This is a genomic window from Mycolicibacterium fluoranthenivorans, assembly GCF_011758805.1.
In the GTDB taxonomy this organism is placed as follows: domain Bacteria; phylum Actinomycetota; class Actinomycetes; order Mycobacteriales; family Mycobacteriaceae; genus Mycobacterium; species Mycobacterium fluoranthenivorans.
The window spans coordinates 399569-457239 of the sequence record NZ_JAANOW010000004.1 but is presented as its reverse complement, the minus strand read 5'-3'; the positions used below and the strand labels follow the sequence as shown (position 1 = coordinate 457239).

Annotated in this window: 40 protein-coding genes, 1 tRNA gene and 3 pseudogenes (1 of these 44 cut by a window edge); 15 read left to right on the top strand and 29 right to left on the bottom strand. The window is 65.4% G+C overall.

Going from position 1 to position 57671, the window contains the following annotated elements:
- Positions 1-66 precede the first annotated feature (66 nt).
- From FHU31_RS32235 to FHU31_RS28650, 4 genes and pseudogenes are all read right to left on the bottom strand, one after another.
- Positions 67-196, bottom strand: a pseudogene (locus tag FHU31_RS32235) (MFS transporter); the annotation flags it as partial.
- 168 nt (positions 197-364) lie between these two features.
- Positions 365-1030, bottom strand: coding sequence for an ArsR/SmtB family transcription factor (locus tag FHU31_RS28660; RefSeq protein ID WP_167164373.1), 666 nt, complete (start codon positions 1028-1030; stop codon positions 365-367).
- Positions 1023-2336 (bottom strand): MFS transporter, encoded by a 1314-nt coding sequence (locus FHU31_RS28655; protein ID WP_167164371.1) that lies wholly within the window; start codon positions 2334-2336, stop codon positions 1023-1025. The genes FHU31_RS28660 and FHU31_RS28655 overlap by 8 nt, the downstream gene beginning before the upstream one ends.
- The gene (locus tag FHU31_RS28650) at positions 2333-3691 is read right to left on the bottom strand and encodes an MBL fold metallo-hydrolase (RefSeq protein WP_167164369.1); all 1359 of its coding nucleotides are present in this window, start codon (positions 3689-3691) and stop codon (positions 2333-2335) included. Before FHU31_RS28650 ends, FHU31_RS28655 begins: the two co-directional genes overlap by 4 nt.
- Before the next feature lie 368 nt (positions 3692-4059).
- On the opposite strand from FHU31_RS28650, the gene FHU31_RS28645 reads away from it, so the two are divergent.
- Positions 4060-4515 carry a hypothetical protein gene (locus FHU31_RS28645; RefSeq protein ID WP_167164367.1) on the top strand — a complete coding sequence of 152 codons (456 nt, stop codon included), beginning with the start codon at positions 4060-4062 and terminating at the stop codon, positions 4513-4515.
- Between the two features lie 169 nt (positions 4516-4684).
- Here the strand turns inward: FHU31_RS28645 and FHU31_RS31750 are convergent, their stop codons facing one another.
- The 4 genes from FHU31_RS31750 to FHU31_RS28625 all read right to left on the bottom strand — a co-directional run bounded on the left by FHU31_RS31750 (position 4685) and on the right by FHU31_RS28625 (position 7854).
- Positions 4685-4906 (bottom strand): hypothetical protein, encoded by a 222-nt coding sequence (locus tag FHU31_RS31750; RefSeq protein ID WP_234901700.1) that lies wholly within the window; start codon positions 4904-4906, stop codon positions 4685-4687.
- Positions 4907-5073: 167 nt separating this feature from the next.
- A complete protein-coding gene (locus FHU31_RS28635) occupies positions 5074-5481 on the bottom strand; it encodes a DUF302 domain-containing protein (RefSeq protein ID WP_167164365.1) in 408 nt (135 codons plus the stop codon).
- Positions 5482-5498: 17 nt separating this feature from the next.
- The gene (locus tag FHU31_RS28630) at positions 5499-7484 is read right to left on the bottom strand and encodes a heavy metal translocating P-type ATPase (RefSeq protein ID WP_167164363.1); all 1986 of its coding nucleotides are present in this window, start codon (positions 7482-7484) and stop codon (positions 5499-5501) included.
- Positions 7477-7854, bottom strand: coding sequence for an ArsR/SmtB family transcription factor (locus FHU31_RS28625; protein ID WP_167164361.1), 378 nt, complete (start codon positions 7852-7854; stop codon positions 7477-7479). The genes FHU31_RS28630 and FHU31_RS28625 overlap by 8 nt, the downstream gene beginning before the upstream one ends.
- A 154-nt stretch (positions 7855-8008) precedes the next feature.
- Here FHU31_RS28625 and FHU31_RS28620 point away from each other — a divergent pair, with 154 nt between their 5' ends.
- Both FHU31_RS28620 and FHU31_RS28615 read left to right on the top strand, forming a co-directional pair.
- A complete protein-coding gene (locus tag FHU31_RS28620) occupies positions 8009-8272 on the top strand; it encodes an SHOCT domain-containing protein (protein WP_167164445.1) in 264 nt (87 codons plus the stop codon).
- Between the two features lie 5 nt (positions 8273-8277).
- On the top strand, positions 8278-9015 hold the full coding sequence (locus FHU31_RS28615) for a sulfocyanin (protein WP_167164359.1): 738 nt from the start codon (positions 8278-8280) through the stop codon (positions 9013-9015).
- Between the two features lie 746 nt (positions 9016-9761).
- Here FHU31_RS28615 and FHU31_RS28605 read toward each other — a convergent pair.
- The 5 genes and pseudogenes from FHU31_RS28605 to FHU31_RS28585 all read right to left on the bottom strand — a co-directional run bounded on the left by FHU31_RS28605 (position 9762) and on the right by FHU31_RS28585 (position 16100).
- Entirely contained in the window at positions 9762-10343 is a 582-nt protein-coding gene (locus FHU31_RS28605) for a hypothetical protein (protein ID WP_167164355.1), read from the bottom strand.
- A gap of 32 nt (positions 10344-10375) precedes the next feature.
- Positions 10376-13036: a tyrosine-type recombinase/integrase gene (locus FHU31_RS28600; protein ID WP_167164353.1), complete on the bottom strand. Its 2661-nt coding sequence runs from the start codon at positions 13034-13036 to the stop codon at positions 10376-10378.
- Positions 13033-14139: a tyrosine-type recombinase/integrase gene (locus FHU31_RS28595; RefSeq protein WP_263987832.1), complete on the bottom strand. Its 1107-nt coding sequence runs from the start codon at positions 14137-14139 to the stop codon at positions 13033-13035. The genes FHU31_RS28600 and FHU31_RS28595 overlap by 4 nt, the downstream gene beginning before the upstream one ends.
- Before the next feature lie 680 nt (positions 14140-14819).
- Positions 14820-15224 (bottom strand): annotated as a pseudogene (locus tag FHU31_RS28590) (MPT63 family protein); the annotation flags it as partial.
- A gap of 525 nt (positions 15225-15749) precedes the next feature.
- A complete protein-coding gene (locus FHU31_RS28585; RefSeq protein ID WP_167164351.1) occupies positions 15750-16100 on the bottom strand; it encodes an ArsR/SmtB family transcription factor in 351 nt (116 codons plus the stop codon).
- Positions 16101-16172: 72 nt separating this feature from the next.
- On the opposite strand from FHU31_RS28585, the gene FHU31_RS28580 reads away from it, so the two are divergent.
- On the top strand, positions 16173-18080 hold the full coding sequence (locus tag FHU31_RS28580; RefSeq protein ID WP_167164441.1) for a heavy metal translocating P-type ATPase: 1908 nt from the start codon (positions 16173-16175) through the stop codon (positions 18078-18080).
- Between the two features lie 3 nt (positions 18081-18083).
- Here the strand turns inward: FHU31_RS28580 and FHU31_RS28575 are convergent, their stop codons facing one another.
- A complete protein-coding gene (locus FHU31_RS28575; protein ID WP_167164349.1) occupies positions 18084-19952 on the bottom strand; it encodes an acetate--CoA ligase in 1869 nt (622 codons plus the stop codon).
- Between the two features lie 137 nt (positions 19953-20089).
- Here FHU31_RS28575 and FHU31_RS28570 point away from each other — a divergent pair, with 137 nt between their 5' ends.
- On the top strand, positions 20090-22369 hold the full coding sequence (locus FHU31_RS28570) for a heavy metal translocating P-type ATPase (RefSeq protein WP_263987820.1): 2280 nt from the start codon (positions 20090-20092) through the stop codon (positions 22367-22369).
- An 89-nt stretch (positions 22370-22458) separates the two neighbouring features.
- The gene (locus FHU31_RS28565) at positions 22459-23100 is read left to right on the top strand and encodes a DUF305 domain-containing protein (RefSeq protein WP_167164437.1); all 642 of its coding nucleotides are present in this window, start codon (positions 22459-22461) and stop codon (positions 23098-23100) included.
- On the opposite strand, the gene FHU31_RS28560 is transcribed toward FHU31_RS28565, so the two are convergent.
- A complete protein-coding gene (locus FHU31_RS28560; protein WP_167164347.1) occupies positions 23097-24254 on the bottom strand; it encodes a sensor histidine kinase in 1158 nt (385 codons plus the stop codon). The genes FHU31_RS28565 and FHU31_RS28560 overlap by 4 nt on opposite strands.
- Entirely contained in the window at positions 24251-25003 is a 753-nt protein-coding gene (locus tag FHU31_RS28555) for a response regulator (RefSeq protein ID WP_167164345.1), read from the bottom strand. Before FHU31_RS28555 ends, FHU31_RS28560 begins: the two co-directional genes overlap by 4 nt.
- Positions 25004-25129: 126 nt before the next feature.
- Between FHU31_RS28555 and FHU31_RS28550 the strand changes: the two genes are divergently transcribed.
- Positions 25130-26650: a multicopper oxidase family protein gene (locus FHU31_RS28550; RefSeq protein WP_167164343.1), complete on the top strand. Its 1521-nt coding sequence runs from the start codon at positions 25130-25132 to the stop codon at positions 26648-26650.
- A 1-nt stretch (position 26651) separates the two neighbouring features.
- Here the strand turns inward: FHU31_RS28550 and FHU31_RS28545 are convergent, their stop codons facing one another.
- Both FHU31_RS28545 and FHU31_RS28540 read right to left on the bottom strand, forming a co-directional pair.
- On the bottom strand, positions 26652-29408 hold the full coding sequence (locus tag FHU31_RS28545) for an aminotransferase class I/II-fold pyridoxal phosphate-dependent enzyme (protein ID WP_167164341.1): 2757 nt from the start codon (positions 29406-29408) through the stop codon (positions 26652-26654).
- A 92-nt stretch (positions 29409-29500) separates the two neighbouring features.
- Positions 29501-30793 (bottom strand): HNH endonuclease signature motif containing protein, encoded by a 1293-nt coding sequence (locus FHU31_RS28540; RefSeq protein ID WP_167164339.1) that lies wholly within the window; start codon positions 30791-30793, stop codon positions 29501-29503.
- A 197-nt stretch (positions 30794-30990) separates the two neighbouring features.
- On the opposite strand from FHU31_RS28540, the gene FHU31_RS28535 reads away from it, so the two are divergent.
- The gene (locus FHU31_RS28535; protein ID WP_167164337.1) at positions 30991-31830 is read left to right on the top strand and encodes a class I SAM-dependent methyltransferase; all 840 of its coding nucleotides are present in this window, start codon (positions 30991-30993) and stop codon (positions 31828-31830) included.
- Here FHU31_RS28535 and FHU31_RS28530 read toward each other — a convergent pair.
- From FHU31_RS28530 to kdpF, 6 genes are all read right to left on the bottom strand, one after another.
- Positions 31793-32473: a response regulator gene (locus FHU31_RS28530; protein WP_090362494.1), complete on the bottom strand. Its 681-nt coding sequence runs from the start codon at positions 32471-32473 to the stop codon at positions 31793-31795. The genes FHU31_RS28535 and FHU31_RS28530 overlap by 38 nt on opposite strands.
- The gene (locus tag FHU31_RS28525; protein ID WP_208411574.1) at positions 32470-34971 is read right to left on the bottom strand and encodes an ATP-binding protein; all 2502 of its coding nucleotides are present in this window, start codon (positions 34969-34971) and stop codon (positions 32470-32472) included. Before FHU31_RS28525 ends, FHU31_RS28530 begins: the two co-directional genes overlap by 4 nt.
- A gap of 115 nt (positions 34972-35086) precedes the next feature.
- Positions 35087-36022 (bottom strand): potassium-transporting ATPase subunit C, encoded by a 936-nt coding sequence (locus tag FHU31_RS28520; protein ID WP_167164335.1) that lies wholly within the window; start codon positions 36020-36022, stop codon positions 35087-35089.
- A gap of 1 nt (position 36023) precedes the next feature.
- Positions 36024-38168: a potassium-transporting ATPase subunit KdpB gene (gene kdpB / locus FHU31_RS28515; protein ID WP_167164333.1), complete on the bottom strand. Its 2145-nt coding sequence runs from the start codon at positions 38166-38168 to the stop codon at positions 36024-36026.
- On the bottom strand, positions 38168-39838 hold the full coding sequence (kdpA, locus tag FHU31_RS28510) for a potassium-transporting ATPase subunit KdpA (protein WP_167164433.1): 1671 nt from the start codon (positions 39836-39838) through the stop codon (positions 38168-38170). Before kdpA ends, kdpB begins: the two co-directional genes overlap by 1 nt.
- An 8-nt stretch (positions 39839-39846) precedes the next feature.
- A complete protein-coding gene (gene kdpF, locus FHU31_RS28505; protein WP_090362500.1) occupies positions 39847-39936 on the bottom strand; it encodes a K(+)-transporting ATPase subunit F in 90 nt (29 codons plus the stop codon).
- Positions 39937-40294: 358 nt separating this feature from the next.
- Here kdpF and FHU31_RS28495 point away from each other — a divergent pair, with 358 nt between their 5' ends.
- Together FHU31_RS28495 and FHU31_RS28490 are read left to right on the top strand one after the other, a co-directional pair.
- Positions 40295-41284 carry a hypothetical protein gene (locus FHU31_RS28495; protein WP_337789774.1) on the top strand — a complete coding sequence of 330 codons (990 nt, stop codon included), beginning with the start codon at positions 40295-40297 and terminating at the stop codon, positions 41282-41284.
- Positions 41281-42063: a type III PLP-dependent enzyme domain-containing protein gene (locus FHU31_RS28490; protein ID WP_167164329.1), complete on the top strand. Its 783-nt coding sequence runs from the start codon at positions 41281-41283 to the stop codon at positions 42061-42063. Before FHU31_RS28495 ends, FHU31_RS28490 begins: the two co-directional genes overlap by 4 nt.
- On the opposite strand, the gene FHU31_RS31300 is transcribed toward FHU31_RS28490, so the two are convergent.
- From FHU31_RS31300 to FHU31_RS31295, 3 genes are all read right to left on the bottom strand, one after another.
- Positions 42060-42356 (bottom strand): hypothetical protein, encoded by a 297-nt coding sequence (locus FHU31_RS31300; protein WP_208411501.1) that lies wholly within the window; start codon positions 42354-42356, stop codon positions 42060-42062. The genes FHU31_RS28490 and FHU31_RS31300 overlap by 4 nt on opposite strands.
- A 286-nt stretch (positions 42357-42642) precedes the next feature.
- Positions 42643-43362 carry a hypothetical protein gene (locus FHU31_RS28480; RefSeq protein WP_208411572.1) on the bottom strand — a complete coding sequence of 240 codons (720 nt, stop codon included), beginning with the start codon at positions 43360-43362 and terminating at the stop codon, positions 42643-42645.
- 20 nt (positions 43363-43382) lie between these two features.
- Positions 43383-44291, bottom strand: coding sequence for a hypothetical protein (locus FHU31_RS31295; protein ID WP_308206708.1), 909 nt, complete (start codon positions 44289-44291; stop codon positions 43383-43385).
- A gap of 297 nt (positions 44292-44588) precedes the next feature.
- On the opposite strand from FHU31_RS31295, the gene FHU31_RS28470 reads away from it, so the two are divergent.
- Entirely contained in the window at positions 44589-48575 is a 3987-nt protein-coding gene (locus FHU31_RS28470) for a helix-turn-helix domain-containing protein (protein ID WP_208411500.1), read from the top strand.
- Between the two features lie 172 nt (positions 48576-48747).
- Here FHU31_RS28470 and FHU31_RS28465 read toward each other — a convergent pair whose 3' ends face one another.
- Positions 48748-53736 carry a hypothetical protein gene (locus FHU31_RS28465; protein ID WP_167164323.1) on the bottom strand — a complete coding sequence of 1663 codons (4989 nt, stop codon included), beginning with the start codon at positions 53734-53736 and terminating at the stop codon, positions 48748-48750.
- Positions 53737-54333: 597 nt separating this feature from the next.
- Positions 54334-55499, bottom strand: a pseudogene (locus FHU31_RS28460) (IS3 family transposase).
- A gap of 72 nt (positions 55500-55571) precedes the next feature.
- Between FHU31_RS28460 and FHU31_RS28455 the strand changes: the two are divergent.
- From FHU31_RS28455 to FHU31_RS28440, 4 genes are all read left to right on the top strand, one after another.
- Complete coding sequence (locus FHU31_RS28455; protein ID WP_234901697.1) at positions 55572-56546, top strand: tyrosine-type recombinase/integrase; 975 nt, start codon at positions 55572-55574, stop codon at positions 56544-56546.
- A 20-nt stretch (positions 56547-56566) separates the two neighbouring features.
- Positions 56567-56640 (top strand) — tRNA-Leu (locus FHU31_RS28450).
- 149 nt (positions 56641-56789) lie between these two features.
- Positions 56790-57275 (top strand): carboxymuconolactone decarboxylase family protein, encoded by a 486-nt coding sequence (locus FHU31_RS28445; protein WP_167164321.1) that lies wholly within the window; start codon positions 56790-56792, stop codon positions 57273-57275.
- Positions 57276-57400: 125 nt separating this feature from the next.
- Positions 57401-57671: the 5' portion of a cellulase family glycosylhydrolase gene (locus FHU31_RS28440; RefSeq protein ID WP_167164319.1), read on the top strand. It continues 1724 nt past the right edge of the window; the window shows 271 of its 1995 coding nt (coding positions 1-271); the start codon lies at positions 57401-57403; its stop codon lies beyond the right edge, outside the window.

Below are 57671 nucleotides of genomic sequence, written 5' to 3'. Positions count from 1 at the left end.
GATCGTCTTCTACATGTTGACCGCCGGTGAAACTGTCACCTAAGTAGTACACATCTGTACGACGTCGGAGGTCATCGGGTGCACCGCATTGCGCACCCCGGCCAAGCCGGTACAAGCCGAGCATGTCTTGGGCGAGCAGGGCTCCGACTTTGATCCCCGCGGCCAGGCCGGCGCCGCTGAAGATTTGTGCCGCCATGAGGACACGGATTGTGCGCCGTTGGATCGAGGCGAAGTCGGGTGCCGTGAGTTCGGCTGGCTCGGGGTGTGTCAACGTTTGTCTTTCGCGTCCATGGTCGGTGATCCAGCCGTCAACCAAGGCCCAGGTGTGGCTGCCTCGGTGCCTGAAGGCGCTGCTGAACTGCTCTCAGGCGGCGCCGGTGTCGATGGGCAGGCCGGCGAGTTTCCATTCGAGGATGCCGTCGGCGGCGCGTCGGGCGGTCATTCCGTGGCGGCTCAACAGGCGAACCGCATCGTGGGCTAGCACGCAGTAGCGGCCGCGGCAGTAGGCGACGATCTCCCGGCCCGGGGGTAATTCCGAAAGGCGCTGAGTGAGCTCATCGAGTGGGATGTGGACCGCTCCTGGGAGGTGGCCGGCGGTGTACTCGGGGTCGGGGCGTACGTCGAGGATGACGGTGTCGCCGCCGTCGAGGCGGCGCAGGAGTTCGTCGGTGTTGATGGCGGTGGTGTCCTCGGGGCCCAGATAGGCGCGTCGCGCGAGTTCGGTGTGCGGGCGGTGTCGCTGGGCGACTCGGCGCAGGTGGTCCCACAGTGCGGCGACGTCGTCGCCGGCCAGGGAGTAGAAGATCCGCGTGCCCTCGCGTCGGGTGTCGACCAGGCCGGCTTGGCGCAGTGCTTGCAGGTGTGCCGAGCAGCTACTGATCCCAACCTGGGTGGCGGTTGCGAGCTCGTCCACGCTGCGGGGCCCCTGGGCCAGCAGGTCGAGCACCTCGAGCCGCTTGGGGCTGCCCAGGGCCTTGCCGAGCGCGGCGAATTCGGCGAACAGGGCGTCCTTGGTCGCGCGATCACCCATTGGTGGCTTTCTCCTGCGCGGTGGTTGCGGGTCGGTGGTGGGTCTCGTACATGCGCAGCGCGACGATCAGGCCCGATATCGCGGTGAGAGCCGCCACGGTCCAGATCGCGGCGCGGATTCCGAGGGCGTCGGCGACAATGCCGGCGAGCAGTGCGCCGACCGCGAAGCCGCCATCGCGCCACAGTCGGTAGGTTCCGACGGCCCGGGCCCGCCAGGCCGGGTGGGCGACGTCGCCGATCGCGGCGAGCAGGGTCGGGTAGACCATCGCGGTTCCTGCGCCGAGCAGCACCGCCGCGACGGCCCATATCGCGAACGTGTCAACGTAGGCGATCAGGCCCAAAGCGATTGCCTGCAGCCACATTCCGGCGGCGATCATCCATTTGCGGCCCCACCGGTCCGAGAGCGCGCCGGTGACCAGCTGACCGACTCCCCACACCGCCGGGTACAGCGCGGCCAGCAGACCGATCTTCCCGACCGACAGCCCGGCGGCGGCGAAAAGGATCGGGAAAAGGCCCCAGGCCAGGCCGTCGTTGAGGTTGTTGACCAGGCCGGCCTGGCAGGCTGATGACAGCGCCGGCTCGCGGAGGCTGGTCTGGGTGAACACTTCCCGATTGGTCAACTCGCTGTGCAGGTGGTCGTGGCGGCCGTCGGCGCGGGCCACGTGGGTCGCAGCCTCGAGCCGCGCGTACTCGCGGGTCTCCCTGACTGCAAGGGTGGACAGTCCCAGGCCGAGCGCGGCGAACGCGATACCGAGCAGAAATGGCGCCGGGCGCAGGCCGTAGGACTCGGCCAGATAGCCGGTGGCCAGGGCGGTGACCGCGACCGCGCCGTAGCCAGCAGCCTCGTTGAGGCCCATCGCGAGACCGCGTCGTGCCGGGCCGACCAGGTCGATCTTCATCACCACGGTGGTCGACCAGGTCAGGCCCTGACTGATGCCGAGCAGCACGTTGGCGACGATGACCCACGACCACGACGGCGCCCAGATCAGCAGCAGCGGCACGGGAACCGCGACCAGCCAGCCGGCCACCAGCACCGGTTTGCGGCCGAACCGGTCGGACCAGGTGCCGGCGAAGTAGTTGGTGGCGGCCTTGGCCACCCCGAACACCAGGATGAACGACAGCCCCGCCGTGTAGGCGCGGATACCGAACACCCGCTCACCCAACAGCGGCAGGACGGTCCGTTCCTGGCCGAGCATTCCGCCGACCAGGGCGTTGACCACGACCAGCAGGGTGAACTGGGCGGCGTTCTGGCGCAACCCCAGCTCGATGCGCTGATCAGCGGTGGTCTTGTGCGGCAGGGGGTTCACGAGGCGACCTGCAGGGACTGGCCGGTCGACTCGGCCCAGTCCTGCGGTCCGCCGTCGAGCACGGCCAGGTCGTGGCGGCCGGCGCCCGCCAGCACGCTGGCAGCGCTCATCGCCCGCTCCCCGTGGCCACACATCACCACGGTCGGTCCGGCTGGCAGGTCGCCGGCGCGACCGGCCAGCGCGCCGAGCTCGATGTGGTCGGCGGCGGGTAGGTGGCCGGAGGCGAATTCGTTGTCCTGCCGGATGTCGAGGACCCGGACGGCGCCGATCCGCTCGGCGGTGACCAGCGGGATCGTGCTCGTCGGCTTACCGGCGGCGGTCCAGGACGACATGCCACCGTCGAGCTCGCCGGCGATCAGGTCGTAGCCGATCTTGCGGGCCTGCCACACGATCTCGGCGGGATCCTGGTCGGGGTTGCGCACGATCACCAGCGGCTTGTCCGATGCGACAAGCCAGCCCAGCCAGGTCGCGAACACCGGCCGCAGTGCGATGGATACCGATCCGGGGACATGGCCGGCGGCGAAGTCGGTGATCGGCCGCACGTCCACCACAGCGGCGCCCGAGGCCCGCAGGGCTGCAACCTCAGGGGCACGGAGGGAGTGCAGCGTGTCCCCCTCGACGAGGGCGGGGCCGCGGCGGTTGATCTCGCCGAGCCGCAAGAAATAGGGCGGGAAGCTCCCTAGGGAATCCAGCAGCTGCTTGACGAACACGTCCTCGCTGTCGGCGCGAAGCAGGGCGTTGGTGGCGCGTTCGATGCCGATCGTCGAGGTCCGCTGGGCCCCGGGTGGCGCGGAGCAGAACGAGCCCGCCCCGTGAGTGGGCCACACCGCGACGTCGTCGTCGAGGCGGGCCAACCGATGCAGCGACCGGTACTGTGCCCGCGCGAGTTCCTCGGTCCGCTCCGGCGCCACCAGGTCGGTACGGGCGGCAGACCCCACCAGAAGCGAGCCGCCGGTGAACACGCCCAAAGTTCGCGGACCGTCGAGCAGCTCGAAGGCAATGTGCTCATGGGTGTGTCCGGGGGTGGCCAGCGTGCGCAGCGTCAGCCCGCCCAGGTCGACCTCGTCGGCGTCGGCCAGCGGGGTATGGGGATACTCCCGATTGCCGGCCGCCGACGCCAGCACCGTCGCGCCGTCGCTGGCCGCGAGCGCCACCGCGCCCGTCAGGAAATCGGCGTGCAGGTGGGTGTCCGCGGCGTACGCCAGCTTCAACCCCCGTTTCTCGGCGGCCTCTCGCAACCGGCGCAGATCACGGCTCGCGTCGACCGCCAGCGCGCGACCATCCGCCAAGTCCACCAGATACGCCGAATTTCCCAGCCCCTCGTCTACCAGCGGGATCACGTTCACATCGCCCATCAATTCGCCTCCAACCGCGCCGTACAACCACTTCGTTCCAATATTCCATTGATACTTGGATCATTGCAAGGTGTGCTTGGTTGCGCGAGGTTTACGTCGCCCTGTCGATGGGGAGGACCTGGACGGCACCCAGCCTCGGCGCGATGCGTCCAAGCAGCGTTGCGAGCGGCTCAAGATGGTGCAGGAAACCGGGCCGTGCTGCAGTGAACAACGGTGAACGCTTCTGCATAGCGTTCGGGGCGACCGCCACGATCTCCAGATCGATCCGGGTCGTCGATCGGTATTGGTGAGCTAGTGGTTCAGTGAAGATTCGATGAAGAACGCGACGTTTCGATTCATCGCTTGGGTGGGGTCGGCATGATCGAGTCATGACCGAAACACCCGAATCCCGGACCGAACCGTCAGCGGTGGCCACCGCGCAGCGGCGCGGGGAGCTGTCGCCTGGATCGGATCGTCCCAATAGGCTTGCCCAGAGCGCGGCATGGGTGGGCATCGTTGCTGGTGTCGTGTTTATCGTTGCGGTGATCTTCTTCTCCGGGTTCTTCGTCGGGAGGCAGTACGGCGGCGGTTACCGTGACGGGCGCGGTGCGTCTTATCCCGGCGGGATGATGGGGCCCGGCGGGATGATGGGGCCCGGCGGGATGATGGGGCCCGGCGGGATGATGGGGCCCGGATCGTGGGGACCGGGCGGGATGACGGGCCCCGGATCGTGGGGACCGGGCGGGATGACGGGCCCCGGATCGTGGGGACCCGGGATGATGGGTCCCGGTCAGCAGCCATCGCCGACCACAACTCCGGCCGTCCCAACCACGCCTCAGCGGTAGCCGTTTCAGCCTGGTTCGTTCGTGCTGGTCGGTTGTGGTCGGTTCGGTGCAGGAACGTGTAGATGCGTTCCGACTTCGGCGGGCCGCGTGCCACCTTCCCGACCCTGCGGGTTGGGCTGCGCCAGCCCCACCGCTGTGGTGCGACTGGCGCGTCGCAGAGCACCTTTTGCTATTCGTGTCCGAAGAGTGGTTCGCCGTCATTGCCACCGAGCAGGAAGATGAACCGGTCAAGGTCGGCGCGGAGTTCGTCGGCGGTGCAGGCGGGATGACCGACGTAGTGGGTCAGTGCTGCGTCGAGGCGCTCGGTGTCGGAGGCGAGCCAGTCGTTGACGAACTGCAGGAGCTCGTTCAATTCGACGGCATCGGCGATATCCAAGCGAATCTGCGGCATAACAACGCCTCCGGGTCGGGGTTGCGGTCGACGACAATCGGATTGGCCGGCTTGACGAGTGCAGGTAGGCCTTCGATTGCGGGTCTTCTCCAACAGCGTGGCCGGTGGCCTACCACCCCAGCGCGCACCCGTCATCGTTCGCACGGCCACCCATGACCCGGGGTGGGTTAGGTGTGGTCGAGTGCGTCGATGACGGCTTGCAGTTTGGTGGTGACCTGTTCGGCGACCTGTGCTACTCCGGGTGCGTCGCTGAGGTCGGCCATCAGCGCGGGATTGATGGCATCGACGATGACGGTGTCGTTGCCGTGGGTGGTGTCGGCGCGCACGACGACGTTGCAGGGCAGCAGCAGCCCGATCTCGGGGTCGCTGAGCACGGCTTGATGCGCCAGCGGCGGGTTGCAGGCTCCCAGGATCAGATAGTCGGCCATGTCGGCGTCGAGTTTGGCCTTCATGGTGGCTTTCACATCGATCTCGGTGAGCACCCCGAACCCGTGGTCGGCCAGGGCTTTTCGGGTCCGCGCGACCGCGTCGTCGAAGGAGGTGTGCAGTGTGGTTGATATTGCCAGCTTGGTCATCGTTGTCTCTTTCCTACTCAGCTGTTTACGGAGTTTCCGATCTCTGCTGTCGCGCGGCGGATGCGACTCGCGCGCCGCCGGTTTGGTCGCGGGATAACGGCTAGGGGTTGGGTGCGCCCGGCGCGGACACCGTTGGCGATGACGACGATCTCGGCGAGTTCGTGCACGAGCACCACGGCGGCCAGCCCGAGGACACCGAGCAGGGCCAGTGGCAACAAGATGGTGATGATCGCCAACGATAGGCCGATGTTTTGCAGCATGATGCGCCGGGATCGGCGGGCGTGGGACAGCACTTGGGGCAGGTGGCGCAGGTCTTGGCCCATCAGGGCGACGTCGGCGGTTTCGATGGCGACGTCGGTGCCCATGGCACCCATCGCGATGCCCAGGTCGGCGGTGGCCAGGGCGGGCGCGTCGTTGACGCCGTCACCGACCATCGCGGTGGGCCGCCGGGAGCGCAGCTCCTCGATGATGCGGGCTTTGTCCTCGGGCCGCAGGTCGGCGTGCACGTCGTCGATGCCGGCGTCGACGGCCAGGGCCCGGGCGGTGCGCGCGTTGTCCCCGGTCAGCATCGCCACCTGGTAGCCGTCGCGGCGCAGCCCGCCGATCACCTCGGGGGCTTCGGGTCGCAGCTCGTCGCGCACCGCCACCGCACCCAGCACGGCGCCGTCGCGTTCGACGAGCACCGCGGTTGCCCCGGCGCGCTGCATCCGGTCGATGACCTCGGCCAGCGGGCCGGGTTGGATCCAGCCGGGCCGCCCGAGCCGGACCAGACTTCCGTCCAGCCACCCGGACAGGCCGGCGCCGGGTGCCGATTCAACATCGCGGGCCGGGGTCACCTGATCGGCGGCGGCCAGGATGGCCGCGGCCAGCGGGTGTTCACTGCGGGCCTCCAGCGCGGCGGCCACCGCCATCACTTCGGGGCGCGAAACCCCGTCGGCGGGTACCACGGTGATGACGGTGGGCTGGTTGCGGGTCAGGGTGCCGGTCTTGTCCAGTGCGATTCCGCGGATGCGGCCCAATGCCTCCAGCGCGGCACCGCCTTTGATGAGGACACCCATCTTGCTCGCGGCGCCGATCGCGGCGACGACGGTGACCGGCACCGCGATCGCCAGCGCGCACGGTGAGGCCGCGACCAGCACCACCAGCGCCCGTTCGATCCACACCCGCGGGTCCCCGACCAGGCTGCCGACTACCGCGATGATCACCCCGGCGACCATGATGGCTGGTACCAGCGGGCGGGCGACCCGGTCGGCCAGGCGTTGGCTGGAACCCTTGCGGGCCTGCTCGGCTTCCACAATCTGTACGATCCGGGCCAGCGAGTTGTCGGTGGCGGTGGCGGTGATCTGCACGTCGAGCACACCGGTGCCGTTGATGGAGCCGGCGAACACCGCATCACCGGGGCCGGCTTCGATCGGCACCGATTCCCCGGTGATCGCCGAGGTGTCCAGCGCGGTGCGCCCCGCGGTGATCACACCGTCGGTGGCGATGCGCTCCCCGGGTTTGACCACCATCACCTCGCCCACGGCGAGTTCGGTTGGGGCGACACGGTATTCGCGCCCGCCGCGGCGCACCGTGGCGACGGTCGGGACCAGCGACAGCAGCGCCCGCAAACCTCGGCGGGTACGGGTGATCGAGTACTCCTCGAGGCCTTCGCTGATCGCGAACAAAAACGCCAGCATCGCGGCCTCGCCGACCTCACCCAGGGCCACCGCACCGACGGCGGCGATCGTCATCAGGGTGCCGACACCGATCTGGCCCGCCACCAACCGCTTCAACGTGGACGGGACGAAGGTGACACCGGCGATCACCAGCGCCGCGGCCTCCGCCACCAGGATCACCAGTCTGGGCCCGCCGGCCCCGCCCACGATCAGCCCCGCCACCAGCAGCACCCCGGCCAGCGCGGCAGCCCGGATCTCGCTGACCTGCCACAGTTTCTCCGGGCCCCGCTCGTGTTCGTCGCGGTCGGCACCGGGGTCGTCGTGGCCGCAGCAGGTGTCACTCACAGGCAGACCCCGACGCGATGCCAGTGCCGTAATTGGGGCACAACGCGACCGCGTTGCCGGTGGCCGCCAGCAGTGTTTCGGCCGCCGCCAACAGATCGAGCAGTTCCGGGCGGGTCAACGAATAGAACACCTGCCGTCCCTGCGGACGGCCCGCCACCAGACCGCACTCGCGCAGACACCCCACATGCGCCGACACCGTCGACTGAGCCAACCCCAACTCCGCCACCAGGTCGGCCACCCGGGCCTCCCCGCGGGCCAACCGGCCCACGATCGCCAACCGGGTGCCATCAGAGAGGCCGCGGAACAACGCCACCGCCGCATCCACACCCGACGCCGGTCCGGCCAGACAACCCGCACTATCAATCGCCATTGGACGATAATACTGTGTTTTAGCTGGTAATACCGAAAGACACCGATCATTGAGGACCATTTGCCCTACCTGGCATCGGCACTGCGCGAGCAGGCTGGCTTGAGCTGCCCACGGTGCGGGGCTTGGTATTTCAGGCGAAAGGGATACGACGATGATGTATGACGGTTGGGGTTGGGGCGGTATGGGATCAGGCGGCTGGATCCTGATGACCGTGCTGATGGTGCTGTTCTGGGCGGCGGTGATCACCGCCGTGGTCCTGGCCATCCGCTACCTGACCGGTCCGCGGCACACCAGCGCGCACCCGCCCGGTTCCGGGCCGGCCCGGGCGGAAGGGCTGCTCGCCGAACGCTTCGCCCGCGGCGAGATCGACGAAGACGAATTCCAGCGGCGTATGACGCTGCTGCGTGAACACCGTTGACCGCGATGCGCTCCCGCCGTCTCTGGCTGGTCTTGGCCATCGCGATCGCATCGGTGATCCTTGGGGTCACCACCACCGCGATCTGGCACGCCAGCGGGCCGTTCGGCCGCCAAACACCGGTCGCCAACGCCCCCTACCCCAATGCCCCAGGCGCCTGGGGCCCGGGCATGATGGGCCCCTGGCGGTACCCGGCCGCCCCGCCGCCGTCCTGTTCCGCGCCGGCGCTACCGGGCGCGGTGGTCGACATCACCCTCGCCGACATGGGAGCGATGATGGGCCCGGGCATGATGGGCCGCGGCGGCATGATGGGGCCGGGCATGATGGGGCCGGGCTGGAACGGCCCGGGGCAAGCCGGCTACCGATGGCCGAGCATGGGGATGATGCGCGTTGTCGTCACCCCGGCCTCCGTTCCGGCAGGCCCGGTGTCGTTTCGGGTACTCAACGCCGGCGGGTTGAGCCACGAACTCGTCGTACTGCCCTTGGCACAGGGCCAGTACCCCGGGTGGCGTGTCACCGGCCCCGATGGCAAGGTCGACGAGTCAGGCAGCCTGGGCGAGGCCTCGCGCACCTGCGGCGCCGACCGCGGCGACGAACAGTCGCCCCAATACGGCATCGCCCCTGGCGGCACCAGTTGGACCACCATCACCCTGGCCCCGGGACGCTACGAGCTGATCTGCAACATCGCCGGGCACTACTGGGCCGGGATGTATGCCGAACTCGACGTCACCGGCCCACCCAAATAAGTGAGAAGAACCATGTTCACCAGGCGTGCAACGATCACCACCGCGGCCATCCTCGCGCTGGCCGGATCCGTCGCTATCGGGCTCAGCGGCGGCAGCGAGACGACCACCACCGTCGCACAACCCAGAACTGGGGATTCATCGACCAGCGGGCCTGCTCTGCCGGTCCAGGGCCCATGGGACCAGTGCTGGGGACCCAACGGCTGGGACCCGAATTGCTGGGGACCCGGACCATGGGATCCTGGACAGTACGGACCGGGCATGATGGGCCCCGGCGGATACGGACCGGGCATGATGGCCCCTGGACAGTGGGGCCCTGGACCGTGGGGGCCGGGCATGATGGGCCCTGGACAGTGGGGCCCTGGACAGTGGGGGCCGGGCATGATGGGCCCCGGGCCGTGGGATTACTAACGGCCCACCCGATTCCCGATCAACACGGCGGCGGTGGCGAGGCCAGGGACGCCCGGTATCAGCACCGCCACACGGCTTGCCCGTAAAGCCCCATGAGAAGTGGTTGAACAGGTGACGGTTGGTCGCCCGGATCGCAACACACCCCCACTGCTCACGGATCACAGCCGCCTCATCCGTCGCAATAGAACGCGCGTGTTCGATAAACGTTGGGTCGGTTCCAGGCGGTGCCGCGGCGTCGGACCGACTGGCCACGCCCGGCACCTATGGGTGAGCACCTGGGCCGGGCTGGGATACCTCGCTGGTCGAAATCCAATAGCCTCCACCGGAACCAGGGCCGTCTAGTGTGAGTGGTCGTCATTTGCGAACAGCTGCGTGACGTTGCGTTCTCGTTCTCGTTTGATGTTCGCTCTGGCGGCATCCAGTGACCTTCGGAGGGTGGCGATGTCGGCTTGAGCGCGGTGGAGGTTGTGGGTGTGGTTGTTGACCTGGTCTCGCAGTCGGGCGTTTTCCTCGGCGAGGTGGTTTCCTTCGGGGTCGTAGAGTTGTCCGGTCAGGTCGTTGATCCGAGCTTCTCGCTGTTTGACTTCGGCGCGCAGGGATTTGGCGAGGGCTTCGGCGTCCAGAGCTCGTTCTCGCCATGATGCGGCGGCCTGTTCGATCTTCTGATCGGCGCGTGCGATCGATGCGGCCTGGGATGCGTCGCGAGCTGCCAGGACGGCCTCGGTCAGTTGCCGGCGCCGCTTGTCGTAGATGAATGTTTTGCCGACTCCGGCGAGGTCGCAGACGTTCTCGACGGTGAACGGTGCGCCGGTCTTGGTGAGTTTGGTGAGCGCTGTGCGCACGCGTTGTTCGCACTCGGCGCTCCTGGTTGCGCGGCGTTCGATCATTTCGACGGGACGGCGCCGCTTTCTGCTTTCCATCTCGTTCTCCTTGACTTGTGGTGTCACCGCCGTCAGGTCGCCGGTGGCGGTTGATTCAGGTGGGATGCTGGGAACCCGGTGGAGAACAGCGGGTCGAAGTAGTCATGCACGGGGGCGCGCAAGTCGAGTTTCTCGGCTTCCTCAAGCAGGCCGAGTTCGTCGAGTGCTTCACGTAGCCCGGTGAGCACGGGTTCCCATGGGTGCCACTGGCTGAGGATGTAGTCGCGTGTCTCGTCGGTGGGGGCCCGTTCGGCGAAGTGGTAGTCGCGGTCGCGTTTGCGTTCCCAGTAGGCCAGATCCGCGCCGGTGAGCACGAAATGCTCGCACGGTCCGTTGGGGCTGTCGGTGCAGTTCTTCTGCAACGGGCATTGCGCGCCGCCGACGACCGGGCCGTAACGGCACAGACCATGTTCGACCGGCACGACGGTCAAGTCGATCCGCGCAGCGGCGGCCGCCGGGTCGGCGGCGTTAACCTCGTTGGGGCGCAGCAAAATGGTGCCGGGTTTGTCCATGCCGGGCCCGGCTGCCCACACCTGCTGCAGGTGTCGTTTCACGGTGACGTCGTTGTATTTCGCGTAGTGAGCCAGCGACTCTTCGGAGAAGTGCCCGAGCAGTTGGCGCACCAGAGCGGGCGGCGCGCCGTTGTCTAGCAGGGACATAGCCAGAGTTGATCGAGTCTGATGTGTCGTAATCCACTTCAGGCCAAGACTTTCGAACCACTGACTCCACGGATTGCGGAACCCGTTTTGCGACACCTCAAGGGCCAGGTCGGGGTTCGATAGTGCGGCCGGAAACACCGGCTTGTCGCGGTCCCATGTGGCTTCGAGTCGTGCGCGTCCGCGTTCGTCGAGTGCGGCGAGTTGCTCGGCGTAGCGTGCACGAAGTTTTGCGCGGGTGAGCTGCTGGCGCCGCAGCAGCCGTTGGTAGACAGGTAGGTGACAAGGCATGCCGTAGTCGACGACGTTGACCTTGCTGATGTCTCGCCAGATGTAGGGCTGGGCACGGCCGACGAGTCCGACGCAGCCCAGCCGAAGTTTGAGTGTCTCGCTGATCCGCCCGCCCTGAAACGCCTGGGTGAGCCAGATGTCGGCGAGTCCGACGTCGTTGCTGTCGAGGGCTTCGAGAGCGGCGATGCTCTCGGCGCTGACGAGCAACTGAAAGTCGCCCTCGCTCAGCGGCCGTGGCCGCGGCTTCTTGACTGGCTGCGGGTATCCCGGCAAGCCAAGAATGAACGAGTCCATGCCCGGTGGTGTCCTGCGCTTTTCGTGACTGCGCTGCAAAACGATTCGCATGCTGACCGTGTAGGTGTGGCGGGTGAGATCGGTAAGTGTGCTAGTTCCCCTTCCCTTGTGTGTTATCAAGCGGGGAATGGGGATTTGCTCCCGGAACCACAGGTCCCAGGTGTCTTTCACCGCCATGGCGTCGGCCCTGCCGAGTCGGGACGGGTCATCGCCGTGGTCGTCGCGGTCTTGCCGCAGGATGTGCGAGAGCAAGGCGATTCCGGTGATCCGTTTGCGCACCGTTGCGACGGTGGGGCGTTTCCCCGTGGGCTTGAGTGCCTCGTCTCGCAGGTAGTCCCAGATCGCGTCCCGCAGCCAGCGTTGCGAGACCCCGGTCAGGTCCCAGACCTTGCGCCGATTCACCCCGGCGGTCGTTCCCGAAAACGGCGCGCTGCCGACGAGGATCGGGTCGAACCATCCTGCGGCCTTGGCGATGTCTTCGGTGATCATGAGGCTGCGCGCTGCGGCCGGAAGGTCTAACCAGATCCGGCGTTGGGGCTTGCGACCGTACTTCTGGGCGAGATCCCCGATCCGGGAGTCGCAGAGAGACGTCACGCCGCTTGCAGCGAGGGTGTCGACGACCTTCTGCAGCTCGGTGGGGCGCCACACGGTGCGTCGTGGGTTGTTCGCGTGCCGGTGAAGGGCGTAGCGGATCTCGTTCTGCAAGCCGTGGGGCAGCGCAGCCAGTGACAGCTGCCCGCGGCTGTTGGGTGGTGACACGGATTCCCGGACCGGAGTAGATGCGAGAAACGCCTCCCATCCTCGCGGACCTGCTGTGCTGTCGGTGGTCAGCCAGTCGTCCCACTGGTGAATGTGGCCATCGCACACACGATGCTTCTCGGCGTCCACGCCCACGATGCGCACGCTGTCGTGGACGCATCCCGGAACCGAGCAGGGGTCGTAGGGCGGCATCGGGCGTTGCATTCGTCGCCACATGGCTTCGCTGCCCCACTCGTCGCGAGATCGTTTCTGGGGTTCGGTTCTTCGTCGCGCCTTCCCCAGTAGAGCCCCGTGGTGGGTGCAGTAGCCGTGTCGCCATGCTTCACGATTGCTTCCACAGATTGCGCAGTCGGGCCTGCGTGACAAAGCCCATCCCAGCTTGCTCGACGTCACGGGTTCGGCGGTGCGAACGAACTCATCGAGGCCAGCCGAGTCCTGGAGACGGCAGTACTCATGGGCGTGCGGGCTGCAGATGAGGCGGGTCTCCGTTGGCCCCAAGCCGCCGTCACAGCCCTCGACGCGGCATGCCCAACCGTAGGTCTCATGGCGTGGGGGAAACTCGATCGGTTCGGTCAGCAGCCACGGTGGGAAGCGTTGGCTGACAACGCTGTAACGCTGTTCGACGGTCAGGCCCAGGTAGTCGCTCTTGGTGACCGGAGCGAGGGCCTCGGCCATCGGCTCCGCCGCGGTCATGGTGCGTCCTCAGGTACCGATGTCGGCGCGAGATAGGGTTCGCTCGGCGGTCGGGCCGTTGCGTCCCAGGCCTGCTGCAGATACTTCATCGCGTGGCGATTGGCGGACTTGCCATACAGGTCGGTGACCATCTGGGGACTTGCCCAGCCGAACTCCTGGGCGACCAGTTCGGCGTTGAAGTCCGATTCGGCATACAACGCCGCTGCCGCCTTGTGCCGGAATCCGTGCGGGGTCACGCGCACCTGCAGCCCGGCCCGGCGGCACGCTCTGGCCAGCATTTTGCGGACACCGGCGGTAGTGAGTGCCGCGCCCGGGGTGCGGCCGGCGACGTGCACGAGGACCTGTTCGTGGTCCATCAGATGTGAGATCGGATGAAACTCATCCAGCAGGTAGGCGTGAAACGTGCTGATCATGTCAGGACTGACGGCTCGGATGACCCCGTCCAGCACCGAGCCGTCCCTGGCGAGGGCGGCCGGGGCGTAGGCCTTCGCGCGGGCACCGTTGGGATTGTCGTCGCGGCCGATGACGTGAACATGCGGATCAGCGCGCTGACCGCACTCGTGATTGCGGCGCAGGTGCAGGTCGCTGAACCGCAGCCCGCACAAACCACCCACCCTGATGCCCCCGTCATGCAACCACGTCAGGATCATCACGTCGCGGGCCGAGGTCAACACCCCCGGCTCAAACAGAGCTTGCACAACCTCGTCGGGCAGGAATCGGGGCCGCCGAGAGGCCGTCTTCGGTGCCAGCGGATTGGCCTGGCCCATCCGCCCAGACTTGCTTTGTTGCGCGACGGTATTGGACCGCAGCGCCTCGACCAACTCCGCGCTCACCTCCCCCGATGCAGCCAACGCCAGGTAGTACGCCTTGACGACGGAGGCCACGTTGCCGGCCGCCGACGGCCCTATCGGCTTTTGTGTCGGCTTACGCCACACCGCGCCGTAGACACCGTCGACCTGACCGGTCACGCCGTTCATGTAGCGCTGCAAATCGTCAAATGTGACGACGTCGGGTGTCTTGCCGTTGGCCAGCAGCCAGTTCAAATGATCGACCAGGCTGTAGGCATAGGTCTGCTGTGTCGATGTCCCGTACCGCTTCAACACATTCAAGCTTGGACGGTGAACCTCCAAGTCGGGAGTGAAGATCCAGTAGGACTGGCTCCCATCTCGATGCCGCACCTTGCGAACGGAGAACCGATCACCCTCCAACACCCCACCCCATCTGCTTCCTTGGGAACCTCATGAACGCACAAATACCACCCCTGCGCCGTACCGGGCGGGAGGCTCGCCGCGAACGTCACGAACACGGACCGCGTAGGCGCTAAGACAGTCTGGCGCCAAACCGGCAATACGCCGACCTGGCTCCGGCGGTCACCGACATCTCGCTACCTGCGCCGAAACCCCCGACGAACGCGAGCCAACCGTCTTGGGGCTGGGAATCGGCGCCCACGCGAACACGGCAGCAGTGTCGCCGGTGCCGGAACACCAACCGATTACCCCAGCTGCAGATCAAAACTCGCGGCATCCGCGAACCGGTCCTACACGAAGCCGACCCTTGTAGCGCACCGCCGCCCTGTCCGACTCGTCGACGCGCTACGCATTCAGTACGGTTTCCGATTCACAGGGATCTGCTTTGCTAGGAACCTCGCGAACGCAATCGATACCATCCGTTCGTCACGCTGGACAGCAGGCTCACCGCGAACGCTACGAAGCTATGCCGCGAACGCGACCGCCACTTTCTGATCAGCATGAACGGCGTTCGACGACGCAGACTAGGCGCTAAGGAAGTACACCTTGCCCGTGGTCTTTTCGCCCTGCGAGAGGGTGGAGGGATTCACGCCCTGGGCGGTGGCGACGCCGAACAGCGCGCGGTAGGTGTCCCCGTTCTGGGCGCGGGCGTTCAAATTCGACACGATCGGCGTGACATTGCCCTGCAGGGCCTCATCGGTGGCGGTGGCTTCCCACAGGGTGCCGTGCGGCTGGTAGGGGATGGTGTCGGTGCTGACCTTCAGACCGGTGAGCGTCCAGCCCTGGACGATATCGCCGTTGGTCAGCGTGGCCTGGCTGCCCAGCTGCGAGGTGGTGGTCTGGTTGTCGGCGGTCGCGATGGGTGCACTGAATGCAGCGAATGCTCCTGCGGCGGCAATGGCTGCCGAGGCGAACCCCGCTGTGATGGTCGTGAACTTCACCGTGTTCCACTCCTGAAGTCGTGGGCGACTCCCCCCGTGGGGCCGCCCTGTGTGCGAAATTAGCAGGCACTTAACCCCCCGGGGAACGGTCCCCGGGAATCAGGCGGATTCAAACGGTGATGTCGCGCAGCATTTTCGGGCGGTCGGATGCTCCGGTAGCAAACTCGTCGATGCCCCTGTCGTAGGGGTGGTGGACCGGCTATCGCGCAGAGGTGGTGACCCTCGCAAACCAGAACGGTGCCTTCACCGATCGATTGACCGGTGAAGGCACCGCCTTGGGGGTCAGCGCCTGATATTGCAGTTGGGCGGATTCCCGCAGTGATGGCCGCCATCGCACGCATTGCAATGACAGGTGCATCCGGATCCGGCTCGGTGGGTGACGCGCTCGACCATGCTGCTCAGCTCCTCGGTGTCCGGTATCGGACTCGGTGGAATATCAACATATGACCACCTCACCATAGTTCGGCTGGACCGGAAAATAAAGGCTCCCGGCATCGAATTGCCTTGTCAGGCGGGGTGTTGTGGCTATCCGACGTCGCGGGCGCCGAGCCGTAGATGCTCGATGTGATAGACGGCCTCGTCGAGCAACTGGGCGACGTGCCCGTCGTAGAGGCGGTACACGATGTTGCGGCCGGATCGGTCGCCGGCGACCAGGCCGAGGGTGCGCAGCAGACGCAGCTGATTGGACACCGCGGGCTGTTCCATCCCCACGGCCGCGGACAGGTCCGTGACGGTGCACGGCGACTGGCGCAGCCGGGTGAGAATGAGTAACCGGTTGGGGGAGGCCAGCGCCTGCAGCGTCTCGGCGACCTTGACGGCCGACACGGGATCCAGCGATGCCGCGGGTGCGGTACGGCCTTCGACTCCGTGTCCCATTCATCCATTCAAGCACGGCGAGCCAAACGGACTTGACATATTTAAATCTTTACATGTTTAGATGTATGGGTGATGACGGACATGGCGGTGTGGGATCCCGCGGCTCACCCGACGGCGCGCCGCCCGGCGATATGGACCGTGGCGTCGGTGCGGTGGGCGGCCCTGGCGCTTACCCTGTTTCTCGCCGGTTTGGTGGCCCAGCTGCTGGATGCTCCCGAATTCGTTTGGTGGACTGCCTATCTCGGCGGCTATGTGTCGGGCGGGTGGATGCCGGCCCGCGACGGGCTGGCCGAACTGAAGCGCCGGCACCTCGATGTGGACCTGCTGATGATCGTGGCGGCCATCGGTGCGGCGGCCATCGGGCAGGTGTTCGACGGAGCGCTGCTGATCGTCATCTTCGCGACGTCGGGGGCCTTGGAGGACCTGGCCACCCGACGTACCGAGGATTCGGTGCGCGCGCTGCTGGACCTGGCGCCCGAGCGGGCCGTGCGACTCGACGAGCACGGCGGTGAGCTGGTGGTTTCGGCCGAAGCGCTGCGCGTCGACGACCTCGTGCTGGTGCGGCCGGGGGAGCGGATCCCCGCCGACGCGATCGTGGTGGACGGTGCGTCGGATGTCGACCAGTCCTCCGTCACCGGAGAACCGGTACCCATGGCCAAGCTTGCCGGTGACGAGGTCTTCGCCGGCACCCTCAACGGTGCCGGGGCGTTGCGGGTCCGGGTGCTGCGGGACCCCGCCGACAGTGTGGTGGCCCGGATCGTCGCCATGGTGGCGGAAGCGTCGGCGACCAAGGCCAGAACGCAGCTGTTCATCGAGAAGGTCGAGCAGCGTTATTCGGTCATCGTCGTGGTGGCCACGCTGGCGCTGTTCGCGGTGCCACTGGCGTTCGGCGAGGATCTGCAGGCCGCGTTGTTGCGGGCCATGACGTTCATGATCGTGGCGTCACCGTGTGCGGTGGTGCTGGCCACCATGCCGCCCCTGCTGTCCGCGATCGCCAACGCCGGCCGGCATGGGGTGCTGGTGAAATCCGCTGTGGCCATGGAACATCTGGCCGATGCCGAGATCGTCGCCTTCGATAAGACCGGCACGCTCACCTCTGGCCGGCCGAGGCTGGCCGGCGTCGAGGTCGCGGCCGGCCACACCGAGACGCAGGTGTTGCGCCTGGCCGCGGCCGCCGAGCAGGACAGCGAACACCCGCTGGGGCGCGCGGTGACCGGCGCGGCGCGGGCGCGCGGGATCGCCGTGCCGGCGGCCGCGAGTTTCCTGGCCCTTCCTGGCCGGGGCGTGCAGGCCACCGTGGAGGCCAGGCGGGTGCAGGTGCTCAGCCCGGCGGCGGTGCCCGGCGAGCTCTCGGCGGCGCGGCGGTGGGAGGAGTCCGGCGCCACCGCGGTGGTGGTGCTCGTGGACGACACGGTGGCCGGTGTGCTGGGGCTGCGCGACACGCTGCGTGCCGGCGCGGCCGCCGCGGTCGGGGCGCTTTCGGACCTCAGCGGCCGGCAACCGGTGCTCATCACCGGTGACAATCACTGCGCCGCTGCGTATCTGGCCGACCAGGTGGGGATCGCCGAGGTGCACGCGGGTCTGTTGCCCGAACACAAGGTCGAGATCGTGCGCGGTCTGCCGGGCCGGGTGCTGGTGGTCGGCGACGGCGTCAACGATGCGCCGGCGATGGCCGCCGCACACACCTCGATCGCGATGGGCGGCCGTGGCGCCGATCTGACCTTGCAGACCGCCGATGCCATCGTCATCGCCGATGAACTGAACGCCATCCCGGCCGTGGTGGCCCTGGCCCGGCGAGCCCGGCGGACGATGCTGGCCAACCTGGCCATCGCCGTGACCTTCATCGCCGTGCTGGTGGTCTGGGATCTGTTCTGGTACTTGCCGTTACCGCTCGGTGTCGCCGGGCATGAGGGATCGACCATCCTGGTCGCGCTCAACGGGCTGCGGCTGCTGCGCAACCGTGCCTGGCTCGCCGGGTAGCTCCTACCGCCGCAGAATCGACCTCAGGGCCTCCAGCACCGCGGGATCCTCGATGGTGGACGGCACCGGCTCGTCGCGGCCGTCGGCGATGCCGCGCATGGTCTTGCGCAGGATCTTGCCCGACCGGGTCTTCGGCAGCGCCGGGACCACGTCGACCGACTTGAAAACGGCTACGGCACCGATGTTCTCACGTACCGCCGCGACGAGTTCGGCGGCCAGATTATCGGCCGACGCTCCCGCCTTGAGCACCACGAAGCCGCGCGGAACCTGGCCTTTGATCTCATCGGCGACGCCGATCACCGCGCATTCGGCCACGGCGGGGTGTTCGGCCAACACCGCCTCCATCGATCCGGTGGACAACCGGTGACCTGCCACATTGATGACATCGTCGGTCCGCCCCATCACGAACAGGTAGCCGTCCTCGTCGAGATAGCCACCGTCGCCGGTCAGGTAGTACCCGCTGAACGCCGAGAGATAGGCCGCGACGTAGCGGTGGTCGTCACCCCACAGCGTGGGCAATGTTCCAGGCGGCAGCGGCAGTTTGATGCAGATGGCGCCCTCCTCGCCGGGTTCGGCGACGACGCCGTCCGAATGCAGGATCTGCACGTCGTAACCGGGCATCGGCACCGTCGCCGACCCGGGCTTGACCGGCAACACCTGCACGCCCATCGGGTCGGCGGCGATCGCCCAACCCGTCTCGGTCTGCCACCAGTGATCGATGACGGGGATGCCGAGCTTACCGGCGGCCCAGTGGAACGTGTCGGGGTCCAGTCGCTCGCCGGCCTGGAACAGGGATGCCAGCGAGGACAGGTCGTAGTCCTTGATGCGGTCGCCGTTCGGGTCCTCTTTCTTGATGGCCCGGATCGCCGTCGGCGCGGTGAACAGCACCTTGACGCGGTGCTCGGCGACCACTCGCCAGAATGCGCCCGCATCCGGGGTCCCGACCGGCTTACCCTCGTAGAGCACCGTTGTCGCGCCCAGCAGCAGCGGCGCGTAGACGATGTAGGAGTGGCCGACCACCCAGCCGACGTCGGAGGCCGCCCAGTACACGTCACCCGGTTCGACGTCGTAGATGTGGCGCATCGTCCACATCATCGCCACCGCGTGCCCGCCGTTGTCTCGGACGATGCCCTTCGGTTTGCCTGTGGTGCCGGAGGTGTAGAGCACATACAGCGGGTCGGTGGCGGCCACCGGTACCGGACCCACGGGTTCGGCCGTGGCGATGGCGTCGGCCCAGTCGACATCGCGTCCGTCGACCAGTGCGCACGGCTGTTGTTCGCGCTGGAGGATCACGCAGGCGCTCGGGGTGTGCTCGGCATGCGCGAGCGCGGCATCCAGCATCGGTTTGTAATCGACGATACGGGTGGGTTCGATACCGCAGGAGGCGCTCACCACGACCACCGGTCGAGCATCGTCGATCCGCGCAGCCAGCTCGTAGGCGGCGAATCCGCCGAATACCACCGAGTGCACGGCGCCCAGCCGGGCGCACGCCAGCATGGCGATGACGGCCTCGGGCACCATCGGCATGTAGATGACCACGCGGTCACCCTTGGCCACGCCCAGGTTGCGAAGCACTCCGGCGAATCGGGCTGTCCGGTCGTGCAATTCGCGGTAAGTGTAGGTGCGGGTGGTACCGGTGACGGGGGAGTCGTAGATCAGTGCGGCCTGATCGCTACGCTCGTCCAGATGCCGGTCCAGGGCGTTGGCGCAGGTGTTGAGCTCCCCGTCGGGAAACCACCGGTAGAACGGCGGGTTGCTGTCATCGAGGACCCGTTGCGGCTCGCGCGTCCAGGTGACGGCCTTCGCGGCCTCGGCCCAGAATGCCGCCGGATCGGAGATGCTGGTGTCGAAGAGCTCGCGATAGCCGGACATACCGCAGAACCGTAGCGTGAAAACTCCGTCTACGAGGCCAGTCAGATCAGGTTGCCACGTGGCGGCGGTGGCGAATCTTCATCGAATCTTTGTCGGAATCGAACATCATGATCAACGGTGACCGGGATGCTTGAGTCGTGTTGACGACCACGGTGCTGGATGTCGGCGGTGTGCACTGGGCGACCACGGGTGCGGTGATCGAGTCGACGTTGCTCCGCCGCCCGGGGGTGTCCTCGGTGCAGGCCAACACCGTCAACAATACGGCCACCGTGACCTATGACCCGGCGGCCACCTCGGTAGCTGATCTGTCGCAGTGGTTGCGCGACTGTGGTTTTCACTGCCAGGGCCGATCGGTGCCGGCGCACGTGTGCGACCCGATGGCCGAACCCGGTGGCGCCGAGGCGGTATCGCCGCATGCGATGATGGGCCACGGTGGCCACGGCGCGATGTCGATGGCGGCGATGGTGGCCGACATGCGGAACCGGTTCGTGGTGGCGTTGGTGTTGTCGGTGCCGATCATGCTGTATTCCCCGATGGGACGCGACATGCTGGGCTTCGCCGCGCCTGCCCCGTTCGGGCTCAGGGACGACGTGGTCGGGTTCGTCCTGAGTGTGCCGGTGATCTTCTACTCGGCCTGGATCTTCTTCGACGGTGCCTGGCGGGCTTTGCGCGCCAGAACGCTGGACATGATGGTGCTGGTGGCGGTTGCCGTCGGAACGGGCTGGCTTTACAGCGTCGGTGTCACGCTGACCGGTGGTGGCGAGGTGTTCTACGAGGCCGCCTCGATGTTGACCACCTTTGTGCTGCTGGGGCATTGGTTCGAGATGCGGGCCCGGGGCGGAGCCAACGACGCCATTCGCACCTTGCTGGAGCTCGCGCCGCCGGTGGCGGTGGTGATCCGGGACGGTCTGCCCGTCGAGGTCCCCACCACCGAGGTCGCCACCGGTGACCTGCTGCTGATCCGGCCGGGCGCAAAGATTCCCGTCGACGCCACGGTGGAGGACGGTGACTCCGAAGTCGATGAATCGATGGTCACCGGCGAAAGTCTGCCGGTCTCCAAGGGACCTGGTTCGGCGGTGGTGGGGGCATCCATCAACACCACCGGGACCCTTCGGGTCCGCGCGACCAAGGTGGGCGCGGACACGGTGCTGGCCCAGATCGTCGCGATGGTCCAGCAGGCACAGAACTCCAAGGCACCCGGGCAGCGACTGGCCGATCGGGCCGCGTTCTGGCTGGTGCTCGTGGCGCTGCTCGGCGGTACCGTCACCTTCCTGGTGTGGTGGGCCGTCGGTGCCGGGGTGCAGACCGCGTTGCTGTTCGCGATCACCGTGGTGGTGATCACCTGCCCGGACGCCTTGGGCCTGGCCACTCCGACGGCGATCATGGTGGGCACCGGATTGGGTGCCAGACGCGGTGTGCTGTTCAAGAACGCCACCGCCCTTGAGATGTCGGCTCGGGTCACCGCGGTGGTGATGGACAAGACCGGAACGTTGACCAAAGGCGAGCCGGAAGTGACCGATCTGGTGGTCGACGGGATGGCCGAGGACGAACTGCTCGGCTTGGTGGCGGCGGTGGAAACGGAGTCCGAACATCCGCTGGCCGCTGCGATCGTGAGCTTTGCGCGTGCGCGTGGGGCACAGGTTGCGGCCCTCACCGGGTTCCGCAACGTACCCGGCCACGGCGCGGTGGCGACGGTGGCGGGCCGCACGGTGGTGGTGGGCAACCGGGCCCTGCTGGCGCAGGAGGGCGTCGATTCCGGCGCCCTGTTCGCACGTCGTGATGAGCTGGCCGCGGGCGGCCGGACCGCGGTGTTGGTGGCCGTGGACGGACAACTGGTGGCGGTGATTGCGCTCGCCGATGCCGCGCGGCCGACCTCCCCGGCCGCGGTGACAGCCCTGCACGAACTGGGTGTGCAGGTCGCGATGCTCACCGGCGACAACGGGGCCACCGCCGAACGTATCGCCGGCCAACTCGGCATCGACATCGTGATCGCCGATGTACTGCCCGGGGAGAAGGCGGCCAAGATCGCCGAGTTGCAGGCCGCGCATTCCCGAGTCGCGATGGTCGGCGACGGTGTGAACGACGCACCGGCGCTGGCGCAGGCGGACCTCGGGGTGGCGATCGGAGCGGGCACCGATGTCGCGATCGAGACCTCCGATCTGGTGTTGATGCGCTCGGATCCGCTCGATGTCGCGGTGGCCCTGCGGATCGGGCGGGGCACGCTGCGCAAGATGCGCCAGAACCTCGGCTGGGCCATCGGGTACAACGTCATTGCGCTGCCGATCGCCGCCGGGGTGTTCGTGCCCCTGTTCGGGTTCGTGCTGCGTCCCGAGGTCGCCGCCCTGTCGATGTCCGGGTCGAGCCTGATCGTGGCGGTCAACGCGCTGATGCTCAAACGCCTCAAGCTGCCGGCGTGAGCACGCGGGCGACCTATACAGAACCTTCACAGAACGACGACAAGAGGCATACCGGGCGCTGTCAGGCTGGAGGGGTGAAGAAAACACTGATGATGACCGCGGCCCTGGTGGCCGCGGCGGTCACGCTCGGCGCGTGCGGCACCTCCACGACCTCCGCCGGACCGTCCTCGTCGGACAAGACCACGACGACGCAGCCGGCGACGTCGGCGGAGCACAACCATGCCGACGAGATGTTCGCACGGATGATGATCCCGCATCACCAACAGGCCATCGAGATGAGCGACATGATCCTGGGTAAGCAGGGTGTCGACCCGAAGGTGATCGCGCTGGCCACCCAGATCAAGGCCGCACAGGGGCCGGAGATCCAGCAGATGCAGGGTTGGCTGACCCAGTGGGGCGCTACCGGGATGTCCCCCTCGTCAGGCATGCCGGGAATGCCGGGAATGCCCGGTACGTCAGGAATGCCCGGCATGCCGGGAATGCCGGGAATGCAGCCAGGGCAGGGCATGATGTCCGAGCAGGACATGGCGGCGCTGCAGAACGCTCAGGGCGTCACGGCGAGCAAGCTGTTCCTGACGCAGATGATCGCCCACCATCAGGGGGCCATCACCATGGCCGAGACCGAGATCACGACGGGTCAATCGCCGGACGCGGTCGCCTTGGCCAACAGCATCAAGACCAGCCAGCAACGTGAAATCGACACCATGAAAACCCTTTTGGGTTCGCTCTAGCCGCCGGCCGCCGGACCCCCGACCGGCACCACCAACGTGAAGGTGGCACCGTGTCCGGACCCCATGCTGGACGCGGTGAGGCTGCCACCGTGCGCGTCGGCGATGGCTTTGGCGATGGCCAGACCGATCCCGGCGCCGCCGTGCTCACGATCGCGGGCGGCATCCACCCGGTAGAACCGTTCGAAGATCCGGGGCAGATGTTCGGCCGGGATTCCGTCGCCGTCATCGGTGACCGTGATGACGAGGTCCCGAGGGTCGGCCGTCACCCGCACGTCCACATGGCCGCCGGAGGGGGTGTGCCGCAACGCGTTGTCGAGCAGATTGTGCAGTACCTGACCGATGCGCTGCGGATCCCAGCGGATCTGGGGCAGATCCGCGGGGACGTGGCTTGTCAGTGCGACACCTTTGGCCGCGTATCGGCCGGCGGCCGCGGCCAGCGTGGAGGTCACCAGCGGGGCAGGGGTATCGAGGTGCACGTCGATCGCCGAGCCGGCCTCTTCGGCTTGAGCCAGGGCGGCGAAATCCTGCGAGAACCGCACCAGGCGGTCCGCCTGCTCACGCAGCATCGCCATGGTGTCGGCGTCCAGTGGTCGCACACCGTCCTCGACCGCCTGCAGGTACACCCCCAACACCGAAACCGGCGTGCGGATCTCGTGGGCGAGGTCGCTGAACATCTGGCGCCGCGTCAGCTCGATGGTGCCCAGGCGTCGGGCCATCTGGTTGAACGCCCCGGAGAGATTGTCGAAGTCCGCGCCCAGGCCCGCCGGCGCGACCCGGATGTCGTATCGCCCGGAGGCGACGGCGCTGGCCGCCGCTGACACGTCGGCCATCGAACGCTGCAGACGCCGGCTGAAATAGGCGGTCACCACCAACGCGGTGGCGGCCGCGACCGCGACGGCCACGGCGATCGAGAGCACGGTGGCATAGCGGTATGCCTGTTCGGCGTGAAACTGTTCGTTCGAGCCGTGACCGACGCCGGCCCGGCGCAGGTGTTCCCGAAACAACGGCGGCCCGACGATGGCGGCGACGATCCAGGTGGTCACCCCGCCCGTCAGCAGGACCAGTATCTGCGCCCCCATCAGCCGGGCGCCCAGCCCGACTCCGGGCTTCTGCTGCCGGACAGTGTTGTTCTGCAGGTGATCCGGTGCGCTCATCCGCCGGTACCCATCCGGTAGCCGACGCCTCGTATCGTCTGCACGAAGCGCGGCTCGGCAGGATCGTCACCGAGTTTGCGGCGCAGGTGGCCGACGTGGACATCCACCAGGTGCGCATTGCCCACCCATGAGTCACCCCACACGGTCTCGATGATCTGGGGCCGGGTGAAGACCACGCCCGGGCGTGCCGATAGTGCGGCGAGGATGTCGAACTGTGTGCGGGTCAACGCAATCGACGTGTTCCCCAGGGTGACTTCGCGGCGCTCGATGTCGATGGACAGCTCGCCGAACACCCGCGGCGGCGCGGTGGGCGGCGGTGTCCGCCGCGCGATATCGGCGGGCGAGGTCACAGTGCGCGGACGGCGCAGCATCGCCCGTATCCGCGCCACCAGCTCACGCGGGTTGAACGGCTTGGTGACGTAGTCGTCGGCGCCGACCGAAAGCCCGACGATGGTGTCGGTTTCGGAATCGCGCGCGGTGAGCATCACGACATAGGCATCGGAGAACACGCGCAGTTGCCGGCACACCTCGACACCGTCGATACCCGGTAGCCCGAGGTCGAGCACGACCACATCGGGGTCGACCTCACGAGCCCGGAGCACGGCATCGGTACCGGTGTGGCACACGGTGACCTCGAACTGCTCGCGTTCCAGATAGCTGCCCACCACATTGGCCAGGCCTACCTCGTCGTCCACGACCAACGCACGAAACCCGGAGCCGGGGCCGGCAGGTGCTGCGGTGTTGTCCATGCACGTATCGTGCCGCGCGCGCGCCGCCGGACGCCGTCCTGGGCCGATTTTGACCGAATCTTCATCGAAGCAATACCCATTTCGCCGGTGAGCGCGCTCATCGTGGCGGGGAAGGAGGAATCTGCGATGAAGGGACTCACAGGCTCCGCCCTGACCCGGCGCGGGTTCCTGGCCGCGACGGCAATCGGCGGGCTGGCGCTGGCCGGATGCGGCGGCCGGCCGCACAGCGGTGGTGCGACGCCGGTCTCTGCCGATGCGATCGCGGCAGCCGAGGCGGCTCGCCCGCACACCGGGAGAACGGTGAACATGCGGCTGGAGGCGGGGCCTGCCCGCGTGGACCTCGGAGGCCCCATCGCGCAGGCATACGCCTACAACCAGGTGGTGCCCGGACCGTTGATCCGGGCCGGCGTCGGTGATGAGTTGGCGGTCACCCTGGTCAACGGGTTACCGCATGCGTCCTCGGTGCACTGGCACGGTCTGGCGCTGCGCAACGATATGGACGGCGCGGCGCCGGCCACGCCCGATGTCCCCACGGCGGGTGACTTCACCTACCGCTTCACCGCTGCGCATCCGGGAACGTATTGGGCCCATCCGCACACCGGCCTGGACGCCGATTACGGCCTCTACCTGCCGGTGATCATCGACGATCCGCGTGAGCCGGGCGCCTATGACGCGGAATGGATCGTCGTTCTCGACGATTGGACCGCCGGAGTCGGCAGCAGTCCACAACAGCTGTTCGACGGGTTGCGGGCGATGGGGATGGGGATGGGTGGACACGGTATGCACGGTATGCCCGGTATGCCCGGCATGCCCGGGGTGGGCGGCGTTGGAACGAGTGATCTGCTCGGCGGCGACGCCGGCGATATCAGTTACCCGTACTACCTCGTCAACGGCCGAATCCCGGCCGCGGCCAGCACATTCCGCGCCAAGCCCGGACAACGCGTCCGGATCCGTCTGATCAATGCCGGAGCCGACACCGCATTCCGGGTGGCCCTGGCGGGACATCGTATGACGGTGACCCATACCGACGGGTTCCCGGTATTACCGACCGAGGTGGACGCCCTGCTGTTGGGGATGGGTGAACGCTACGACGTGGTGATCACCGCGGGGGACGGTGTTTTCCCGCTGGTGGCCTCCGCCGAAGGCAAGAACGCCTACGCCCGCGCGATGCTGTCCACCGGCGCCGGAGCCGTGCCCGACCCCGGATTCGTCCCTGCCGAACTGCGCGGCCGGGTCGGTACCGTCGCCACATTCGCCGCGGCGCCGGAGGCGGTGCTCGCCGGTGACCGCGCCGAGACCACCCTGACTGCCCGGCTGGGCGGCGCGATGATGGGGTACGACTGGACCATCAACGGTCGCCACTTCGATGAGATGGAGCCGCTGCAGGTCCGGCAGGGCCAGAATGTCACCCTCACCTTCGTCAACGACACCATGATGTGGCATCCGATGCACTTGCACGGGCACACCTTCGAGGTGATCACCCCGGATGGCCGGCCGGGTCCACGCAAGGACACCCTCATCGTGCTGCCCAGACAGACGGTCGGTGTCCGCCTGATCACGGACAATCCGGGCACCTGGATGTTGCACTGCCACAACACCTATCACCAGGCGTCCGGGATGATGACCAGCCTCGATTACGTCGCGTGACCTAGCCGATCACACTGGGCTGCGGCAGATCCGACCAGCGTGCCGGCCGCAGACCTTCGATCGCCTTCTCGGTGTACACCCGGAAGCCGAGTTCTGGTTTGTAGCCGTGGATCTCGGGAGTGTCGAGCTCACGCAGGAAGGTCAGGATCTCCTGGCTGAACACCTGGCCGGGCACCAGCACCGGGAATCCGGGCGGGTAGGGCGTGACGAATGTCGCGGACACCACCTGCGCACCGGCGTCGATCTTGTCGAAGATCTCGTCGGTGGACAGGTACTCGCAGTGGGTGTCGTCGTAGGACAGGTAGAAGGCGCGGCGCACATCGCCTTCGGGGGTCTGCGTACCGTCCCGGAAGACGGGGTGGAAGCCGCTGAAATTCGGCAGCGATGCCGAGTTCGTGGTCAGCCGACGCACTTTCTGCTCGAACCGGGCCCGCTCACCCAGCCCCATCTCGGAGATCGACTCCTCCAGCTCGCCGGCGATCTTCACCAGCACCTCGACCAGGAACGCCACCGAGCTGCGCGTGGTGCCGATATTGGTCATGAACAGCACGGTGTTGCGTGAGGTCTTGTTGATCTGCACGCCGTGCCGGTCCATCAGCTGTTCGCGCTTGAACTGGTCACCGTCGTAGCCGGTGCGCCCGATAGACAGCGTGATGCGCGACGGATCCAGCACGAACTCGTCCGAATCCCACACCGCCATCATATTTTTCAGGCCGGATCGCAGGGGCTGGGCGATGCCCGAGGGGCGGAACTGCTGCGGGATCAGGTCCGAGGTGCGCAGGCAGGACATGTACTTGCTCAGCAGTGGATGGTTGTCGATGGCATCGCGCAGCTGCATGGCGTTCTCGATCTGGCGCTGCACCAACTCGACACCCTCCAGGGCCACCTGGCGGCGACCCAGATCCAGTGAGGCGAGGATCTGGTAGTTCGGCGAGGTCGAGGTGTGCGCCATATAGGCCTCGTGGAAGGCCTCGGACACTTTCTGCTCGAAGTCCTGGTCGAAGACGTGAATCATCGAGCCCTGCCGCAGCGAGGTCAGCGTCTTGTGCGTGGACTGGGTGGCGTACACCCGCACGCGCGCCTCGGCGGGGTCGGGCCGCAGCCGCCGGTTCAGCAGCTCCTCGTCGGACAGCGGGCCTTCGTGGGTGAGCTGCTCGGTGTAGGAGACGCGGTATTCGGGGTCGGCGAGCTTGGTGCGGAGCCGACGCGCAGTCTCCATGGCGGTTCGTTGCCGGTACACCGGGTGGAACCGGGCGAACGCGAACCACGCTTCGTCCCAGAGGAATACGAGGTCGGGCTTGATGGCCAGGCATTCCTCCATGACGCGCTCGGTGTCGTAGACGATGCCGTCGAACGTGCAGTTGGTCAGCGAGATCATCTTGACCCGGTCGAGCTTGCCGGCAGCCTTGAGCGCCAACAGTTTCGACTTGATCTCCCGCAGTGGGACCGCGCCGTACATCGTGTAGTCAGCGAGCGGGTAGGCCTCCAGGTAGACGACGTTGGCGCCGGCCAGCATCATGCCGTAGTGGTGGCTCTGGTGGCAGTTGCGGTCCAGCAGCACGATATCGCCGGGAGCGACCAGGGACTGGGTGACGATCTTGTTGGCCGTCGAGGTGCCGTTGGTGACGAAGTAGGTGTGCCTGCTGCCGTACGCCTCGGCGGCCAGCTGCTGGGACTCGCGCAGCGGGCCGGTGGGTTCCAGCAGCGAGTCCAGCCCGCCGCAGGTCGCCGAGGTCTCGGCCATGAACACGTCCAGCCCGTAGAACCCGACCATGTCTTTGATCCAGTGCGAGTTGACGATCGACTTGCCCTGGCTGATCGGCAGTGCGTGGAAGACACCGGTGGGCCGGTGGCTGTACTGCTTGAGCGCGCTGAAGAACGGGGTGCGGTAGCGCGCGGCGACCCCCTGCAGGATGGACAGGTGCAGCTCCAGCACACCCTCGCGGGCGTGGAACACCCGGCGGAACGACTGCCCGAGCCGGCCGGCGATGTCCTCGACCTCGATCTCGGTCATCAGGAACAGGTCGAGTTCGGGACGCAGCTCGTGCAGCGACTTGGCCAGGATCGCGGCCCGTTCGTCGGGGGACTTGTGGTCGTCGAGATCGTGGGACAGCTCGTGGTCGATGAACTCCGACAGCGTGGTCAGGTCCCGGGGCGACTGGTGACTGAACCGGCGGCGGATGACGACGGCCTGCAGGTTGACGTTGAGGCGCGCGGCGATCAGTGCCTCGTCGCCGCTGCCGACGACGACCAGCTCGTAGACGAATTCGTCATCGGGCCTGCGCCAGCTGCGCACCTCTTTGCGCAGTGCCCGTTCTTGGGCCTCGGTCATCTTCTCCACGACCAGCACCTCGAAGTAGAGCTGCTCGCGCCGGTTGGCGGGCTGGCTCTCCAAGGTGCGCGGGTCGGCCGGGAACAGATCGGCGGTGTCGTCGGCACCGGCGGTGTCGACATCGCCGGTGCGGTAGGACTCCGTGGTGAGCGCCCGGTTGATCCGGGCGACCGTGTGGGCGAACTTGTCGTACGCGCCTGCGTTGAAGAGACGCTGGATCTTGGCGAACTGAGGTGAGCCGGGGAAGGCCCAGTACGGTTCCAGCGGTGCCAGGTTGATCAGCAGGTCGTGGCAGATGGCCACGTATTCCTCTTTGAGGTCGCCGGTCGTGCTCGGCCGAGTCAACCGGTCGGCGGCCTCTTCGAGGCGGCACCACGCATCGCCGCGGAACTGCCAGACGCTGTTGTACGCACGCGAGTTGTCCACGGCTAGAGCGTGTACCGGGGTTGGCGTCCTGCGGGGTAGCAGCAGACGAACGCTTCGCGGCGATTACATGACCGAGAGCCGACCGCAGCCGGTCAACCGTCGTCGTCGCCGCCGTGGAAGAGATCTTCGGAGTGGTGCAGAGGGTTCACCCGTGGCTGGCCGGTGTCCAGCAGCGGTGGTGGTATCCATTCGACGCGGCCGTCGGCTCGGATGCGGGTTGTCCAGCCGCGTTCTGTGACGAGGCGGTTGTGCGGGCCGCAGGCCAGGCCCAAGTTGGTGATGTCGGTGTGCCCGCCGGCGCCGTAGTCGGTCTCGGCGTGATGTGTTTGGCACAGGTAGCCGGGAATGGCGCAGCCCGGGAAGGTGCAGCCGCGGTCGCGGGCGTGCAGGACCAGTCGCTGGCCGGGGGAGGCGATGCGTTTGGTGCGACCCAGGTGTAGTGGCACCGCGGTGTGGTCGTCGAAGATGCTCAGATAATGGCGGGCGTGCCCGGCCATCCGGATCAGATCGCGCATCGGCACAGTGGATCCGCCGCCGGTGTGGGCGACCCCGGCCGCGGTTTCCAGCTCGGTCAGCGTGGTGGTGACGACCACGGTCACCGGTAGTCCGTTGTGCTCGCCCAACTCACCGGCCGCCAGCGCGCCGCGGGCGAGCGTCATCAAGGCGTCGTGCTGGCGCTGCCCGAGGCTGCGGGTGTCGGCGGCACTGACCTCGGCGGGTGGGGTGCCCTTCACACACGGGTGCGCATCGTCGGGATTGCACATGCCTCTGGCGGCGAGCTTGGCGAAGATCGGTTCGAGATAGGCCCGGAATTCCGGGGTGACTTTGGCGCGTAGATCGCTCATCCCGTCGGCGTCCTGTGGGCCCAGCGTCACGTTGCGCAGCATCTCCCGGCGCGCCACGGTGTCCTCGTCATTGGGTTCGGGCCCGTCGGGGTCGAGCAACTCGAGCAGCAGTGCGGCTGCCTTACGCAACGCCTCCGGCGTCTGCACGGCGGCGACAGCGGCCAGGTCGGTCTCGGCGTCGGCGCGGGTCCGGTCATCCACCACGGGCGGGATCTTCTTCATGGTGTGGGTGATGATCCGGACATGCTCGCCGGTCAGTTCGCCGCGGGCCAGGGCCGCGGCGGTGCCCGGGTACACCGGCTCGAGCGGTTCGCCGGTCACCGAGCGGCGCGGGCCCAACAACTCACCCTCGCTCAACCGGCGGCAGGCTTCGGTGTGCGAGATCCGCAGTCGGATCCCCAACGCGTCGGCCCAGCTGCGCGCACCCAACTCGCCCGGACTGGACTGCGCCTTCACCGCCGCCATCACCCGGTGTTGCACCGCCGGGATCCGCCGGTTCACCGACTCCAGGGCTGACTGCACCTCCAACAGCTCAGCCACCGAGGCGTCGTCGAACGCCGCCGTGGCCAGTTTGTCTACGGTGGCCAGCAGATCGACGACACCTTCATGACTCGAACACTAGTACGCATCACCGACAAATCCGGCAGTTATCCACAGTCGCGGATTCATCCACAGATCCACCCGCGCAACGGTTTTGGGTCGGGAAAACGAGTAGACTGCGCGTGCGACAATGAGGTGTGACCGAGGACTGGCGCGCGACGAATCTGGCGAACTGGGAATCCCGGGTGCCCCTGCACACCGGGCCGGACGGGTATGACCTCGCGGGCTTCGACGACCCCGCCCACCTCTCCGACGTGGTCCGCTATGACCTACCCCGGCTGGGCCGGCTCGACGGACTGGATGTCGTTCACCTGCAATGCCATATCGGCACCGACACCGTCTCGCTCGCCCGTCTGGGCGCGAAATCGGTGACTGGTATCGACTTCTCGCCGTCCGCGCTGGCGGCGGCGCGCCAACTGGCGAAGGGGGCCGCGACCTTCGTCGAGTCCGATGTCTACGACGCGGTCGGCGATTTCGATCTGGTCTACACCGGTATCGGCGCGATCTGCTGGCTGCCCGACATCCGAAGGTGGGCCGACACCGTCGCAGGCCTGTTGCGGCCCGGCGGACGGTTGTTTATGCGCGAGGGACATCCGGTGCTGTGGGCGATGTGCGATCCGCGGCCGGACGGATTGTTGGTGCTGGAGTACCCGTACTTCGAGACCGACGGCGTCGTGTTCGTCGAGCACGACAGCTACGCCGGCTCCGGCACCCTGGACTCCCCGACGTTGGTGCACTTCAATCATGGTCTCGGCGAGATCTTCACGGCGCTCACCGCCGCCGGACTGATCGTCACCGCGCTTGAGGAGCACCGCGAAGTACCGTGGAATCCGCTGGGCGAGGCCATGATCCCGAGCAGCGAACACCCGGGCGAGTTCGTGCTGGCCGAGGGGCGGGACCGAATCCCGTTGACCTACACTCTGCAGGCGGTCAAGCCGGCTACTGCTGGAACCGGTAACCCATCCCCGCTTCGGTGAGCAGATGGACCGGGTGTGAGGGATCGTCTTCGAGCTTTCGCCGCAACTGCGCCAGGTACACCCGCAGATAGTGCGTTTCCTTGGCGTAGGCCGGACCCCACACCTCCTTGAGCAACTCCTCACGGCCCACCAGCTTGCCGCGGTTGCGCACCAGCATCTCCAGGATGCCCCACTCGGTCGGCGTCAGATGCACCTCGACGCCGTTCCTGGTGACCTGCTTCGCGGAAAGGTCCACGGTGAAGGAGGAGGTTTCGATGACGGGCTCGTCGGTCTCGGCCGCCGCCGTGCCCCGGCGTACGGCCGCGCGCAGGCGGGCCAGGAACTCGTCCATGCCGAAGGGTTTGGTCACGTAATCGTCGGCGCCGGCGTCCAGCGCCTCGACCTTGTCCGAGGAGTCGCTGCGCGCGGAGAGGACGATCACCGGCGCGCTCATCCAACCTCGTAACCCTGCCAGCACCTCGATACCGGACATGTCCGGCAGGCCCAGATCCAGGACCACGACATCCGGACGGTGATCGGCGGCCGACCGCAGGGCCTCGGCCCCGGTGGCCGCCGTGGTCACCTCGTACCCGCGGACGGACAGGTTGATCCGCAGCGCCCGCAGGATCTGTGGTTCATCGTCGATGACGAGCACCCGGGTCATGCGTGGACATCCTTTGCTGTTGCGGCCAAGTCGATCTCGATGGTCAGCCCGCCGCCGGGGGTGTCGGTTGCGGTGATCGTGCCGCCCATTGCTTCGACGAAGCCGCGGGCCACCGAGAGGCCGAGGCCGACGCCGGTGCTGGTGTCGCGATCGCCAAGGCGCTGGAAGGGTTCGAACAGCTGATCCTCGGTGCCACGGGGGATACCGGGCCCCTCGTCGACGACGGCGATGAGTACCCGGTCACCGACCTGGCCGGCGGTGACCCGCACCGGTCTGTTCACCGGCGAGTAGCGCAACGCGTTGTCGACCAGATTGGCCAGTACCCGCTCGAGCAGGCCGCTGTCGGCCATGACGACGGCATCGCCCACCTCGACCTTGACCCGGTCGAGCTCTTTGCGCGGGAAACCGGTGACTCCCTTGCTGATGCCGAGCAGTGCGCGCTGCACGGTCTCTTCCAGATAGACCCGGCGTAGTTCGGGGCGGACCGCCCCCGCCGCCAACCGCGACGAATCGAGCAGATTGCCCACCAGGGCGGTGAGCTGATCGACGGATTCTTCGATGGTGGCCAGCAGTTCGGACGTGTCCTCCGCGGAGAAATCGACATCGCTGCTCCGCAGACTGGACACCGCTGCCTTCGCGGCGGCCAGCGGGGTCCGCAGATCGTGGCTCACCGCGGACAACAGCGAGCGCCGCAGTTCGTCGGCCTGGGCGATCGCCTCGGCCTGGCTTGCCTCTTCGGTCAATTCGCGTTGTTTGACCAGGCCGGCCGCCTGTTTGGCGACCGCACCCAGCACGCGGCGATCCCGGGCCGAGAGCTTGCGGCCGGACAGCAGCATCCAGAACTCGTCGTCACCGGCTTCCACCGCCGTGTCGGCGTCATCGACCTCCACGCACGGGTCCTTGCCCACGCACGCCACCGTCGCCGGCCCGTCTGGTCCGTCGCGGACCAGGCTGACCGCCCGCTGGGCGTACGTCTCGCGGACGCGTTCCAGCAGCATGCCCAGATCCGCCCCGCGCAGAACCGATCCCGCGAACAGGGCGAGCAGTTCGGCTTCCTGTGACGCGCGCGTCGCCTCGCGGGCCCGACTGGCGGCGCCGTCGACCAGCGCGGCCACGGCGACGGCCACGAGCAGCAGCACCACGACAGTTACGGCGCTGTCCGGTTCGGCGATGGTGAACGTGTAGCGGGGATTGACGAGGAAGTAGTTCAGCAACAGACCGGACAGCAGCGCCGACAGCGCGGCGGGCGCCACGCCGCCGAGCAGCGCCACCACCAGCACCCCGATGAAGAACAGCGCGCTCTCGCCGCCGATACCGAGGAAGGGGTCGAGCCACAGCGAGGTGATGGCGCAGATGACGCTGGGAACGATCGCGGCGGCCAGCCAGGACAGCAGATGCTTCTGCCACGACGCCACCGAAGAGTACGAGCGCGGCCGCTTGGCCTCCGGGTGGGTGACCATGTGAACGTCGATCTTCCCGGACTGCTGGACCACCGACGCGCCGATGCCCTCGTCGAACATGCGCGCCCAGCGGGACCGCCGGGAGGTCCCGAGCACCAGCTGGGTGGCGTTCATCTCGCGGGCGAAGTCCAGCAGCGCGGCCGGGACGTCGTCACCGACCACGGTGTGCAGTGTCGCGCCGAGGCTGGTCACGAGTTCTCGCACCTTGCCCATCTGCGGGGCCGCGATACCCGACAGGCCGTCACCCCGCACGACGTGCACGACCATCAGTTCGGCGCTGGATTTGGACGCGATGCGCGACGCCCGTCGCACCAGGGTTTCCGACTCGGCGCCACCGGTCACGGCGACGACCACGCGTTCGCGCGCCTCCCAGGTGTCGGTGATCTTGTTGTCGGCCCGGTACTTCGACAGCGCGGCGTCGACCTGGTCGGCGAGCCACAGCAGCGCCAGTTCCCGCAGTGCCGTCAGATTTCCGCGCCGGAAGTAGTTGGACAGCGCCGCATCGATACGCTCGGGGCCGTACACATTTCCGTGGGATAACCTGCGCCGCAGTGCTTCCGGGGTGATGTCGACCAACTCGATCTGATCGGCCGCGCGCACCACCTCGTCGGGGACCTTCTCCTGTTGCTCGATTCCGGTGATCTGGGTGACCACGTCGTTGAGGCTCTCCAGGTGCTGGACGTTGACCGTCGAGATGACGTCGATCCCTGCGTCGAGTAGTTCTTCGACGTCCTGCCAGCGCTTGGCGTTCACGCTGCCCGGAGTGTTGGTGTGGGCCAGTTCGTCGACCAGCACCACCTCCGGGTGCCGGGCGATGACCGCGGGCACGTCGAGTTCGGGAAACCGCCCGCCGCGGTACTCGATGTACCGCGGCGCGACGATCTCGATCCCGTCGAGCAGCTCGGCGGTCTTCTTGCGGCCGTGGGTCTCGACGACGGCCGCGACCACGTCGGTGCCGCGTTCGAGCCTGCGACGTGCCTCCCCGAGCATCGAGAAGGTCTTCCCGACGCCCGGGGCGGCACCCAGGTAGATGCGCAGTTCGCCCCGCTTGGCCTTGTGCGTCGACGTGGCCGACCGTTCCCCGTCTGGTCTGCTCGCTCCCGGGGCGAGCACCTCGTCGCCGATGTTCACGCCCTCATCATCCACCGGTGCATCAACTCTTCACGGGATACTTCTCGTCCAGCTCCACATTCAGCATCAATACGTTGACCCGCGGTTCTCCGAAGTACCCGAGGGTGCGGCCGGCGGTGTTGTCCGCGACGGCCGTGCGGATGAGGTCGGGTGAGACACCCCGGGCCTTGGCGATCCGGTCCACCTGGATGGCGGCGTACGCGGGGGAGATGTGCGGATCCAGGCCGCTGGCGCTGGCGGTGACGGCGTCCGCGGGTACGGCGGGGTCGTCGGGGGCGGCGCCCCGGATCGGCACGATCTGGCCGATGGCGTAATCCTCACCGAACGTCGCGCATTCGACGCGGGCGCCCTCATAGGTGCTCAGAAACGGGGTCTTCGTCGTCTCGCACGGTTCGTTGACACTGACCACCCGCGTGGGATGGACGACGTCGCCGGATGCGGTGCGGGGTCCGATCACCGAGAGCACGGCCCCGACGCTTTCCCCGTCGCTCCGTTCGCCCCGGCCGCCGCCGGTGCAGAACGGGCGGGCCCCGCTGACACCTTCGAGCTCACCCACGGCGGCGCTGCGTTGGCAGACCTGCGTGAGCAGGCTGGCCTTATATCCGTTGTCGTCCTTGGCAAGCGACGGGTCACCGGGTGTGTCGACGATGCTCTCCGGTCCCAGGTTGCTCGCGCTGGTGGCGAGTGGGTCATAGCCGTTGCCCGCGGCCGACGGCCGGCTCTGGAAGTACTGTGGCAGTGCGTTGCCCTCCGCGTCGGTGAAGGACTGCCCGATCAGGCTGCTGCCCACCGGTTTCCCACCGGTGTCGACGATGGACCCGTTGGCATTCTCACGCAGCCCGGGGATCTGGGCGATGAGCCAGATGAAGGCCGGGTAGGCGAGACCGAGGATCACGGTGAGCACGAGCAGGGCGCGGAGCGCGGCCCAGTGCTGACGAATCAAACTGGAGAAGTTCATTTCACATCCCTGGCAGGAACTGGATTACGAGGTCGATGACTTTGATGCCGATGAACGGCGCGATGATTCCGCCCAAGCCGTAGACGTAGAGGTTGCGGCTCAACAGTTTCGACGCACTGCTGGGCGTGTACCGAACGCCGCGCAGCGACAACGGGATCAGCGCGACGATGATGATCGCGTTGAAGATGACCGCGGACAGGATCGCCGACTGCGGACTGTGCAGCCGCATGATGTTGAGCAGATCCAGACCGGGGAACAGCGTGACGAACAGCGCGGGGATGATCGCGAAGTACTTGGCGATGTCGTTGGCGATCGAGAACGTCGTGAGCGCCCCGCGGGTGATGAGCAGCTGCTTGCCGATCTCGACGATCTCGATGAGTTTGGTGGGATCCGAGTCGAGGTCGACCATGTTGCCGGCCTCTTTCGCCGCCGACGTACCGGTGTTCATCGCCACGCCGACATCCGCCTGCGCCAACGCGGGTGCGTCGTTGGTGCCGTCACCGGTCATGGCGACCAGCTTCCCGCCGGCCTGCTCCTTCTTGATCAGGGCCATCTTGTCTTCCGGCGTGGCCTCGGCGAGGAAGTCATCGACACCTGCCTCATCGGCAATGGCCTTGGCGGTCAACGGGTTATCGCCGGTGATCATCACCGTGCGGATGCCCATCCGGCGCATCTCGTCGAAGCGTTCGCGCATACCCTGCTTGACGACGTCTTTCAGGTGGATGACACCGAGGACCGAGGCGGTGCCGTCCAGGACCTGCCCGACGACGAGGGGGGTCCCGCCGGCGGCGGAGATGCCGTCGACGATCTCGCCGAGCTCCGCGGACACCTGGCCACCCTGGTTGCGCACCCAGTCGGCGACCGAGCTGGCCGCGCCCTTGCGCAGGCTGTGATCGGTGCCCAGATCCACACCCGACATCCGGGTCTGGGCGGTGAATTCCACCCACTGCGCCGTCGCCAGCTCGCCCGGAGTCCGGGCCCGCAGCCCGTACTCCTCCTTGGCGAAGACCACGATCGAGCGGCCCTCCGGAGTTTCGTCGGCCAGGCTGGACAGCTGGGCCGCATCGGCGAGTGCCTCGGCGGTCACGCCGGTGACCGGGACGAACGCGGCAGCCTGCCGGTTGCCCAGCGTGATGGTGCCGGTCTTGTCCAACAGCAGCGTGTTCACATCGCCGGCGGCTTCCACCGCGCGACCGGACATGGCGAGCACGTTGCGCTGGACCAGGCGGTCCATCCCGGCGATGCCGATCGCGGACAGCAGCGCGCCGATCGTGGTGGGAATCAAACACACCAGCAGCGAGACCATCACGATGCCCGACACACCGTTGCCGGTGAGGGCCAAGCTGTCCGGCACACCGGGGTTGTTCATCTTCGAGTAGATGGCGAGCGGTTGTAGCGTCGCGACGGCGAACACGAAGATGAGCGTGAGCGAGGCCAGCAGGATGTTCAGCGCGATCTCGTTCGGCGTCTTCTGCCGGTTGGCCCCTTCGACGAGGGAGATCATCCGGTCGATGAAGCTCTCGCCCGGCTTCTGCGTGATCCGGACGATGATGCGATCGGAGAGCACGACGGTGCCACCGGTCACCGCGGAACGGTCACCTCCGGATTCCCGGATCACCGGCGCGGATTCACCCGTGATGGCGGATTCGTCCACGGAGGCAATGCCTTGTACGACATCGCCGTCGCCGGGGATGGTCTCGCCGGCTTCGACCACCACGTGGTCGCCCAGTTGCAACAGGGGAGCGGCGACCTCTTCCTCGGTGGCCGTGCGGCCGGGGGCCCAGTCGATGAGGCGACGGGCCATGGTCGACGTCTTCGTCTTGCGCAGCGTCTCGGCCTGAGCCTTACCGCGTCCTTCGGCAACCGCTTCGGCGAGATTCGCGAAAACGACTGTCAGCCAGAGCCAGATCACGATCAGCCAGCCGAACCAGGAGGGATCGGCGATCGCCAGGATCGTGCTCCACACCGCACCGATCTCGACGATCAGCATGACCGGGTTGCGCCACAAGGTGCGCGGATCGAGCTTGCGCAGTGCGTCGGGCATCGACTTCCACAGCAGCTTCGGATCCAGCAAGCCGCCTTGAATGCGGTTGGTGGATTGCGATTTGTGCTGTGCGTGCCCAGATTCGAGGGTGGGGGTGGTCATCAGTGAATTCCTTCAGCGAGGGGGCCGAGCGCAAGCATCGGCAAGAAGGTGAGCGCGACCAGGATCAGCGTGACACCGGCAACCATGCCGACGAACTGAGGTCGATGCGTCGGCAGGGTGCCGATGGACTCCGGGGTCTTGCCCTGTTTGGCCAGGGCGCCGGCCAGGGCGAGCACGAAGATGATCGGCAGGAACCTGCCGAACACCATGGCCAGGCCGAGCGCGGTGTTGTACCAGTCGGTGTTGACGGTGATACCCGCGAATGCCGACCCGTTGTTGTTGGCCGCCGAGGTGAAGGCGTAGAGCACCTCGGACAAGCCGTGCGGGCCGGTGTTCAGCATGCCTGCGCGCTGGCCCGGCATCGCCATCGCGATGGCCGTGCCGGTCAGTGCGATCAACGGGGTGATGAGGAAATACGTTGCAGCCAGTTTGATTTCACGCGGGGTGATCTTCTTGCCGAGGTACTCGGGGGTGCGTCCGACCATCAGGCCTGCGATGAAGACGGTGATGATGGCCAGGATGAGCATGCCGTACAGGCCCGAGCCGACGCCGCCCGGCGCCACCTCGCCGAGCTGCATGTTGAACAGCGCGACCATGCCGCCCAGGCTGGTGTAGGAGTCGTGGAACGAGTCGACGGCACCGGTGGACGTCAGCGTCGTGGCGTCGGCGAAGACGGCCGAATCGGCCACGCCGAAGCGCTGTTCCACACCTTCCATCGCCGAGCCGACCGCGGTGGGCACGGTGCCGTGGCCTTGCAGCTGGAACAGCATCATGAAACCGACGCTGATCACGGCGAGCACGCTCATCACGGCCGCGATCGCGTACCCCTGCTTCTTGCTCTCCACCATCCGCCCGTAGGTGCGGGGCAGTGAGAAGCTGATGACCAGCAGCAGGAAGATCTCCACCCAGTTGGTCCACGCGTTGGGGTTCTCGAACGGGTGCGCCGAGTTGACGTTGTAGAAACCACCGCCGTTGGTGCCGAGTTCTTTGATCACCTCTTGGCTGGCGACGGGGCCGCCGGTGATGGTCTGCTGCCCGCCCGCCAGGGTGTTGACCACCTGATCGTGCAGGTGGAAGTTCTGGATGGCGCCGCCCGCGATGAGGATGATGGCGCCGACGATGGACAGGGGCAGCAGGATGCGCAGCGCGCCGCGGACCAGATCGACCCAGAAGTTGCCCAGTTCACCGGTACTGCGCCGGGCCAGGCCACGGACGAAGGCCATCGCGACTGCCATACCGACCGCCGCGGACACGAAGTTCTGTACGGCCAGGCCGGCCATCTGGACGAGGTGGCCCTGCGTCGATTCACCCGAGTAGGCCTGCCAGTTGGTGTTCGTCACGAAGCTCACGGCCGTGTTCCACGCCAGCGCCGGAGTCATCGGCGTCGCCGGATCGTTCAGATGAAGCGGGAGCTTGCCCTGCACGAGCTGGAGAACGAACAGGAACAGGATGCTGACGGCCGAGAAGGCGAGCACGCTGCGGGCATAGGCACCCCAGGTCTGCTCCGCTTTCGGATCGGCACCGATGAGTCGGTAGACGAGCCGCTCGCCGCGCAGGTCTCGCTCGGACGAATAGACCCGGTACATGTAATCGCCGAGCGGCACGTGTACGGCCACCAGGGCGACGATCAGGGTGACGAGGAACAGGATCCCCGCCCCCTCACTAGTCAGGGAACTCACTAGAACCTCTCGGGGAAGAGCAGCGCGGCGAAGAGAAACAGTGCGAGGAGAATCGCGAGCACCAGCCCGACGATGTTGTCGTAGCTCACAGCCCCTCGACCAACTTCTGAATCAAGCCGAGCAGGGCGAAGATCGCCACCGTCAGCACGATGTACACGACCACCGACATGTCACTCCGTTCACTGAAAACTGCGGGCGGCGCTCGGGTGTGATCGAGGCAGCCTCTGGGAGGCTCCCCGTGCTGAGAGCCCGGCTTGAAGCTAGACCCGCCAAGGACACTCACAGCGGGCCTTGACGGTTTCTTTACGCCCGGGCGACAGTCCTTTACGCCGTTTATTCATCGCGGTTATCCAGGTCACAGCTGCGCGGTCCAGATCGCGTCAATCGACCCAGGTGACGGCAGTTCTCGGGTCTTGACGATCACTACCGCGAGGTCATTTACGGCCGGTGTGTTCGCCACGAACAGCGCCCACCCATTCGAGGTCGTGGCCGCGGGCCTCATGCCGCCAACGCGCGCGAAGGTCAACAACTCGTCAAGGTTTCCTGCGGATCCGTCAAGAGTCCGCTACGAAGGTGGCCGAGCGGCGTAGCGCGCGCAACAGTGGATGGTGTGGCCCTCGGCAGCAGGCCGGGGCCCCAACGAGCAAGAAGGTCTCGGTGTCCATATCGCCCGATCGGTCGGTCCAGCGCAGGTGCGAGATCTACCGTGGTTACTTTCCGATGACCGAGGTCGCTGTGCCCGCGAGTGCCCTGCGAAATCACCTCGTGTCCAAGTGGGTTCGCAAGCGAGGGGTCGCAGTCGACGTGTGTTCGGGTCGGGATCTGGCGGTGGCGATCGCGGCCGGCATCAGTCCGCGACGGCTGACCATCCATGCGCAAGGATTGCGGGACGCGGAGATCCGCGCGGCCGCCGGGCTCAGTCCCGGCTGCATGGTGGTGAGTTCCCTGGAGGAAATCGAGCTGTTGGCATCGGCAGTCGAAGGCCGAACACAAGGTGTCATAGTCCACATGGCCAACTCGAACGCAGCCGATCTCACCGTGGTCCGGGCTCAGCAGGATGGTCGGCACACCTTGCGTTGCGATAGCGAGCAGATGAATGCCGCGATCGGGGCAGTGCTCGGTAGCACCCGCCTTGACCCGGTGGGGTTGCACTGCGAGGTCGGCGGGCAGGTGGACGACTTCATCAGTTACCCGGCCGCCATCGGCCAGATGATCACGGAGATGACCTATATCCGTCGTGTCCACGGTGAGGTGCTGACGCGGCTGGGATTGGGTGGGGGCCGTGCCGTGCCCAGCGGAGACTGGCGGGAGGAACTGCCGGAGCTCGCCGAAGAGATCGACGAATCCCTCGACGATGCGTGCGCCACAATGCGTTTCCCGCGTCCGCTGGTCGTGCTCTCGGCCGGCGGCGCGATCGTCGGACGGACGGCGGCATGACCGTGCACACGCTCGTCATCGCTCGCTTGTCGTCCGCGGACCGCTTCGCACGCGGATTGCTCGACGATGTGGTGCGGCCCGCCGGCCTCCTCGACGAGGCGGTGGTGCTGCGCCGATGTGCCATGTACCGCAAAGTATTTCCTACTTCGGCGCTCAGATTTCCGGCACGTGTGCTGCGGTCGGGGGTGGTCGCGGACTGGATCCGACGCCACGGGGTGAGTGTCGATATCGCCTCGGCCGAGGAACTTGACCTTGCGGTGTCACGTGAGGTGAGTGCGAAGCATCTCGTCATGCACTGCCGGGCGGACACGGATTCCGCCGCCGTGAGGCGAGCCGTCGTCGCCGGGGTGATCAAGTTCGTGGTCGGTGCCGAGGAACACCTCGCTGCGCTCGGTGGCTCGACGGGTGTGGTCCGGCAGGTGATGGTCGACAGTGGCCAGCCCGGCTGGGAAGACCACGCGGCGCAGGTTGTCGCACAGCGTGCGACGACCCTGATCGGTGTACATGGTGAGCTTCTGCCGTCCGACGGTGCGGGTGGCGCGGACACGGTGATCGAGATGGTCGGCGCGATGGCGCGGCTCAGCCGCAGGCACGGCCTCATCCTGAGCCGGCTGAGCCTTGGTGGGTTGAGCGGGGAGCCGTCCGGTGACCTCCGGGTGCTGCGTGGCGTTGCGGAGGAGACCTCCGAGGTCATCCGTGATGGCTGTGCGTTGTGCCGGTATCCGGTTCCCGCGCTGACGGTTTCGCTCACACCGTCGGAATTGGCAGCTGCGGGCTAGCTGCCGCCTCCGCAGCCTCCGCCGCCGCATCCGCCTCCGCCACAGCTGGAGCCACCGCCGCAACCGCCGTGACCATGGCCCCCACCGCCGTCACCGGCGCCGCATCCGCCGGCGAGATAGCCGCCACCGGCGGCGGCACCGCCGACCGCGGTGCCGCCGGCTGCGGAGCCACCTCGGGTGGACCAGTACTTTGCGGATTGCTTCTGTGCGCTGCGGTGACTGAGCCAGATGAGCAGTCCCCCGATGGGCACGACGAGTGCCAGCGTGACGAGCAAGGCAAGCAGGCCGTTCATTCCGAGATGGTAAACGGCCACGCGGGCGAGCGACTATCCCCTGTTCGGAGGAGCCGGGGAGTGATTTTTCAGGGACCGGCGCAGACGCTAACGTCATTGTCTGCACAGGCCCCCATAGCCCAATTGGCAGAGGCAGCGGACTTAAAATCTGTAGATCTGGGCGTTTGTTGTCTTTGTTGTAAACGGCAGCTGCCGGAAAATCGCCTCTAACTGCGGATATGGCGTTGGCGGCGTTGGTGGGCGTTGAGGCGGAACGGATCCACTGCGGTACTTCGCAGTGCGATTGTCATCGCGACACAACCGCGACATGGCGCCGCAGCAGCGCCCGCACCCGGGCTGGCACCTTTGTGGGTGGGCTGGAGATCATCTGCGCTGCCACGCGGGCAGCATCGCCTCGCTCACCGCTCTCCGTGATCTTGGGGTCGTCCATGCGCCACGGTGATGCGTGGTACTCGGGTTGTGACGCCACGATCTCTAGGAGCGTCTCGATGTCCTGGAGGTCGCGTTCCGTGTCGCGGACGGTACGAACCAGCATCTTCAGGACGAAGGCGGCTTCGACGTCGGGAACCGGGGCTTTGAACTCAATCGTGTCGCCGTCGGTGAGCCGCGCGGTGACCGCCACCTCGATCGGCGGCAGTGCCAGCGCGATGCGCAGCCCTGGCGCCCCGTCGAATGCCCGCTCACCGATGATCTGCTTACCCGGCTTGGCCGCAGCGGGGACTAGGAGATCGACTGCCTGCTCACCACGCTCGTAGCGGTTGCCGCACTGATCTTCGTAGCCGAGCGCGGTGAGTCGATCGTGAAGTCCGCCCGTGGTGGCCACGTCGACACTGATGCCGGTGTCGGCGTCGGAGGTCACCCGCGGTATCCCCGGCACGTTGTACACGTGCCGTAGGAGCCGCACCATGTGGCCACCGATCACAAGGTATTCAATGCCGTCGGCGGCGGTGGCCACGTCGCGCAACGCACGCATCCCGTTGTCGTCGGCCACCGCGGTGCAGGCCATCACGACTGATACCGCTGGGGTCACCGGCTCACGATCCAGTCGCTGAGTCGTTGCGGCGCACCGTCGCCGAGATCTGCGCTGGCGTTGAGGTCCTGCAACGCAATCACTGGGTCAACGGTAGCGATGTCGGACTGCTGTTGTACTTCGTTAACCCGCCGCCACCATGTCGCGGTCGTCCACACAGTCGGGTCGGCGGGAACTCGCAGAGTCAAGGTTGCTTCCTCGGCTGTGGCTTCCACCAGTTTAAGGACCGACAGATCGACCAGCTCTTCGGCGTAAACCAGGCCCCGGGTCGGTACCCGCCACGGCTGCAAAACGTCGGCGGCGACCTCGCCGCCGGCGAGGATCTGTACGGACAACTCTGCGCCGAGTCGGATCGAGCTGCGGACCTGCTCCATTACCGGATCTATTCCGTACCAGTAGGTCTCGACGAGTCCGTCGTCTGCTAGCACCAATGACAGCTTGGTGAGGAGGTCTCGGCGTGCGGCCTCGGTCATCGGCGTTTCGGGCAACGGTTCCTTCTCCGTCATCTTGGATACAGCCTGCTGGGTGACCGCGACGGCGGCGGCGACGTCAACTTGGCGTAGGCGCTCGCGGGTGAGCAAGCAGACCCGTTCGGCCGCGCGGCGACGCCGGCTGCGATGGGCGGTTGCAGGGGGTGGTGTTGCGGGAGGCTTGAGGGTCTTGCCCGACAGAACCAGTTCGCCAGTGCTACCAACGCTGAGGTCCACGTCGGTTTCGGTCAGAAGTGCTGAGCGCGCAGAGTTAGAGATGAAGTCGCAGGCGACCAAGACGCGGTGGCCAGGCTGACGGTTTGCGCGACGCAGCACAGCGGTCGCAGACGAAATGCGACCTACTCGGAGAAGGTCGGCCGTGACGGCGCGGCCCTCAAACCGATAGGTGATGCTGTGAGCATCACCGGTCACCACCGACACACCGGCTTCGACCAACTGGGCCGGAACCGATGTAGATTGCACGGTTTACTCTAGCATCTTCGTTCTGTCAAACAACCGAACGTCGGCGTCACTACTTATGGTTGTTTGACTTGCCCGTAGCTCATCCCGGGGTCCATACAGGGCGCGCTGATGCTAGATGCATCCGCAACGCGAGGGCGGTGTCGGCGGAGCGCATTCAGCTGCGCAACGGTTCCACTAGCTACGGAAGTAAACAAGGGCAAGCCTACGCTCCCCTTGTCTACAAAGTCCACATTTTGCTATCTTGATGTAGTGAGTGTGAATGAGGAACTTCTGACTGTTCGCGAGACGGCCAAGCGGTTGGGTGTGCATGAGAACACCGTTCGGAACTGGTCGCAGAATGGCGCGCTCGACGCCACCCGGCTTCCTGGCTCGCGCTTTCTCAGATTCCGACCGAGTGATGTCGAGGCTCTCATCGCGCAACGCAATAGCCGAATCCCGACACTGTTGTCCGAACGCAGGGCGGTAAGTCCGGAGCTAGTCACCGCAAATCAGCTCAAACAGTGGCCAGTCGCGAGGTCGCGCGATGCACAAGAGCGCTTTCCCGAGCTGATTAGGCGGTTACTTATCGAGACGCCCGGTTTTTCGAACATCTCTATTCGCGCAGGCGACGGTATCGCTCTTGAAGGGTTCGACGGCGTTGCTGATTCATTAGGGACGAAGTTCCTCCCAGCGGGGAAGCTGGTCTTCGAATTTGGCGTCAATGAACGGCCTGAGTCCAAAGCAACGTCCGATTACAACAATCGTGTTTCGAGTACCCCTTCGTCGGCAACCTTTGTCTTCGCTACCCCGCGGCGCTGGGCGAAAGGGGCTGCTTGGGCCAAGGAACGAAAGAACGAAGGAAACTTTGCAGACGTCCGGGTTGTGGACGCCGACGATCTGGAAAGTTGGCTTCTCACCGCCCCTTCCGCCCACTATTGGATCTCTGAGCATTTGGGGTTCCGGCCGCGCGATGCAGTATCGCTGGACAAGTGGTGGGAGCGATTTAGCGCGTCGACCAAACCGCAATTGCCCGCGGATTTTTTCCTATCGGGTCGGCGGCAACAAAGTGATCAATTAATAAAACGGCTCCAAAACGAACCTGTACATACGCTCGTTCAATCTGAGTGGGCCGATGACTGTCTTGGGTTCCTCCATGCCTCGCTAAGCCTTGCAAGCGGCGGGGAAAATATCACGACTGCAATCGTGGTGTCATCTGCAGACGCTTGGGACTCCATTCTCGAAAAACCGGGTCGGGCGCTGTTGATCCCTAGGTTTGACGGCGCCGATGTCGGTCGCGCCATTAGTCAAGGGCACCATGTTGTGAGCGTGGTTGACCGCTCGGCTTTTTCGAGAAGGAAAGCCGAGGTTTCCCTGCCGCGGCTCGGCCGCCGAGATGCCGCCGACGCACTGCGGGGAGCCGGCGTGGAGCCTAGCGAGGCTGAGCGACTCGCTGTGCTGGGGCGTAAAAGTCTGCCGGCCTTATGTCGCCGCATTTCGCTAAATCCGACGATTAGCCGCCCGGAGTGGACCAATCCGCCGGATGCGGGAATTTTGGCGGCCCTAGTGCTGGCGGGCGCATGGACTACCGGCTCGGACGACATCGCAATGCTGGAGTCGATGGCCAATCAGCCGTGGAGTGTGATCGAGCCCTTACTAGGTCGAATGTCCACATCAGTGGATCCCGTCGTACGCAAAGTTGGTACCTGCTGGTCGTTCGTCTCCCAGGAGGAGGCATTTCTGCTGTTGCAAGATTCTGTGACTACGGACTTGGTCGAACGGTCGGTCCGCGTCGCGGAGGATGTTGTGTCTGAAGCAGACCCGGTATTGGACCTCACCCCTGAGGAGCAGTCCACCGCAGGATTATTGGGCGTTAAGCGCCGCTACTCCGGCATGTTGCGGGAGGGTTTAGCGCAAGGTCTCGCTCTGCTAGGTTCCCTCGGTGGTGAGGTTGAACTAGACAACGGTGTGACGGCCGCCGTTGTAGCCGCGCGAACAGTGCGCCGACTAATTGAGCGAGCTTCTGAGGACGACTCTGGTCGGCGGTGGCATGAACTCGCCGCGGTCTTGCCCATGCTGGCCGAAGCTGCTCCCGACACGTTTCTTGACGCACTTGAGGAGGATCTCTCTCATGCTGAGTCCGCTGTGGTCAGCCTTTTCGAGGAGCACAGCGACAGCCTCCGCTTAGGGCCGACATCTATGCACCACCATCTGTTATGGGCCCTAGAATCGCTCTGTTGGTCGGCGGAGCACATAATCGATGGAGTTCGGGTGCTCGCGCGACTTTGCTGCCTTGATCCAGGCGGTAAGTCGGGAAATCGACCGCTCGAGAGCATGACTTCTATTCTCAGCGGTTGGGTGCGTCACACCTCGGCAACCCGGGAGCAAAGACTTCAGGCCCTTGATGCCGTTTACCGAATTGCAGACGAAATTGGCTGGAGCCTAACGTTCCAACTCCTGCCTCATAGTGGGCGCATCCTCATACCGCCAGCTGATCCGCGGTTCCGCGACTGGAAGCCGACAGAGCTGTCAGTCCCCGTGACTAACTTCATCCAGTTTGTTCATGATCTAGTTGACCGTGCAGTCCAGCACGCAGACTCTGATCCAGAGCGGCTTGCGCAGTTGGCTGAAGCGTTGCCTACATTGCCTCCACATGACCGGACACGAGTTGTCGAGTTGCTCGCGAGGGGAGCCGACCACGGCCTAATTGATGATCAAGCGCGGCTGTTGCTCTGGGAGAGGCTTCGTAGTCTGACCGCGTTTCACGAACAGTACGCGTCCGCCGACTGGGCGCTTCCTGCCGATGTAGTAGGGCGGTTGTGCGAAATCGCATCGGCGCTTGAGTCGGATTCCGATCCTCAGCGATTCGCGTACCTATTCGATTGGCACCCAAATATTCCAGGGGTTGACCGAAAAGACTTCAATTCGTACCAAGCCGAGCTAGGCACGCTTAGGACCAGTGCTCTCCTATCCATTCTGAAGTCCGATGCTGGCATCGGAGGTGTGGAAGCTCTCGCCCGCCGCTCCGCCGTTCCGGGACAACTTGGTTGGGTGCTTGGCGGTATCAGCGAAGTCGGCCTTCGTGACGTACTACCGTGGCTATCATCATCCGAATCGGCGCTTGAAGAGGCCGGCTCGATGTGGGTGCGTCGCCGTATTCAATTGGGCGGTGCATCGTGGTTCATCGAGGCCCTGAGTGAGCATGAACTCGAAGGTGCGGCCAGGGAAATCGTGATCCGCAATGCTCCTTCCACAGAAGATGTTTTGCAAGCACTGCGCGACAGTTCTGTGGCAGCGGATGAAACTACCTACTGGGAAAAGGCTAGCTTTGATGGGGTTCCGTCGTCTTTTCTAGGCCAAGTTGTTGGGCGTTTGCTAGACCATGGTCGAATCTGGACTGCGATTGCCGTGTTGGCAGATGCTATCGAGCGGACGGATCTGGAGACGGACTGCGACTTCGCTAGTGTGGCGCGGCCCCTCATCGTCACCGCCCTCAATGGTGCTCTAAACCAGCCTTCGGCAGAGGAGGGTCCGTCCAGTATGACGACGTACTGCATAGGCTCGCTGCTTGACTTCCTGGCCATGGACGACGACTTCGAAATGAAAGTTGCAAGCTACGAATTCACTTTCTTTCGGATACTTGAACATCATCGTGAGCCAACAACACTCAATCGCGTACTCGCGACTAGGCCCGACCAGTTCGTTGAGCTAGTTACGCACGCGTACCGCGGGCGACAGGATCGGGGACGTGAACTCAGCGACGCCGACCAGAGCATGGCGACGCAAGCTTGGTGGGTTCTGCACCAGTGGAAAGGTTTTCCGGGTCGCCGTGATGATGGTTCGTTGGATGGGGCAGTAATGGCTAGCTGGGTGAGGGCGGCCAGATTGGCACTCGCTGACGTAGATCGCTCGGACGTCGGAGACGAGATGGTTGGGCAAGCTCTCTCGCACAGCCCCGTCGGCGTCGACGGGGCATGGCCAGCAGAGCCAGTAAGAGACATACTCGAAGCGATCGGCAGCCGTGACCTCGAGAATGGCCTTCTAATCGGCCGAATGAACGCGCGGGGCGCAACTTGGCGTGGGCTATACGACGGCGGAACGCAGGAGCGAGAGCTTGCGGAAAACTACCGTGACTGGAGTGCCACAACACGTGCTAAGTGGCCTCGTACTGCGAGGATATTGCGTGATATAGCAGAGTCATACGAGCGTGATGCGCGGCGGGAGGACACTAAGGCTGAACTTGACGCTGACCGGAGCTGACACGTCTGACGACGGATAATCAGTTCGGTGGGGTCTGCTGGTACGAGGCCGGGACTTCCAATTGCAAATCATTGCCGACAACTCTCCGACGGCCCCACGCAACACGTCCGCGTAAGGGTTTAAGGAGAGACTTTTGAGAGCAGCGTTCCGAGGCGGAGATCGTGAGCTGGCACTAGTCCGCCAGATCAGCAACTCGACTATCCCCGGCAACTACTAGGAGGTCGACTATCCTCTGCCAACGAGCTACTTGATCTTCGTTAAGGAGATCGGGACGCCGCTCATGGAGCCATTCCGGCAAGGTATAGGTCTTCGCACAGTCGTTGCCACTCCTTACGACAATGCGTTCGACCCAGCGCAGGCCGGAAGTTACCTGGTCGGTGACGTCGAGTTCCCTCACCGCGACGACAAGATGATCGATACTCATGCGCGTACTTGTGATCGTCTCTAGCCACCGCTCAACTTGCGGTGACCAGGTGAGCAGGTTGCGCCAGCGGTGTGGCGCAGCGAGCATTTCGATCGTGAGGTAATGCCAGTCCGGGGAAGGCTCAGGAATCAGGTCGGCTTCCGCATAAGCCCCCCAGGTGGGCTCGCTAAACAGACTTGGGTTGTTGTCCGCATAATCGAGAACACGGTCCATGATTCTGGACCAAAGGCGATGTGCTGCCGCGCCGGCTTCTACTCGCTCCTCACCCGCTGCCGCGATTGCTTTCAAGCCCTCGGCCAACAACCGTGGATTTTGGAGATACCGGTCGACGTATGACAGCAGCACGTCGTCGCGTCCGTCTGAAGCCTGCCATAATGCTGCTCGGGCGGCGACGAGAGAGTCGCTGTGGCTGTGGTGGTAGCCATGCTCGAAAGCGAGCATGGCTCGCTGATGTCCCGCGAGAAGCGACTGAAGCATTCGACGAGCCTTCTCCGCACAGCATGCGGTGCTGGCTGCGGCGGAACCCGTTCCTCGGATAGGCGCAGTCAGCCGTGGGGCCGAAATCTCTTCACCCTTCATAGAATCCAGAGAAGCCGCGTCAGGCGGGTTTAGTCTCGCGATGGATCGGCGTTGGCCTTCAGAGTCCCAAGGGCCGAATACTGAATCAAGAAAGGAGTCGGTCACAAGGTCGATCGCGATGAGATGATGGCAACGTCCGTGCAAATGCTCGAGATTGCATGGAGCGGCCCATACGGCGTCGAGGGCTCGGGCAAAGGCGAGACGGGCCTCGTTCTCGGAACGTGAAGCAATGGCGCCGCTCAGCGAGATGAGGTCATTCACATCGTTAGGCCCGTTCATGCCAAGAGTGCGTCGAAGCTCAGCCGCCTCAGGCAGCAAGAGAAGCGGGAGGGCATGCCCAGCGGATCGATCAGCGCCTTGGCTGAATAAGTAGTCATAAGTGGGAGGGTGTTCTGCGACATCCGCCGCCACTCTGAGGAGAACGGCGGCGCTCCAGGCAAGATCATCCTGAGAAACGCTGACCTGTCCAGTCAGGTGCAATTCGAGAGCGGATGCTGCAACAGCCGCTGGTCCGTCCGAGGAACTGCTGCCGAGCCAGGATTCCGGTGGGTTCTCAAGAAGGTCTCTGGCCGTGACGAGATCAGCGGAGAGAGCCTCGGAGGTGAGGTTCGGGGCTCGACCGCCCCTGTCTCTTACATGTGCGTGACGAACGGTCAACGCCGTAGCGTCGCTACTACGCCGGAGATCAGCGTTGGTGTCTCCCAACACATTTTCGACTTCAGGGTCGATGGCGTGCTGGATAAATATTTGATCACCCTGCCGCTGCAGCTCGTATGCGTCACGATCAAGAGCGGCGGCCCATGTTCGGACGGCGGCAAGATGTTCGCGGGCGCCTGGCGAGGAGGTGTCATCGACCTGTGCTTGGGCCTTAGCTTGGAGCTGTTGTCCGAGCAGCTTCAGCTGACCGACGCGGTCGTCCTCTGCCTGGAGCGCCAGCATCATGCCTACTTCGCGGAGATTCCAGCGTCGGCGCTCAGGGTTTTTGATATCGGGCAGAACCGCTGCGAGGCCGCTGTGCTCATGGGCTGCTCGCGCGAACTCGTGCTCCCACACTTCTGGCTCGACCAGAAACGGGTCGATTGCAGTCCCGGTTGATTCGAGGTGGCGAACTAGGACGGCGAGTGCCACGGCTGGCATTGCGAGATTGTGAGCGTCTTCGAGCAGGATGGCGGTCAGGGTTTCCGGCGGAATACCTGCCGAAATGTATTGCTCTGTAACGAATTCTAGGGCTTGAAGTGCACTAATGCACGGGTAGGGGCCGACCCCTGTGCCGCGATACCACCGCCAGACGTGGTTGTCCCCAACATAGTCGCGAGGCTCTTCTGCGATCGAGAGTGTGGCGTGCGGGGGGTCTGCGTCCTCGGCACCGGGACATCCGTAGTAGACGTTGGAACTGCGACGGACGCGACATTGAGCTGCGTGATCCAACATTCGGTTGAGGAATTTGACCCCGCGGCGATAGTCACTCTGAAATATTGCCAAGAACGGTCCACACGTGAATGAAAAAAGCGGGCCGCCCAAAAAACGGTGGTCGCGGATTCCGTCGTCGAACATATCTCCGGACCATCCGATGCCTACTTCGTCTTCCTCCTCGTCTTCCTCGATGTAGTAGGCGGCTGCAAGATCAATGAGCAATTGCGGATCGTAGGCTGCGAGGCTATTTCCGGCGAAGACCGCTTCGACCGCATGGTCTAGAGATGCCGGATCGTCCTCTGCGAGTTGCCGCAACGCAGCCTCACCGTCGGCGCCCAGGTCGGCACCGAGAAGCGCGAGGTGCTCAATCTGCGCGTCGCTGATCCAAAGGTATGCGCGATGTCTCGTCGTATGCAGTCTCCGCTTGCGCCGGCGTCCGAGTGGTACTTTCGGCGGCACAGCATTCTCGCGTTCTTCGTCGGCTCCAACTTGTTCAGGGCTTCGTGCCGCTAACCCTGATTGCCGCGCAGCTTCCTTGGCATCCGCAAGGCGCTCCTTCTCCGCGCATCGCTGAAGGATTGCCTCACGCAGGGCTACGCGTGTCGCGTGTCCCTCAGGAGCATTACTCAGGACGAGCGCCCCAAGCCAGTCGCTGACAAGCGCATCGACCTGACTAGTGAGACCGCGCGGCACTTCTTCTGCGAGCAATCGAGCGATAACTGGCTCGGCGATGATTGGGTCAAGTACGACGCCCGCTTTGTGGCGTCCCTTCAGAACGCGAACGAGCCTAGCGAGCCCGACCGCATCGTGGTCCACGAGACCTGACCACGCGTCCTTCAGCAGGTTGTCCACGTCTCGGACAGCGAGCAGTGCCTCGCTCGGAACATCGCGCCAGCGCTCACCATTGCCGGCCGCGGCGATGGCGTCGAAGCCTTTCTGGAGCAGAGCAAACCGCCCCGGGACCGGGTGTGACGGTTCGTCTGGCGCCGACAACAGGATTTCACTCGCGAGGCGGGCCGATGGCAGCGTCCAGCGAGGGGCCCCGACGACTTCTAGCGCTTTGGCTGGATCCCGTTCGCTAAGAAGGTAACGCGCGACGGAGTAGGCGCGAAGGAGGTCGTGCTTGAACTGAGGTACGCGGTCCCATGGCATCCGACTAGCAGGTAGCAGCACGCCACTTTTCCTAAGATCGTCCACTGCAGCATCGTCGAGGCGGCTGAGGAGGGCGTCAGTGTCGCGTTTATGGACTGCATCAGCTGCGAGTTGCAGCATGACTCGTTCCCGTGCGTCCGGCGCTCCAGCGTCCTGCCGTCCCCCGTTTCTCACAAGGCGCTCCCAGATGTGGCCGAGCGCTTCAGAGTCGGTGAGGGGTAGCCCGGGGTCTCCCGCGCGACTAAGAAGTTCGACGACGATGGGCCGACGGAGCAACTCGCGGGCCCGCGGGTTATCGATCAGCCGTTGTAACGCAGGGAGGTGGACTCCTGCCGTTGCTATGTCCTCGTCGTCGAGCCCCGGCACGACGTACTCGCGTGGAACGTTGGCGCCGGATTTCATCAGCTCGGTAACCGCGCCAGAGCCTTCCGTCGCGGAAATAGCCACTACCCGCAGACCAGCCGATCGCGCGTAACGAAGCACATGGGAGAACATCTGGCCGTGGCGTTCCGCTGCGGCCTCCGCACCATCGATTACGAGCAGGCAGTCTGGGGCCGTGAGCTCAGAGAACAGCTCTTCGACGGGGCTTATCAGCATGTCCAGCAGCTCGAGCGGAGTGTCTGGCAAGTGCCGAAGGTTGATTGCAAGCGCTTGACGATTATCCCCGAGCACTGCGGGTTCGATCGCGTCCATCACGATTGCGCTCTTGCCGACGCCTGAGTCGCCTTTGACAAGGATGTCACCGGGCAACGCCAGCGCATTGCTGAGCCCGTCGCGTACGGACTTACGCGGAAGCGTGAGTGCCGCAGCCGAACCCAGTCCTGCCAGCGTGCGTCCAACTACCGATCGGGCTTCTTCATTTAATCGAAGGAGTCGTGTCCACCCTGCCGGCGGCAAATGTGCATCTGAAATGATCTCGCCGTGAAGCCGCTTGCGCAGCGTCGCTACGTCGACCGCCCCCGATACGCGTGCCCACTCGGCAGATAGCTGGTCCAAGCGGTCGCGAAGTGCGACCGCTCCCTCTTGTGAATGGCCAGGTGTCACGGGCTTGAGGTCATCGATAAGAGCTGTCCAATGGCCCTCGTGGCCCATTTCTAGATCAGTTTCGATGATCCAGAGTCTGGTCAGAAGACTCCAGCACCGATGCTCCGCAGACCCGGCATCGGAATCGCCGATCTTTGACAGCGCTGCGGCGACCATGTCTCGAAGCTGCATAAGCCGAGGGCGAGACGCGAACTTGCCAGGCGTGGTTACTAGGTCGAAGAATCGCTCCGCGGTGGACTGACCGCGAGCGAGGCCGGATAGTTCGGCGATCTCTCGCGCGTGAGTTGGGTGGCCGGAGACAGCAACGGCCAATCGGCGCTGAGTCAGCGAGCCTGAGTCTCGTTCAATTGCGAGTTCTTCCCGAACAAGAGCAAGGACTAGCGCGCTCGTCTTTTCGTCGCTTCTGACGAATTTCGGTGAACGGCGCACCGCCACGTCCAATCGAACTGTGGTTACACCGTCGGCGGCTGCTGCCGTAAGAACCAGGTCGTCGATGCCCGTGATCGGTGACTGCTGAAAAGCAACGCGACCTGGTGCACGCTCGGCCAACTCGGAGACGGTACCGCCTGTGAGCAAGCGCACGAGATAGAGAGCACCCAACCGGTGTTCGAGGCGCGTACCGCCTCCGCCCGTCGAATAAGGGCTGGCAGAGCCTTGTTCGTTCGTCGACTCGCCTTGCATTGCTCGCCCTCCGAGGCGCGTTCATCTTCTTGGAGCCCACGGTTATTCGTCCCACGCTTCAAGCCATCCTAGCGAATGTCCGTCACGATCCATTGGTAGCGGACATCGGAAATGAGGACTGCCCATGTTGGATAGGTCTTTGAGGGTGACCCCTGTTACATCCAGTTCGGTCGATCCAGCTACGAACCCCACGCGAACATCTTTTCAGAGCGGGCAGACAAGTAGTCCGAGTATGACGCGCGCGTTCTGGTCCTGCCTGCGTACTCGAGTCCCACCGCCTTCTCGCGGTTCGGCCTAAACGGCTACGGATGCGCAATCACGCAGAATCCCGGCGCAAGAAGACCCCAGCGCTGAGATGGGCCGATCGTCTGGTCCTCTTGAGGTACTACATATCCCGTGAGCGGCCAGCCATCCTTGGGTGCAGTGATGCGGAAGGGTCTGCTGCACGAATAGGTGACAGTTTACTCACGCGGCCTGGCTGGCCGGTGTGGTCATGATTGCTTCGTATTCGATCGGGGTCAACCGGCCGAGGGCGAGCTGGCGTCGGCGGCGGTGGTAGGTGCGTTCGATCCAGGTGACGATGGCGATGTGGAGCTGTTCGCGGGTGTCGTAGCGGCGGCGGTTCGGGACGTTCTTTTGTAGGAGGCTGAAGAAGCTCTCCATGGCGGCGTTGTCGCCGGCTGCCCCGACGCGTCCCATGGATCCAGCCATGTCGTGGCGGCCCAGCGCGTGGACGAAGCGTCGGCTTCGAAATTGACTGCCCCTGTCGGTGTGGACGATGCAGCCGGCGACATCACCGCGGCGGGCGACCGCGCTGGCCAAGGCTTGGGTGGCCAGTCGTGATTTCATCCGCGAGTCGATGGAGTAGCCGACGATCCGGTTGGAGAATGCGTCCTTGATCGCGCAGAGATAGAGCTTGCCCTCGCTCGTGCGGTGCTCCGTAATATCTGCCAGCCACAGCCGATTTGGCGCATCAGCGGTGAAACGGCGGCCGACCAGATCATCGTGGACCGGCGGGCCGACCTTGCCGTTCTTGCCGCGCCTGCGTTTACCAAACGCACTCCACCAGCCGTTGTCGGCGCAGATCCGCCAGGCCGTGCGCTCGGCCATTGGATGCCCGACGTCGCGGGCCTCTTCGACAAGGAAGCGGTAGCCGAACTCCGGGTCGTCGGCGTGGGCGTCGAACAACGCGTTGGCCCGATGTGCGGCAACATATTCGGCCTCGGTTACTGGTTCGGCCAGCCAGCGGTAGTAGGGCTGGCGGGCGAGCTTGAGGACCCGGCACGTCACCGCAACGGGAATCCCGTTGGCGGCGAGCTCTTTCACGAGCGGGTAAAGCCTCTTCCCGGCAGATTGGACCGCGACAAATATGCCGCGGCTCGGCGCAGCACTTCGTTTTCCTACTCAAGCAGCTTGATCCGCCGGCGGGCCTCCCGTAACTCTAAAGACTCGCTCGTCGTCGTGCCCGGCTTGGCGCCCTCATCGACGTCAGCCTGGCGCATCCAGTTCGACAGTGTGACCGGATAAACCCCGAAATCGGCGGCGATCTGCTCGAGTGTCACCCCGTTCTCACGATTGCGGGCGACCCGCACGACATCGTCGCGGAACTCCTGGGGATACGGGCGTGCCATAGTGACATCCTCTCAGCCCGCCCAGCCTGGGCAAGCGAGCTCGGTGTCACCTGATCGTGCAGCAGACCCAGTATGTCGATCCGCGGAAAAGCGCGGAGACGCTCGGGCCGGTGGCCGTTCGCCACCAAACAGCACCGTAAGCCGAAGACCGTTGCCGGATATCGCTCGTTGCTCGACACTGTGGTGCTGCCGAAGTGGGAGAGTATTCAGATGAAAAGGCTTGACTACGAGTCCTATTCGACGTGGCTGGGGTCGCTGTCGGTCGATGGTGGGCAACGTGGAGCTGGGTTATCGGCAAGTCGAATCACCCAAGTGCATCAGCTGGTAGGTGCTGTCCTCAAGTACGCCCAACGGACTGGCAAGGTGGCGAAGAACGTCGCGTTCGAGATCAAGCGGGACGAGGATCTTCCCGAGCAAGCTGAGCGTGAGCGGCGCTACCTGAGTCACGCCGAACTGCTGATGCTGGCCAAGGCTGCTGATCGGTTCGAGACGCTGACGCTGGTCCTGGGGTACTGCGGGCTGAGATTCGGCAGAGCCGTTGCGTTGAGACGTCGGCATGTGGGGTATCGGGTGCTGACAGTGCGCTCGTCCGCAACCGCGGTCACCGGCAAGGGCATCGTGGAGTCGACGACCAAGACGAAGCGGGATCGCCACGTGCCAGTGCCCGAACCTGTCTGGAAGAAACTCAAGGCTGAGCTGCCCGCCGACCCGAACGCGCTGGTCTTCCCCAGCCGCAAGGGCGGGTTCCTTCCACTCGGCGAATACCGCTGGGCACTCGACAACGCGTGTGAAGACGTCGGCATCGAAGGGCTGGTACCTCACGGCCTGAGACACACCACGGCGTCACTGGCGATCAGTGCAGGCGCTAACGTCAAGGTCGTGCAGAGACTCCTGGGGCATGCAACGGCGGCCATGACGCTCGACCGTTGTGGGCACCTTCTCAACGACGATCTGACCGGTGTGGCCGACGCTTTGGGCAAGGCCATCGACAGCACTGCGGTATCACTGCGGTACTCAGGACGTCAGAGCGGGGCTCAGACGGCCTGAACTATCCTCTGAGCTGCAACGCCCCCATAGCCCAATTGGCAGAGGCAGCGGACTTAAAATCCGCCAAGTGTCGGTTCGAGTCCGACTGGGGGCACCGCGAAGGCCTGGCCAGAACCTCTGCGCCAAATGGTCCTCGAGCGCAGGATCCGGCGCGGACAAGCCCTGACTCCACCCAAAGTGGCCCACGGTATCGATGTGCAAATGGCCCAGAAAGATGGGCCACCCGCTCGTAGCGTCGAAGGCATGACGACACATGACGCACGACTTCCCGAACATCCGAGCCGGCTGGACTGGGCGGAACTGGCCCCTGACGTCTACAAGGCGATGATCCGGCTGGACACCGCCGCGAATCGAACGCTGGACCCAACCCTGCTCAACCTGATCAAGATCCGCTCATCCCAGCTCAACCACTGCGCCTTCTGCTTGGACATGCACAGCAAGGAGGCCCTGGCGGCGGGCGAGTCCGCAGAGCGGATCATCCAACTCGACGCGTGGGATGAGTCGCGGCACTTCTACACGGCCAGGGAGGTCGCCGCCATCGAGTTGACCGAGGCGATCACCGTCATCACGAACGGGTTCGTCGACGATGACGTGTTTGCAAGGGCATCAGCGCAATTCGACCAAACCGAGATGGCCTACCTGATCGCCGCCATCACCACCATCAACGCCTGGAACCGCTTCGGGGTATCCGCACGCATGGCGCCCGGCCACTACCCGCCGGCCGCCTGACAGGACCTCTCGCAGCTTGACGAACTCGGTTTGTCATCCTCCAGACACCTCTCACAGAAAACGCTAATGTTCTTCACGGCCGCGTCAGAACCGGTGCGACCTCCACCTCGCGGAGGGGAGCGATCATGCGGGCAGGCATAGCCGGAATGTTCTGGCATCGGATGGTTCTCGGGGTTGTCGCGGTGATGGGACTGGTCGTCCTGGGCGGCACACCCGACCGGCAGATCGCTGCCGCACATCAGGTCGCTCTCATGGGTGCGATCGACGACTCGCCCACCACCGTCGGGCTGGCCGACTCGAACCTGGCTCGGTTGGGCGATGAGGCCGCCATCGCAAAGCAGCTGGACATGATGCAGTCGATCGGCATCAAGAACGTGCGTATCGGGGTGTCCTGGG

What these genes read in the sequence shown, in the direction of transcription:
- FHU31_RS28660 (WP_167164373.1), bottom strand. Translation starts at nt 1,030, where the DNA reads ATGGGTGATCGCGCGACCAAGGACGCCCTGTTCGCCGAATTCGCCGCG.
- FHU31_RS28650 (WP_167164369.1), bottom strand. Translation starts at nt 3,691, where the DNA reads ATGGGCGATGTGAACGTGATCCCGCTGGTAGACGAGGGGCTGGGAAAT.
- FHU31_RS28645 (WP_167164367.1), top strand. Translation starts at nt 4,060, where the DNA reads ATGACCGAAACACCCGAATCCCGGACCGAACCGTCAGCGGTGGCCACC.
- FHU31_RS31750 (WP_234901700.1), bottom strand. Translation starts at nt 4,906, where the DNA reads ATGCCGCAGATTCGCTTGGATATCGCCGATGCCGTCGAATTGAACGAG.
- FHU31_RS28635 (WP_167164365.1), bottom strand. Translation starts at nt 5,481, where the DNA reads ATGACCAAGCTGGCAATATCAACCACACTGCACACCTCCTTCGACGAC.
- FHU31_RS28625 (WP_167164361.1), bottom strand. Translation starts at nt 7,854, where the DNA reads ATGGCGATTGATAGTGCGGGTTGTCTGGCCGGACCGGCGTCGGGTGTG.
- FHU31_RS28620 (WP_167164445.1), top strand. Translation starts at nt 8,009, where the DNA reads ATGTATGACGGTTGGGGTTGGGGCGGTATGGGATCAGGCGGCTGGATC.
- FHU31_RS28615 (WP_167164359.1), top strand. Translation starts at nt 8,278, where the DNA reads ATGCGCTCCCGCCGTCTCTGGCTGGTCTTGGCCATCGCGATCGCATCG.
- FHU31_RS28605 (WP_167164355.1), bottom strand. Translation starts at nt 10,343, where the DNA reads ATGGAAAGCAGAAAGCGGCGCCGTCCCGTCGAAATGATCGAACGCCGC.
- FHU31_RS28600 (WP_167164353.1), bottom strand. Translation starts at nt 13,036, where the DNA reads ATGACCGCGGCGGAGCCGATGGCCGAGGCCCTCGCTCCGGTCACCAAG.
- FHU31_RS28585 (WP_167164351.1), bottom strand. Translation starts at nt 16,100, where the DNA reads ATGGGACACGGAGTCGAAGGCCGTACCGCACCCGCGGCATCGCTGGAT.
- FHU31_RS28580 (WP_167164441.1), top strand. Translation starts at nt 16,173, where the DNA reads ATGACGGACATGGCGGTGTGGGATCCCGCGGCTCACCCGACGGCGCGC.
- FHU31_RS28575 (WP_167164349.1), bottom strand. Translation starts at nt 19,952, where the DNA reads ATGTCCGGCTATCGCGAGCTCTTCGACACCAGCATCTCCGATCCGGCG.
- FHU31_RS28565 (WP_167164437.1), top strand. Translation starts at nt 22,459, where the DNA reads ATGATGACCGCGGCCCTGGTGGCCGCGGCGGTCACGCTCGGCGCGTGC.
- FHU31_RS28560 (WP_167164347.1), bottom strand. Translation starts at nt 24,254, where the DNA reads ATGAGCGCACCGGATCACCTGCAGAACAACACTGTCCGGCAGCAGAAG.
- FHU31_RS28555 (WP_167164345.1), bottom strand. Translation starts at nt 25,003, where the DNA reads ATGGACAACACCGCAGCACCTGCCGGCCCCGGCTCCGGGTTTCGTGCG.
- FHU31_RS28550 (WP_167164343.1), top strand. Translation starts at nt 25,130, where the DNA reads ATGAAGGGACTCACAGGCTCCGCCCTGACCCGGCGCGGGTTCCTGGCC.
- FHU31_RS28530 (WP_090362494.1), bottom strand. Translation starts at nt 32,473, where the DNA reads ATGACCCGGGTGCTCGTCATCGACGATGAACCACAGATCCTGCGGGCG.
- FHU31_RS28520 (WP_167164335.1), bottom strand. Translation starts at nt 36,022, where the DNA reads ATGAACTTCTCCAGTTTGATTCGTCAGCACTGGGCCGCGCTCCGCGCC.
- kdpB (WP_167164333.1), bottom strand. Translation starts at nt 38,168, where the DNA reads ATGACCACCCCCACCCTCGAATCTGGGCACGCACAGCACAAATCGCAA.
- FHU31_RS28490 (WP_167164329.1), top strand. Translation starts at nt 41,281, where the DNA reads ATGACCGTGCACACGCTCGTCATCGCTCGCTTGTCGTCCGCGGACCGC.
- FHU31_RS31300 (WP_208411501.1), bottom strand. Translation starts at nt 42,356, where the DNA reads ATGAACGGCCTGCTTGCCTTGCTCGTCACGCTGGCACTCGTCGTGCCC.
- FHU31_RS28480 (WP_208411572.1), bottom strand. Translation starts at nt 43,362, where the DNA reads ATGGCCTGCACCGCGGTGGCCGACGACAACGGGATGCGTGCGTTGCGC.
- FHU31_RS28455 (WP_234901697.1), top strand. Translation starts at nt 55,572, where the DNA reads ATGTCGATCCGCGGAAAAGCGCGGAGACGCTCGGGCCGGTGGCCGTTC.
- FHU31_RS28445 (WP_167164321.1), top strand. Translation starts at nt 56,790, where the DNA reads ATGACGACACATGACGCACGACTTCCCGAACATCCGAGCCGGCTGGAC.